Below are 57,045 nucleotides of genomic sequence, written 5' to 3' on the forward strand. Positions count from 1 at the left end.
GTCGATTATATTCGGCACATGCTCCCTTGTCAGCTTAACCCCAGATGCCGTCTTATACAGCAGCATAAGGTCTTTCTCGTTCCATTCCAGCAAAACCTCCGCCGTCAGCTCGCCCTTATGCGCAAATAGACGCAGAAGTATGGCATCAAGCTGCGCACGCAAAGCATTCTTTGCGAGTCCGTACTCCTCTAAAATTAAATCGATCATTTGCTGCTTGTCCATGCGCCACTCCCTCTTCTTAACTAGTATAGCTCAGTCATATAATCCCAATTATACCAAATAGAATAAAGAGATAACTAGCTTTGAGTACGAGACCAGCAGTGAATATTTCCGATGATAGATTGAGAGAAAGAGTCTTTATCGCCTTTTAATCGCAGCGCTGCTTGCTGTTCATGAAGTTCTATTTCAAACAACTGCTCAATGTGATAAACGCCTCGCGGAAGCTTGCTGCCATACACCCCTTTCACGACGGCAGTTGCTGTCTTCGCTGTTATCTCAGCCTCCTTCACGCCTTGCAGCCCAAACTCGGCTACGGCAGCGGCACCTGCTATATTCCCATAGCCAGCAACCTTTATTGCATAACGAGCCGAGCCGTAGCGAAGCTTCCCAAACGACTGAATCACCAGCTGTCTAAATGATTTGGCGGTTAATAAACGATCGAAGCGGCTCCTCTTCAGCAGAGCCATAGAACGGGTAACCATTCGGGAGTCAAAGCATAAACGCGTAGACACAGACGGCACACCGAGCGTGCGCGAGAGCGTCTGCTGGTCAGAGAAGGGAAAGCGGTAAGCAGTCCTTTTTCCTAGACCATCGCCAAAATCCGTTTTCAGACCCTCTGTAAAGCTCTTTATGTTCCTTTTGCGCCCTGCTTCGGTAATCGCATATGAAGCAGCAAGGCTATCAACCGTCCATTCGATTGCCGCTTTGCCGTGCTCATCGCCTAGCCCAAGCATAATCGCAATATCGATTTGATTCACGCCATCCAAGGACTGAAATGCCTTCAGCGCTAGCAGATTCGTAAGTCCTGGCGCAAGCCCCACGCTTAATACCGCTGTTCCGCCAATTCCCTCTGTCCTCTCATTCATCTGCTCCATCGCTTCCAAAAAAACGCCATTCGCCGATACGTCCACATAGTCTGTTCCAGCGAGAAGGCATGCCCTCGCAAACGTGGTATCCGTCTGATCGAGACACATAACGACAAGCTTCACTCGCTCTAGCTGTTTCTCGTCAAGGGGCTCCCCTACCGTTAATCGCAAAGGCTTTATGTTAGAGCGTTTGCCGCTGCAAAATTGCTGCGCACGCTCGAAGCTCCTGCCTGCCGCATATACCTTGCCAGGATAATAAAGGGCTAGTTGCTCGCATATTTGCCCTCCCACGTGGCCGTAGCCACCTACTACAATGATGTCGGTTTTCATAGCTGCAGACTCCTATTCTCAAACAATCTGTTCATCCTCCCAACCATTCGTTAAAATGAAAGAAGAATTATTTTTCATTATAGAGATGAACCCATAAACCGCTATCCCATAAATGTGGGATTTATAATAAGGGAGTCCGCTCATGCTCGAAACAAAGGAAGCCGTCAAGCGGCAATTATTGAAATTAGCTTCTGCTCCACTATCGTTGCAGGTCTATCGCGAATCCGCTATATCCCACTTAAGAGAGGCTGTGCCTTTCGCTGCAGCTTGCTTTACCTCGGTTGATCCAAATACGCTTCTCTCCACGGGAGCGTCTACCGAAGCAGCGGTTGAGGCGATCCACCACCAGCTATTTGAATATGAATATTTGCATAAGGATTTCAACAGCTATGAGCAGCTAGTCCAAGCGATTACGCCTGCTGCCACCTTAAGCGAAGAAACAGGCGGTCAGCTTGAGCGGAGCGGCCGTTACCGCGCAGTATTGCTGCCGGCAGGATTTGGCGATGAGCTGCGAGCTGCTCTGCTCTGCGAGGATGCATGCTGGGGTTTTTTAACGTTATTCCGTAAAGCAGATGAACCTCTTTTTCACATGCAGGAACGAATGTTTATCGCTTCGATTGCGCCGCTGCTCGCTAAATCTTTAAAAAAAATCAGCTTGGCGCTTCCTTTAACGGACGCAAATGGCATGATGGAGGAGCCGGGTATTCTTGTGCTGTCTGGCCAGCTTACGATTATGGCCTCGAACCAAGCAGCACATCATTGGCTATCCGCGTTAAGGAATATGGAACAAGTCGATGACGATATTTTGCCACGGCCGATAAGAGCGGTTTGCTCTAGAGCGCTGGCGCAAGCTGGAACAGGAGCCAGGGCAAAAGAAAAATGGGCGAAGGTATGCATCCGATTGCCAGATGGCCGGTATTTATCCATACGTGCAAGCAAGCTGGAGGATATACTCGGCACGATTCAGTTAGCGGTTGCGCTAGAGGCAGCTAAGCCGTCAGACATCCTCCCGCTTATTGCGGAGGCATATGGGCTGACAGCACGCGAGAAGCAAATACTCGAGCGGATTATTAGAGGGTTTTCGACGAAGGAGCTAGCTCGATCCCTTCATATTTCGGCATATACCGTTCAGGACCATCTTAAGTCGATATTTGCCAAAACAGGCTTTAGCAGCAGACGCGAGCTTATGTGGGAATTGTTCTCCAGACATAGTCTGGGGTGAATGCTTGCCGCGCATGCAAAAAAGAGGCGTGCAATTACGCACAGCCTCTCATCCCTTTTTTCTCGATTATTCCGTTGGGTTGACTGCATTAGGGTCCATATAGAAAACTTCCCAGAGATGCCCGTCAAGGTCCTGAAAGCCCCATTGATACATAAAACCATGGTCAACGGCTTCTTTGGAATGCGCAGCGCCGGCAGCGTGTGCTTTGTTGACTAGCTCAACCACTTGCTCTCTGTTTTCAGCTGATAAGGCTAAAATGACCTCGGATGTTGTTTTTGTATCGGCAATGTCTTTTAAGATGAACGATTTGAAGTAGTCTTCTACCAGCAGCATAGCAAAAATATTGTCTCCGATAACCATACATGTTGCATTCTCGTCTGTAAATTGGGCGTTAAACTCAAATCCTAGCTCCGTAAAAAACTCCACCGATTTATTCAAATCCTTAACCGGTAAATTCACAAAAATATTAGCTGACTTAAAACCCATTACCTCTCACCTCATCGTTAGAATGTCATGCCATTGAACCATTTCGGCTCGTCTTTATAGCTTTATTCTAGCATGTAAATGCTGCAAATATTTCTTCTCGATTGCTATATTTAAGAAAACTTTACGCACGCACAAATAAGCCCCTGCTACAGCCGAATTTCCTCTTATTTTTCAAAAAAAGAAGGCCGGCCGCTTTCATACATCCGCTCCAGCTTGTCAATCTCGGCAGATATCTCGTGAAGCCAGTCCGCATCATTTGTCATGCTAGCCATTAATCCAAGATTGTATTGCTCGGCCAGCCTTTGCGCATATTTGGCATTCAGCTTCAGGCATGCATTCAGTTCTGAGCATTCCTGTTCCGTCAGCTTTCGGCTCTGCTGCAGCAGCCACAGCTCTGCAAGTCGCCAGTGAATATTCATCATAGCGATCATTCCAATCGGTCTATAAGTACAATCCTTTTTATTATCGCCCCATTTATTGGTAATTAATCATGTTTGGGGCAGATTGCCTATCAATGAATGTTTCATCCCTATCAAATTTGTTTTATTACTTATTAATGAATTAGAGAGGGAGTGAGAGCATGACGGACAAGAAGACCTACTACGTATCCATCTCTGGCAAGCGGGTGGAGCCTGAGCCTTCCATCAATGACCAGCTAACGGTAACCGCAACGCAAAAGGAGATCGATGAGCTCCAGCTGCTGCTGGATCAAATTCAGAGGGATGACGAGAAGACACAATTCCGTGCACCCATCCCCTATAAATCCGCCGACCATGACGAGGCGACGGACAAATTCAATGAGGACATCATCAAGGTTTATGACACCGTTTATGCCATAGGCACGAAAGAGACAAGGGATCATATTCGTCAAATGAATATTTTGCCAAAGCTGCAGGACCCGGATTATAACTATCCTGGCTATGAGCGCTGAAGCGTCTTACGGAAAGAGGCTGTTACAGAAGGCGTTATGCCTATTGCGACAGCTTTTTTTGTATTGCGCGATAGGTTGGATAGGGTTGCTTGTGCAGCTGAATGCAAACACAACGCTAAGCCTATTGGTTATTGCTGCCTAATGAAAATAAAGTTTTAGGCTGGTTCAATAAAAGAAACAGCTGCCGAATAAGACGTGAAAAATAAAGTCTTAGACTGCAGCTGCTGTTTCGGCCTGTGATTGAACTAACGTTCTTCGTTAGTTCAACGTTTCTTTGCCCATTCTATAACCGATTGAATGAATGGTGCTTTCAGAAGACACCAATTATAACGGCATGAGCGTATTCCACCTAACTCCGATTAGCGTAGCGACTTGAATGCGGCGCGGAGTTCCGCAGTGAAAAGTTCTGGCTGCTCCCACGCCGCGAAGTGTCCGCCCTTGTCGAGCTTGTTGTAATACATGAGTTTGGGATACGCCCGCTCTGCCCAACTCTTCGGCGCTTGATAGAGCTCGTCAGGAAAGACGCTTACGGCAACCGGAATGGAGACGCCCTTGACGGTGAAAAAGGGGTACTTGTTCTCCCAGTAGAGACGAGCCGAAGAAATCGCCGTGTTAGTCAGCCAGTAGAGCGTGATGTTGTCGAGGACATCGTCTCGCGTAAGGCCTTCGGGGTGTCCGGCAAAGGCCTTCGAGATCAGCTCCAGACTACGCGCGTCATGGTCAATCATAAAGGCTGCCAAACCGACGGGCGAATCCGCCAGTCCGGTCAGCGTCTGCGGGCGCGTCCCCATCAATTGGGCGTAGCCGCTGTGCTTGTAAAAGAAGTCTAGCTGCTTGTACGCGCGCTTTTCGTCATCCGAGAGACCGGAGGGCGGCGGGCTGTCGCACTTGAGCGCCTTATCAATGTAGGCCGGAACCGTGCCAGGCATGTTGGAGTGAATGCCAACCAGCCCCGGAGGCGCCTGTACAGCCATCAAATCCGTGATAAGCGCACCCCAGTCGCCTCCCTGTGCCACATACTTTGTGTATCCAAGGCGCTTCATCAGCTCTGCCCAGGCACGTGCTATATGGTCGGGATCCCAGCCGGTCGTGGTTGGCTTGCCCGAAAATCCGTAGCCAGGCATCGATGGAATCACCAGATCGAAAGCGTCCGATGCCTTCCCGCCATATGCCGTGGGGTTGGTAAGCGGCTCGACAACCTTCAGCAACTCGATGATCGAGCCGGGCCATCCGTGCGTGACGATGAGCGGCATAGCACCTTTATGCTTCGAACGAACGTGAATGAAGTGAATGTCCAGACCATCGATCTCGGTGATGAACTGCGGCAGGGCGTTCATCTTCGTCTCGATCTTGCGCCAGTCGTAATCTGTCGCCCAATAGCGCGCGAGTTCCTGAATCGTCGCGAGCTGCACGCCTTGCGATTGATCCGAGACCGTTTCCTTATCAGGCCATTTTGTCGTGTTTATGCGCCTGCGCAATTCAGTAAGTTCCGCATCCGGAATATTCACATGAAACGGACGAATGGCGTTCTTGTCTGTAGGTAGCTTTTTTATCTCCTTTTGATTTTTGGATTTTTGGGGAGTTTCTTGCGGATTCCCGCCTTTAGCATTGGCATAAGTGCCGCAGACCGTCAATCCTAGGGACAGGACCAAAATCATTGGCAAACGAAACCAGTATCTGCTGCTCATAAGTAGTAACACTCCATTCGGAAAGTTTTTATGGATACCCTTCCATTAGATTCCATCCGGAGTGCGATTCTTATCCATTTTTCGGAGAAAATGCTGAAACACCTAGCAGTCTAAGTTATCTGAGGAAGAAAAAGAGGTGTGCGAACGCTGCTCCGCAGCACGCGGCGGAGAACTCGCTAAACCGCATTCCTGCCGATGCACCGAATGAAAAGTGGCTTACCGATGTAACGGAATTCAAGTACGGTCAAGGAATGCGAGAAGTATTATTTGCACACGTACCATACTTTTGAGGAGCTTAAGAGGGACATCGAGGCCTACATTCACCTTTACAACAACGAACGATTACAAGCAAAACTAAACGGCCTCAGTCCTATGGAATACAGGACCAAGGCCGCCTAATTATTTATTTTTCCAGAAAGCTGACACCCACTTTATTTTACAAGTGTAAGCTGTTCTCCTGGCTGGAGAGCGAAGCCTTCGATTCCTTGCTCCTTCAGCTGTGCGGTGAAGGCTGCAGTATCTTGCACGATGCCTGGGAAAGTGCTGTGATGAACCGGGATCACGTTCTTTGCTTGCAGCCACTTTGCTGCAATCAGAGCATCCTTAGGTCCCATTGTGTAAAAATCCCCGATCGGCAGTACCGCGTAATCAATATCGTGGAGCTCGCCGATCATTTTCATATCTCCGAACAAGGAGGTGTCGCCGGCATGATAAAGCGTAACTCCGTTCCAATCCAAGACAAATCCGCCCGGCATGCCTGCATAGACGATGCTTTGGGAATCGTCCGCTATAATAGAAGAGCTGTGGAATGCGTGAACAAGCTTTGCTCTGGCAAATCCCAAGTCCACAGTTCCTCCGATGTTCATTCCGATCGTTTTCAGGCCCTTCCAAGAGTAATAGGTAGCGAGCTCAAAGGTGGCGATAATGGTCGCATCGTTAGCTCTGGCGATAGCTTCCGCATCAGCGGTGTGATCTGTGTGTCCGTGTGTAAGCAAGATGTATTGAACTTGAATGTCCTCGGCTTTCGCTTTGGCAACGGGATTGCCGCTCAGGAACGGATCGATGATGATCGAGCGCTCTCCATCCGAGATCTCAATGCAAGAGTGTCCGTGAAAAATAAGGTTCATTTTTTCTCCTCCGTATACTTTTTATTATTCGTTTGACGACAATGTGAGTATATTCTTCATTTATTTTTTTGTCAAATTACTGTAATATGATGATAGCAAGTTTTCTGGAAGGGGATCAAAAACCGAATGCTGTCAATCGAGAAGCAGATACTTTTCCTGCTGACAAAAAAGCGTTGCATGCATGCTAAAGAATTAGTACAAATTTATACGAAACGCGGCTATAAGGAGCAGTCGATCAGGAACGTTCTATCACGAATGAAGAAAGAAAAGTATATTCATGCGGAAGAACGTTCCCTGTATTCCATAATGGACAAAGGGGAGCAGTTTGTATCCTTCGTGAACCGGAAACCGCGGCAATACGATGTGGACTGGAACCGTAAATGGTATTTCGTGCACTTCGAGGTACCGGAGCCGGAGAGGCAAAGAAGGGATCAATTCCGTATGCAGCTGCTGCAGCTTGGCTTCGGTCAACTATATAAAGGCGTATATGTCTCTCCTTGGGACTACAGAAAGCAGCTTTTGTCATTGATTCATGCGGCCTCCATGGATGAATACGTCACTATCTCGGAAGCGTCGATTTTGTTTCGGGATATTACCCCCGAGCGGGCAGCCGACATTTGGCCTCTAGCCGACATCCATCGCCTGCACCAGGAGAAGTGGCAATGGTATCAAGACGAATTCGTGCCGGCTTTGAATAAGGAAATCAGGGGTAGGATGGATCCCTTAGAGCTGTTTGTCCTTTATTTGCATGTCGGAGAGGTTATCAGTGAGATTAGCCTTAGGGATCCCATGCTTCCGGTGTCTCTGCTTCCATACGATTGGATGGGTCATCGCGTAATCGCGGAGTTGTATCGTTCGTTTCAGTCGTTCGCCACCCTCATCCCCAGCTCTTCAAACTATTATCAATTTCTCGTGTAAACACGTGAGTATCCGGACAATGCTGCCCGTTATGTGAGCAAAGGCTGTCGTTCATGGCCGGCAGCCTTTCAAGGTAAATATAATAATAACGATTGCTTGGAAAACAAACTCATTTGGATAAGTGGTCTATTCTTTGAGCTTGGTTATTGGCGACCAGATTTGCCAATACTGAAGATACCGGCTGTCTCAAAGGGGAAGTGTGATAATACTTTTTCGAAAATTTGGCATGACGAGTGACCAGAATATGGGCCAAACGGGGTAATTAAGTTTTTGATGACCGTTTGCTTTGAGGGATACAAAACCACCCCCTGAAAGAGAGTGAAACTGGTGATAACACCTGAACCGATAGAGTTGGAATACATAAAAAGACTAAGTGACGAAGAGAATACTCTGATCGAAGCGCTACGGACGATCCATATGCCTCCTGCAGCTGCTTTACTGCTGGTTAGGAACGAGCTGAAAGGACCGTTGGAAAACGGGTCAATGGTAGAGATCCTGGACGTGTTTTTGGCGAGGCATATGTGAAACAAGTGGTGGAATCGATTGCGGATGCGGCAGCAAGAAGGAGACTGCAAAAAAAGAGCCGTAAGGCAAAATAAAAGCACCACTTGGGTGCTTTAAGCTGAGCTGATATTTCGGCACTTGGGAAATGCACTGCAACGTAGAATTCACCCTTAGATCCTTTCATTAGAACCACAGCGCGAGCAGATACGTTCTACCTGAGGCAGCTGCTTCTTTACAGCTTATGCACTTGGGGCTGCAGTAATCAGTTGTGCCCTTATATAGGTATAGAATATCTACAGGACTGTCTTCTCTTTTGTTTAATACAGAAAAAGCTGTCCTTTTTTTCACACCCGCTTTTTATACACCCACATTGCAAAGAAATAGGCTACGAGCAAAATCCCAACGCACCACGCAAGAGCGACCCATATATCATTGCCCACCGGCTGTCCTGACAGTAGCGCACGAATGGCTTCCACTATCGAGGTCATCCGTTTACGGTCGCGGTTCCGCTGTCTTGTTTGAGCAGCGTGGTGAGGATTTTGACAATCGTTGCCTTGCCCGCCCCGTTGGAGCCGAGCAGGGCGAAAATACTGCCCTTTTCCACCTCGAAATCAACGCCCTTTAGGACTTGATGCTGCTCGTAGGACTTTTGCAGTCTAATGATTTGATCGAATTATTTTGCATAACTTCCCCCTCCTTATCGAACAGTAACCTTGGACAAATCGGCACCCATGCCTTTAAGCGCAGCATAGGTCAGCTTATCCATGAATGCGCCGTCAAAGCAAATGGTTTTGATGGAACGGTAATACTTATTGGTCAACGAAAAATACGCCTGAAAAGACACATTCTTGAGTGTAGCGCCCCTAAACGAAACTTCGTTTAATGCCGACTTGTCAAACTTAACGCCGATAAAGGTTTGCCCGTCAAGACGCAGCCCGCTCAGGTCGGAATCTTTGAAGACCACGCCGTCAAAGATACAACCTTCAAAGATTGTTTTTCTAAGGTCGGTCTTGGTTAGCGTGACGTCGGTCAATTTTACGCCTGTGAATTTTGTTCCGTCCATCCCCGTAATGCTGAAGTTGGTGCGTACAAGGATCGATTCATTGAAGCTCGCATCCGAAAGGTCTAGGGCGGATAGGCTACAGTCAGTCAGATTCGCGCCGTCAAAATTGGCTTCACGTACGTCGCTGGCCTTAAACGAACTGCCGGTCAAGTCTGCGCCCGCAAAGTCGGAACCGCGTAACGCGCTCGATGTAAAATTTCCTTTATGCGCAATAACGCCAGCAAAGTCGCTCTTTGGCAGGTTGCTCGCGCTAAAGTTTATCAGCACCTGCCGCTCTAGCGAGCGGGAGAGGTTAGCCACCTCTTGTACCGTTTGCTCAATGTCGCCGATGCTGTCAATGGTCATCTCAAAAGCGGTTTCATCGTCCTTGCCTTCGGCTTTAAGTTCACGGTACCTCTCCTGTAAATCGGTGAGCAGGTCGGCTTTTAATTCGGTGACGCTTTTTACCCCATCGTATGGCGTAAAAACGCCGTTCAAATAGTTCGTCAATTTCTGATTCATCACATCAAATCTCCTTATAATAAGTTTTCTAACACGCGCTTTGAATACTCCCAATTGCTTTTGTTGCGGGCATAAGCATCCTTACCCTTTTCGGTAATCCTAAAATACTTGCGCCGTCCGCCCTGAGATTCATCGCCCCAATACCATTCTATATCACCATCCGTCTCAAGCCGCCGGACGCTGGAGTACATCGTGGCTTCCTTTAATTCATACTCGCCGCCCGAGCGCTCGGCAATCAGCTTGACAATCTCGTACCCGTAGCGGTCAGCTTCGGATAAGAGCCGTAAAATCATCGTATCGGTATGTCCGCGCAGCAGGTCGGATGTAATTTTGTTCTCGCTCATATAATCACCTCCGTATTTGTATAATACGACAAACTACCATGAGTGTCAAGGTAATGGTTTAAGTTAAATACTTTGTTTGAAAAGTAAGTAGAACCCTTTATTTTATTTGATTTTCTTAAGTTTAGGTCTTGATCATTTTCAGTCTAATACTTTATTTTCTTTCAACAATTGCAGCGCCTTTCCTATGTAGTTAGTTAAATTTAGCAGCCTCGCAGCAACACGTGAACAGGAAAAACTCCAGCTAATTTCAAGCTTATTTGCACATCTGACTCCATTAACGGGAAATTATGACTGTAAATTTGCAGTTCGGTGGCTTTCCAGAGATTATTTGTTGAATTAGCATGAGAAATTCCTTCAATATTCTATTTTCACTGATTTCTAATAAACTTAGCGGGAGCTTTTCCTGTTAATTACATTTTAGCCGATCGCTATTATTGAAGAGCATGTCGATGCTGCGACCATATAACTACAACAACCTTTAAGAGAAATGTGTAACCCTACGGCATAAAAAAAACCGCTCGCATGAAGCGACCGGCTCTTACCCAGCGTCTATTCAAATAAGCTAACCGCCTTATCCTTCACTTCCTTGAGCATTTCTTGGCGGGCGGCATCATCGATTTGCGGTACGCTGCCAAAGAAAAGATGACCGACTGGCTCAATGCCGCAAAACTCGTAAATCCCCGTATCCGAAGTGATGGTGAGGCCTTCATACATGCCAGTCTTGCTGTAAATTTCCGCAGGAGTCCCATGCGTGTTAATGATAAGCCCCTTCTTCCCCGCCAGCAGCTTTCGAATATTTCCGTCCTCCCCATACGCATAGGCGAAACCGTATGAGAATACGCGATCGACATAGCCTTTAATTAGAGCGGGCAAGCCCGTCCACCAAATCGGATAGACCATCGTGAATGCATCTGCCCATTTCACATGCTCCTGCTCTGTCTTAATGTCCGATGGCGTATTGCCCTCGCGCAGCGCTTCAAAATCGTCACCCTTAAGCACAGGATCGAATTCCATCGCATACAAGTCTCTGACAACAACCTCGTGGCCTTTCGCCTTCAACGATCCGATAAACGCATCAACAATCGCATTGTTGAAGCTATCCGGATTAGGATGACAATAGACGATTAAGTGCTTCATGAACAAGCTACACCTCCGCAGATATAGTAATCTGCCTTAGTGTGGCCTTATAGGCTCATATTATGTAAGCCCGCCTACAGCAATGCATGCTGAAGGCCAAATAAAAGTGCCTTTCATGCATTTATTTGACCTTCCCAAAATCCTTTATGACGACTTTCGCCGTACACTCAACATCCACGTTTGGATATACTTCCTGCCAATTCAGGCTCTTCCACTCTTCATAGCTTAATGAATTTCTCACATATTTGCCGATCCCAAAACTATCGACGTTATACTTCTGCGTCAGCTTAATGACGGTTTCTGCTTCATGAACGATATACACGGCCATTAACCTCTCAATCTCCTTGCGATCCTTATCTTTGCTAATTTGAAGAATGCCGGAGTATTCCTGGATTGAACCGTTTATGTCCAAGTTGATACGGATTTTAAATGTTTTCTCTTTGCTATGTTTCACGTGTATTTTCCGCTTGCTTATAATGGAGTCGAACAAGAGACGCTCTTTTTTGTTTGCAAATTTTCCGAGATTCATACTGATCTCGCCACTTTTGAAATTTTTACTTAACATCGAGAATATAAGCGACTTTTCGGGGACAACTTTAGCCACGTATCTATCCTCATCGAAAAGAGCAATTCCATCGAAGGAAATATTTTTAACGCCCTCTTTAATAATCGGAGCAACCGGGTCAATACCATCATCGAAGTAGTCCCTAGTAAAATCATATATCGTAACGGTAGGAATATTCATATCTTCCGCTTCCTTATCCAGCATTCTATCAATATATTGACCGGTTCGCGGGTGCTGGGGATAATTTTTTATGAGCAGATTATGCGCACGACCGTTCACCACCACGACCTTTACCGTTTGCGCAATGGCCGGATCTCGATTCAAATTATCGATATGCTCCCAAATCCCGGCTTTAGCCAGCTTCAAGCCAAATAAGGTGTTTCGCAGCTGTCCGCTCGCAATTGAAAGCTCGGTTTGTCCGGCAAAATTAATTTTAGCTTCTTTAATCGTGTGGGCTGTCGTAGATAATGTTTCTCTTAGCATTTTCCCTTCCGGGTCGGCCTTTGGAATATCAATCGTGATGAGAAGATTTTTATCTGATTGCTCCTCTTTATCGGGAAGCAAATCATAGCTTGTGGATTGAACGAATCCTTGCTTCTCCAATATACGCTGATCTCCGCATCCGGTAAGAATAACAAAAGACACCAGCGCAAGTACTGCGAATGGTTTAAGCCTCATTTTGGTCTAGCTCCTTTGTGAATCAGTAGAATGAAGATTAGCAATAGAGGCAAGCCGACCGCAACACCGAGCTCGGCATAGCCCAAATATTGCAGCCATTTCCCGACTTCATTTAACGAATCAGGAATCCATGCTACTAAATATGCTGCAGTGAGAATGATAAAAGCCAATATTTTTTTATTTACTTTCGGAGCCATGCGTGCCAATGTTTCTTGAGCAGACCAAACATACACCACCACTGTAATAATGGTCGTAAATAAGAAAAAGCCAAACAATAAATTTTCGATACGTTCAATAAAGGGCAGCTGAATATACGAAAGGATGTCCAGTAGAGGATAAATCATATTCCGCAGTTGCTCAAAGCTATAAAATCCAAAACAAATCAAGCAAAATATAAGATAGGCAACGGTTGTGATCCCATTTCCAATGTAAACAGCCCTAAAAAATTTCTTTTTATGATCAACGTGCGGAAATAGCAATAAGGAAAGCTCATATCCCAAAAACGCTGTATAAACGATAAACCCGCCTTCTAGGAAATGGGTATCGCCTTTGAATAAATAGGGCGTAAGCCTTGCCAGCTCGAAATCTTTCGTAAAAAAGAACAATAGCAGAAACATCCATATCGTCAACCAAAAAAAACTGGTAGCCGCCTTTGAAATATTGTATATCCCTTTAATAACCAGCAGAAAAGCAAGAATATCCACAAGCAACTTCAAAAACATGGTGTGGGTTGTGTTATAGGACACGATTTGAAAAATATAAACGTAGTTTTTGATGACCAAGCAGCCCGTTATCGCCCATATGCCAATTAGAATCACATATAGAGGATAGAGGATCAACCTCGGAAGCGAGCCTTCTAAAATTTGAAAAATCGACCTGCCTTTCCCGATTTGGTAAACAAGAGAGATGATATAAATATTCAGGTTTACCAATAGGGAGATCCCGATTAATGCCAACCACCCGTTGTAACCGAAATTTTCTGCCAATAAACGAGGGAGACTCATAATGATAACCCCCGTTTGATTCATATAAATTAGTATCGCGATATGAAACGGATAAAGCTTCTCTTCCTTCAATGGTTGCTCCCTGCCTTTATTGCCGCATTTTGTTTTTCACTTTATTTGGTGTTTTCGCTTGGGTTGGCCGCTCTTTAAGCATCCAGAAAGGCGCTCTTATAAACGTATCACGCCAATCTTTTAATACGTTTGGAGCGATAGGCGTTAAATAGGAGCTGCTTAAGCTGGTTAAGCCCGCAAGATGAATGACCATCAAACAAATGCCAAGCATTAAGCCGAAGTTGCCTAAAATGCCGGCTAGCAGGATAAGGCCAAAGCGTGCCAGCCGAATGGACGCGCTCATCATATAGCTCGGTATGACGAATGAAGCGATGGCCGAAGATGCTACCGCAATAATTAAAATATTGCTCGTTAACCCCGCTTGAACAGCGGCTTGTCCGATAACGATACCGCCAACGATACCGATCGTTTGACCGATTTTGGAAGGCAGCCTTGCTCCCGCTTCCCTTAGAAGCTCAATCGTTATTTCTAGAAGCAATGCTTCGTAGATTGGAGGGAAAGGCACCCTGCTCCTGGATTCGGTCAGCGTAAGCAGCAAATCCTCCGGTATCATTTCATAATGGAAAGTCGTCACGGACACATACAATGCTGTAAACGTAATCGTAACAATAAAAGCGGCAAATCTTAACAGCCTTGTTGCCGTTCCAAGCGCCCACCTCTGATAATAATCATCCGGCGAAGAGAAAAATTCGAAGAAGGAAGCAGGCGCCGAAATAACGGATGGGCTCCCATCCACGATCGCAATGATTCTGCCCGCTACGAGCTTAGATACAGCCGAATCCGTTCTCTCCGTCGTCGGAAATTGCGGGAAAATCGAATTCGGATTATCGTCAATATACTGGACGAGCATATTCCCGTCATGGATCGCATCAACTTCGATGAGTTCAACCCGTTTAATAAACTCTTGGACGAATTCCATATTGGCAAGTCCATCGATATAGAGAACATATACAAACGTTTTCGTAACTTCGCCGACTTCGAGACGCACGACTTTAAGGTGTGAACTCTTAACTCGTCTTCTTACTAGAGATAAGTTTTGAGCCGCAGTCTCTACGAAGGAATCATGCGGTCCTGTAATGACGACCTCCGACTCCGATTCTTGAATGGAACGGGATTCAGGCTTGCCAACATCGACAGCATAGCTTTTCCCCTGATGGAAGAGGGCTACCGCTCCGTTTAATACAGCGTTAATCAGTTCGTCTGAAGACGTCATTTCGATAAATTGAGACCGCTCCAGCAGCTGTGAAACTTGTTTTTCATTAGCGTTACCTAATGGGATTAAAATTTCCCGCGAAAAATGCTCGCTTCCCATGAGATGCCCAAAGTACACCATTTGAAGCTGGATATCAGGCATTTCCCGATAAACAATATCGGCACAATCTTTGAACTCATTTAACGTACGTTCAAATGAAGGCACTTCCTTTTGCTGTGACAACTCTTCCTGTTGTTTATTTGTTGTATGGTCTTGGTCCATTCTGTGCCTCACTTTTTCATTGCTGTCGTATTATACAATGTGGTCATATTAGACGGTTTTATACTTCCTCATGAATCATCAGTGGCGGAAAGCCGCTTAAAAACAAACCCTTCCGTTTAGGCAGCCGCACAAGCAAAACCATATTTACCTGCATAGGTATAGACAGGAGCATAGTTCATTCACGCTTGGAGGAATCGTTATGTACTCGTCTTTCCAAACACATAGATTTCAGCCGGATCGCTTTCCTAGAGACAATGAATTGCTGGACGTGAAGCAAGGAGATGTAAATGGCGACGGCATACCTGATCATGTTTATTTAACCGGGCACAAACAAGGCGGGCCGACCGATATTTTCGCTGATCGAATAACGCTAGTCATTCAGGATGGCTATTCCCAGAAGCGAACAATAGTTCCATTGCAGAACAATGCCGGCTACAATGCCGCATTGTTTTTAGGCGATTTTGATCAAAATAAAATACCCGATATTCTCGTAAGCATCGACTCCGGCGGAAGCGGCGGATACGGTACGTTCTACGTGTACTCGTTTGCCCATAACACACTGCGCCTCATATTCGATTCAGAAAGCTATAATCAGGATTACAAGTTCCGTGTCCAATATGAAGACATGTATAAAGTCACTGTATCAAGTCCCCAGTACGATGTACGATTTACGATCGACATAAGCGGCAAAGGCAGCACTTATTTATGTTCCTATTACAATAATGACGGAAAACTAAAGAGGCCGATTCAAGGCGAAGTGCTTGCACTTGCTGCACTTAATCCGATCGTAACAACCGGAAACCGGTCGTCCTTTGATCTGCTCGCTCTTCAGCGCATCATCGGCACGACGAATGCAGATACATTAGGCTATATTGAAAATCTTCTTATATGGGACGGGAGCACATTTATGTCCTCCAGATTGTCCGCAGCCATACTTGGAACCAAATTATAAATAGCCCAATCCCTATCATTCGATCCTGCATAATATGCTTTAGCCTATAACTTAAGGAGTGATATTGCATGGCATTTATGCCCCCTCCGGGTCCCCCCGGATCGTTTGGACCTTTCGGGCCTCAGGGACCACAAGGTGGGCCATTTGGGCCTCTCGGACCTCAAGGACCTCAGGGAGGACCATTTGGACCTTTCGGGCCTCAGGGACCTCAGGGACCGCAAGGACCACAAGGAGGACCGCAAGGGATGATGGGACCAACAGCCCCGCCTCCACAGTTCACGCCGCAGCAGCCATCTGCTTCGCTTTTTGCCGTTGACCCTGGCGCCATTTCCGGCTGCCTATTTCGCAACACATATGTTTGGCTCAATAATGGGCAAAATTTTTGGTTTTTCCCTATCTTTGTCGGACGCAGGTCCGTTGCAGGGTTTCGCTGGTTCGGAAGATCTTGGGGTTACACAGGAATCGATTTGCGGCAAATCAGTACGTTTACCTGCTTCTAAATAGGGGTATATCAAAAAAGGCTTCCCCCTCAATAACTGAGGAGGAAGCCTTCTTCTTTCTTGCTAAGCCGATGCGCCGCGAAGCATGCTCTTCATATAACTGCTGCATGCGACGAGGAAATACAGCGTCTGCATCACAATATAGATTCCGATTACAACAAAGGAGTAGAACCAATTCGACGACTCAAGCATGTTGTCCAGCGCCTTCATGGCGAACAAAGCGTGAGAGATGCCGACAATAACAGGAATAAAGAACACCATGCCTACCTGAGAAACGACGATTTTGCGAATCTCGCCCTTCGTCATGCCGATTCGGGTCAGCGCCTTGAACTGTGCCTGATCCTCCTGCAGCTCCGTGAACAGCTTGAAATAAATCATGCTGCCTGACGCGATGAAGAACAGCAGACTAATGAACATGCCGATAAATAAAGTGAGTGCGACCGTTTCCTGCATTTCCTCATAATTCGAAGCGCGTCTAAAGTCGATATGTCCTTGGAGCTCCTCCGGCACGAGCTTCTTCAACTTCTCCGCTGTTGCGGCGGTGTTCTCCCAATCGCTTAGCTCATATCCGTACATGACATACTGCTTATCCTCTGGAACGCTCGATAACAGCTTCACATACGAGAAATCATCCATTACAAACGTAAAATAATTGCTTTGCAGCCAGTTCATCACCTTAACATCCACTAAGCCGCTAATTTCATATTCCGCTTCTTTGCCGTTGATGCTGCCTTTTACAACTCCGTTACGCTTAACAGCCGAACCGAATGGCTGCGCAAGGGTCAGCTTGCCGTTCTCAGGATGAACGCTTGGTTGGCCTGTCATGGCAGCAAGCTTGTTAAAATCCGTTGCCGAGATGATCAGCGCGTCCGAATCCTTCTGGTTGGGCTCATCATTCTCCCACCCAATTGCGTAGTTGTTCATTAATACGCCAGCTACTTTTGCTTCACGAACGATTTTGAAGCCATCTTCAGCGACGATGCGCTTTAGCTCCTCCGGATCGATCACCTTATGCGTATTTAAACCTACTTCGCTGTATGCAAGCGAGAATGGAGAGTTCTCAAGCATGCCCTGCTTGCCGCCGATTTGCATAATATAAACGGTACCGAGGGCAGTCATAACGACGGCGCTCAAAATCGATACCGTAAACAGGATACGCGCATTGTCTTTGATCTTATAACCAAGCTGGGCGAATACAATCATATTCGTACGCTTGTAATAGATAGAGGACCGTTTTTGAATAAATCGCAGCAGCAATATGCTAAGCTGCGTAAAGAGGAAATACGTCCCGATAATGACAGTAACCAAAATGGGCAATGCCAGCAAAATAAAGGTTCCGCTCGTCATAATCAGCGCCATGCCGTAAGCAGCGCCGAGGCAAACCACCGCAACGGTCACAAGCCAAGGCGAGAAGACGAGCTGTCCCTTTGGCTTCCGGGCCGCCTTGAGCAAATCTATAATTTCCGTACGACCGATCCGAAGCGCCGTCCAAACCGAGATAAGCATGAACAGAACGAAGAAGCCTCCAGCCGTCATAGCTACCGCTTTGATGGGAGCAGCGAACGGAATCGTTTCATTCAGGTTTAATAGCACCGTCAGCGCCATGAAGAACAGCTTGCTGAACAGCATGCCAAGCCCAATGCCGACTGCGATGGCTAGGACAGCGATAGCTGCATTCTCATAAATAACGAGCTTGCGCAGCTGCGCTTTAGTCATCCCAAATAAGGAGAACAATCCAAACTCCTGCTGTCTCGTTTTTAGAAAGGCTGAATTAGAATAAAGCACGAATAGGAACGAGAAAATGACGATGATGTATTCACAGAACACCATGCCGGTCCGAATTTTTGAAGCAGCCATAATCTGGCCGCTAGCCACTTCCGGATGGTACAGAAACGCAGCATAAATATAAAAGATCATTACGGAAAACACGCTGCTCAGAAAAAATGCGCTGTACGACCGCCAGTTGCCCCGAATGTTGCTAAGCGCGAGCGAACGGAACGTCATCGAAATTACCTCCCAGCACGCTGAGAGCGTCTAATATTTGTTGGAAAAAAGCTTGTCGATTCGATCCGCGGCGAATTTCCGAGAAAAACTTGCCGTCCTTGATAAACACGATACGCTGGCAATAGCTAGCTGAGAATGGGTCATGCGTGACCATCAGCACGGTCGCCTTAAACCGCTCGTTCATATCCTTGAGAGAGTCCATGACATCCTTCGCTGATTTCGAATCCAAATTCCCTGTCAGCTCATCTGCCAGCACGAGCGAAGGCTGATGAATAATAGCCCGAGCAATCGCGGCGCGTTGTTTCTGTCCGCCCGATACCTCATAAGTCCGCTTTTCCAAAATCGGCTTAATTTGCAGCAGCTCGGCTAACGGATTTAGCTTCTGCTCAATTTGCTTCGGTGCCATGCCCTCCAATACGAGCGGCAAAATAATATTTTCCTTGATCGACAACGTATCGAGCAGGTTGAAATCCTGAAAGACGAAGCCAAGCTCACGGCGGCGGAATAATGCCAGCTTCTTGTCGGTCAGCTTGCTTGGGTTCACGCCGTTAATTTCAATTTGACCGGAGGTCGGCCGATCAATCGTAGACAATAAATTCAGCAGCGTCGTCTTGCCGCTTCCCGAAGGTCCCATGACGCCTACGAATTCCCCTGCTTCAACCTTCAGTTCAATATCCTCTAGTGCTTTGTATGCCACGTTTCCTTTACTGCTGTATATTTTGCCAAGTCCTTGTGCTCTTAGTACGCTCATTGCTTTATTCCTCCCCGAATCTGTCTGTATTTGCGCTTCATTAGCATTAGTATAGACGAGCGGAAGAGGTCGAACCCATCGATTTCCCTTTCAATTGCATGCACTGAACCTTACAAAGTTGTCACTTAGTGCTCGCTCGCATCACTTTCGCTGCTTAATATATGAATGCCGCGCGGCTGGAAGGCTACTGTCAAGGTTGTACCTTCTCCAAGCACCGAAGCAATGTCCATCGCATGCCCCAGCCGATTGCATACCTGCTTCGCCAAATAAAGCCCCATTCCCGTCGATTCGCCTGCCGTGCGACCGTTCTCTCCTGTGAAGAAGGGCTCGAATACGCGCGGAAGATCATGCGGCGCGATGCCGATTCCTTCATCGGACACCGTTAGCCTGCCGCCTCCGTTGCCATAAGCTTGCAAATGAAAAATAAGCTTCTTCACTCCCGGCTTGCTTTTGCTGTATTTGATCGCGTTGCTCACGAACTGGTTTAATACGAATGTCATCCATTTCTCGTCCGTCTCTACAGTGAGCTCCCCATCTATACGCGGAAATATCGAGTGGCGGATACATAGCTTTTTGTGCGCATTGACAACGGTGCGCACTAGCTCATGCAGCGCCGTTTGCTTTACATGGAGGTCAATCTCAAACTTATCCAGGCGCGCCGTGTAAAGCATCATTTCGAGTCCCCGCGTCATGCGGTCCGTCTCTTCCTGTACGCTTAGCGCAAGCTGCTTATGCTCAGGCTGCAAAGCTTCACTCTGCTGCAGTGCTTCTTGAGCGAGCAGGTCGATAACCGATACAGGCGTCTTCATATGATGCACCCATTGGAGCACAAAATGATTATGCATCTCCTGCTGGCGGCGATATTTGCCCAATTCGTTCATATAAGCGCGGCTCTGCTCCTCCAGCATTTTGGCGACGAGCTTCTGCTCCTTCGTAATGGTAGCTTGCACGATGGTTGTCGCCTGAAGCTCCTCAGACCGTTCAATAGCGTCGATCAGCTGCTTGAAATAGGCACGCTGGCGCAAATAGTCGACCGCAAGCCATACCCCGAGAAAAAATAAAGCGAGAACGACAAAGTAATAAACCGTTCCCAGCTCGATAAGGCCGGGATAACGCTCACGCTCAAGCATCAGCATAGAGATGGACAATGAAATAATTAATAATGCCATAAAAATAAACAGCAGACGGTCACGCAAAAATAACGCCAGTGAGAAGCCTCTCATCGCGGCGTTTCCTCGCTGCCTGCTAACGCCAGCTTATAACCTTGGCCTCGCACCGTCTCGATCGCTTTCGGCAGTCCAAGCTCCTCCAGCTTCTTGCGTAGTCTCGTTACATTAACGGTGAGCGTATTATCATCGACAAATTGCACGTCATCCCACAGCGCCTCCAGCAGTTGCTCGCGCGTGGCGATTTCGCCCGGCTGCTTCATTAAGCATTCCGCAAGCAGCTGTTCATTTTTGGTCAGCTCAATGCGCTGCCCTTTCCATTCAAGCTCATTCCGGTTCAAAAAAAGACGCAGTCCGCTAGCTGCTAGCTCGCCTTGTGCAGCAGCGCCCGCTTCGGCTGCCGCTGTTAGAGCACCCGCATACTCCCCGTATGAGCGTCTCAGCACGCTTTTCACCTTCGCCATCAACAAATCCAAATGAATCGGCTTCGTTATGTAATCATCTCCGCCGTTTTCAATGGCCATGACCTGATCCATTTCACCCGCGCGAGCCGATATGAAAATAATGGGCATGCTTGAGCGGGCGCGAATTTGCCGGCACCAATAATAGCCGTCGAAATACGGCAAATTAATGTCCAGCAGCACTAAATGTGGTTCAAATGCCTCGAGCTCCGGCATGATTTCCCGAAATTGCGTGACGGCTGCCGCTTCAAAGCCGTACTTATCCATATTGTTTTTCAAGATGGAAGCAATTTTGTCGTCATCCTCAACAATAAAAATGCGATACATGAATTTCTCCCTTCACGATTTCGGTTTAATGACGGATCAGCCGCTATTCTGCTCCTTAGGCACGACAAGCCTCACCACCGTTCCGCGTCCTGGCTCCGATATAAGCTCGAATTGCCCGCCGATACTGCGCGCTCTCTCCTCCATGCTAAACAAGCCTACTCCGCGTCCTATTCTGTCCGTGCTGAAGCCTTGGCCGTAATCCGTTACGCGAACCTCGACCTCCTCCGTGCGCTCCTCCAGCACAATCTCTGCCTCCGCGACATCTGCATATTTGGCGATATTCGTCAGCGCCTCTTGAATGACGCGGTATATTGCCGTTTCCTTCATAATGCCCAGCCTGCTCTTCAAATTGTTATCCAGCTTCAGCCGAATGCCAAAATGCTGCGAATAGTTATCTGCATATGTTCTGATCGCGGGCACGACTCCTAGATCATCGAGCACGGATGGCCGCAGCTCCCACGCAAGTCCCCGAATATCCTCCATCATGCCCGATACATCGCCGCGAAGTGCGCTAAGCTCCGAAATATCGTCATGCTCGCCGATCAAGCGATCCAGTCGAATAAGCAGTGAAAACAAGCTTTGGCCGATGCCGTCATGAAGCTCTCTCGAAATGCGTATCCGCTCATCCTCCTGAATTTCGATCACTTTAACCATCATTTCCTTCAGCTTCTGCTCCGCCTGCTTTCTTTGCGTCACTTCACTGCGTATCGCAAGGTACTGATAGGGCTTTCTGTCCTCATCCAAGAAAGGCACGATGGTCGTATTTACCCAGTAAAAGCTGCCGTCCTTCGCACGGTTTTTGATTTCACCCCGCCACACCTCGCCGGCTGAAATCACCTTCCATAGCTCGCGAAAAAATTCGCTGCTATGAAAGCCGGAGTTAATAATCCGATGATCCTTGCCGATCAGCTCGTCCCGCCCATACTTCGATATTTCGCAAAACTTATCGTTTACATATTCAATTTTGCCCTTCCGATCCGTAACCGCAACGATCGAGGATTCATCCAAAGCAAACTTCACGTCGGCTAGCTGCTTGAGCGATTGATTCACCTGAGACAGCATCGATTTATCATCGATCTCTCCCTCAAGAACGGACAGCAGATAATCAACGTCCGAGCCGATAATTTGCCGGTATTTATCGCCGCTATGCTTAATCAAAATGAAGCAGCCCCTTCTTCAGCGCAAACTTAATGAGCTCCGGCCGCGTTCTCAGTCCGAGCTTATCCATCACATGGCTCTTATGCGTTTCTACCGTCTTGACGCTTATGATCAGATTTTCGGCAATTTCCTTATTCGAATAGCCTTTGGCGATCCAGCCTAATATCTCCTTCTCTCGCTCTGACAGCGTATCGTACGGGCCGCTGTCCTCTCCGCCCTGCTTCAGCTTCGCGAGATATTCGCTCATCAGCCGCTTGGTTGCGGTCGGATACAGATATGCATGACCTTGCGCGACCGATTGAATAGCCGATAACAGCTCATCATGGGGCGCGTTTTTCAAAATATAGCCTGAGGCTCCGATATGGATCGCTCGGAACAAATATTCATCATCATCATGCATCGTAAGAATAAGGACAGCCGTATCCGGCAGCAGCTTCTTCAGCTCTGTCGTTGCCGTCATCCCGTCCTTGCCATGCGGCATGCTTAGATCCATTAAGACGACATCCGGCCGAAGCTCCTGCGCGAGCCGGATCGCTTCATCCCCTTCCGAGGCTTCGCCTATGACCTCAATGCCGTGCTTGCCATGCAGCAGCATAGCTAAGCCGGATCTGACCATCGCATGATCATCGCATATCATTAGCTTTATCATTTCCTTCATCCTCCGCTGCTCCATTTGAAACATAGTGCTCCTTTTCCCACTATTATAGCTTATATTTGCGGTTCGAGCAGTAGGCTCGCCAGTTCTTTCGTTAAGACGGACGCCGTCTCAAGCTCATTGGTTTGGTAGCTTTCAGAGGAGCGTCTCCCGATCAGCAGCACGCCAAAAATTCCGCTTTGCTTCATTAATGGCACGCTTGCCGCAATGAGAAGCTGCTCCGCTAGCAGAACCGGCTCCCCCAGCTTGAAACGAATAGTGTCTGTCATCGCTTCCTTCGTGCTCGAAAGCCTTCCGGAGCGAATCGCGCTGCCTGACAAGCCTGCTGCAAGGTTCTGCTCGACAAGCAGCGTTCGCTTGCTTATACTGCCAGCTGCATAGGACCAACGCAGCTTGCGCTTGCTCGAATCGATTAAGCCGAGCGCAGCAAAATCGCTGCCCGTTTCCAATCTTGCTCGCTCGATGCCGGCAGCAATACTCGCTTCGATTGTCTTCATCCGCGTTCCTCCTTGAGAGAATACAAGCAATGCAATCTTTGCATTTATTATAAAGCTATGCTCTTGCTTTGTATGTCAGGGAATTCCCTGAATTACGCTAAGCAAGGCTCGCTCCCCGCAGCATCCCATGGCAAACAAAAAAGAGGAGCCCTTTTACAGGCTCCTCTTCCCGACGGTGTTTGATCGTTCGAGTCTCTTCACATCTAACACTTCACATAATTAAGATAACTTGGGCACCGCTTATTTGCTTTCCGGTTTTAACGGATCGCTTTCAGCGTGTGTGTTCAGAAGTACTCTGCGACACAACCCCTCGCTTTCATAAAAGCTAAGTGATTAAATAAGTTCCTCCTGCAGTCCTAGCACCAAATGGTCCAACGGAACCACACCTCTCTTCACACCGTCAACACTATCTTGCACACAATCAGCCGACCTTATACATCCTTTTTAAAAAAAAGCTGAAACTTCTTTTTTCGTTTCATGGGAAACGCTTTTTTGTTCCGTTTCTTTTTCGTTGATCATATAAATGGTCTCGCCAGCAAATAAAACGATCACCAAGCCAATAACAACCATCATTTTGACCGTTGTCGCTTTATTTTTTTTTATTATTTCATTATTTTCCGTCTTCAGAGTCCGAGTCCACTTGTCCTTGTTAGCGGTGCTTGCCGTTTGGCCGCAAGAGCAGCTTATGGGTGAGTGAAACGCATAGCCCTGCGAGGTAACGCTGTATTTATCGGCTTGCACGGTATGCTTCCTGCCGCATGATGAACAGCCTACCTCGATAAATTGTCTATAATCACGAATAAATGTCATGTGCTGCCTGCCCCCAAAGATGATTGATTAATGGACTTGAAGAGAAAACACAAACAAAAAAAACTTCCGGAATGCATATGTGTTTCATACGCATTTCGGAAGATACCTATACTACACGTTTTAACACTCACCCGCTGCGGCTGGTTTGCCTGCATCGGAAGCGGTGCGGAATGAGGAACCGCAGCCGCAAGTAGCGCTGGCGTTCGGATTTTCGATTGTGAACCCGCCGCCCATCGCAGATTCCTTAAAATCGATAACGAGACCATTCAAATATTTGATGCTGTCCTCATCTACGACGACCTTAAGTCCATCCATATCGAGCGCTTTGTCCCCATCATGCTGCTCATCGTCAAAGCCCATTCCGTAGGAAAAGCCGCTGCATCCGCCTTCCTTCACGCCAATACGCAGGAAAAGCTCTGGTCCGCCTTCTTCAGCGAGCATTTCTTTTATTTTGTCAGATGCCGTGTCACTAATCGTGATCATGCTACATCCCTCCGTTTATCCGAATAATCGATTCGATTGCACTAACTTGCTCACTTACTTATTTGTAGTATACTCCAGTTTGTTCAGTTGCTCAAGAGCAGCCTGCCTACAAGCTCGTTTTCTAATTTTTGGAAGATGGATTACTTTTGTTATTGCCCATGTTACGTATGAGGTTTATAATAGTTACAGCTTCTTTAAACGGAAAAGAAAGTTCTTTTTTTCACAATCTAATAATATCGAGGAGGCTTGACCATGAACGTCGTTATACCGACAGAGGATACACATATGCAGCACATTATTGAGAAGGTGCGTCATGGGGAGCGTTTAACGCTTGAAGATGGTGTTTACTTATATCAATCAGATGATCTTCTAACGATTGGGCAGCTAGCTAATGAAGTCGCTATGCGCAAAAATGGTAAAAAGGTTTATTTTATCGAGAACATGAGTCTCTATTTTACAAACGTATGCGAAGCTCACTGCGCTTTCTGCAATTTCCGTAAGGACGAGGGTGAGGAAGGTTCTTATACGCTAAGCGGTCAGCAAATGATTGAATACGTGGAGCAGCACTTCCACCCTGGCGTACGTGAATTCCATATTGTAGGCGGCCATAATCCGAATGTTCCGTTCCAATATTATGTGGACTCGCTTAAAGCGCTGAAGGATCGGTTTCCAGAGGTTACGCTTAAGGCCTATACAGCTGCGGAAATCGATTTTTTCTCGCGCATTAGCGGCCTGACTTACCGTGAAGTGCTTCAAGAGCTAATGAAGGCAGGCTTGCAGTCGTTGACTGGCGGCGGCGCTGAAATTTTATCCGATCATTACCGCAAAAAAATGCGCGTCGAAAAAGCCGACGTTACCCAATATTTGCAGGTTCACCGCACCGCTCATGAGCTTGGATTACGGACGCACACGACGATGCTATATGGATCGATCGAAACGAAGGAAGACCGGATTCGCCACTTGATGCATATTCGCGAGCTACAGGATGAGACAAATGGCTTTCTCGTATTCATTCCGCTTTCGATGCAGCCGATCAACCCAAGAGCCGGCATACGCCGCCGCAACTCAGCTTTCGAGGATTTAAAGACCATTGCAATCAGCCGTTTGATGCTCGACAACTTCCAGCACATCAAAGCTTACTTTATCAACATCGGCGTCCAACTGACACAGGTTGCCCTTACGATGGGCGCATCGGATGCTCACGGTACGATCGTGAAGGAAAAAATTAGCCATGCTGCGGGAGCTTTGACGCCTGAGGGCATTACTCGCGAGGATTTGATTTGGCTAATTAAAGGCGCGGGCCGCATTCCGGTTGAACGCGATACCTTTTACAATGAAATTAAAGTTTATGAATGAGTAATCGATCGCACGGAAGCACAAAATAGAATCATCATCAAGAGGCGTGGAGTTGGAAATCATATGAGAAAACTTATTATTTTAGGTGGAGGCTATGGCGGTCTTGCCATCGCGAATGAATTGCTCGAGAAACAGCTGCCGATCGATGTCTCCATCGTATTAGTTGACCGGATGCCGTTTCAAGGCTTGAAGACGGAATATTACGCGCTTGCCGCTGGAACGGTTTCGGATCTGGAGCTGCGTGTCAAATTCCCGGTTGATCCAAGAATTTCTATGGCATACGGTGAAGTAACAGATGTGGATATGGCATTGAAGCTTGTCCACATCGAAGGACAGGAATCGATCGAGTATGAGTGGCTAGTTATCGGTCTTGGCTGCACGGATAAATATCATGGGATCGAAGGCGCTGAGCAGTTCTCGACCAGCATCCAAACCTTCTCTGCGGCAAGAAAAACCTACATGCAGCTGAATGACGTCAAGCCTTATGGTCAGGTCTCTATTGTAGGCGGCGGTCTAAGCGGCGTTGAGGTTGCAGCAGAGCTCCGTGAAAGCCGCCCGGACCTTAACATTCGGATTTTGGATCGTGGTCCGAGCGTGCTGTCTGCTTTCCCGAGCAAGCTTCAATCTTTTGTTTCGGAATGGTTCGAGGAGCATCATGTGGAGATGAGAGGTCATGTCGGCTTGCATCGCGTCGAAGGCGGCATTTTGCATGATTGCAATTCCACAGCACCAATCTATACGGATGTAACGGTATGGACGGCAGGCATTCAACCTGTGCCGCTCGTTCAGCGTATGAATTTGCCAAAGGATAATCAAGGAAGACTGGTTATTAATGAGTATCATCAGCTGCCTGACCATACCGATGTGTTTATCGTGGGTGACTGCGCAGCATTGCCGCTTTCGCCAAGCGGTCAAGCTGCTGGCGCCCAAGGCAAGCAAATTGCCGAGGTGCTTCAGGCGATTTGGCATGACAAAACGCCGCGGCTTGGCAAGATCAAGCTGAAAGGCGTGCTCGGCTCGCTTGGCAAGAAGAGCGGCTTCGGTCTCATGGGCGGCACGGCCATTATGGGACGCGTGCCTCGCCTCGTGAAGAGCGGCGTGCTCTGGCGCTCTAAGCGCCACCTTGGTTAGCCATTCACACAAGTCTTACAAATCATCCAGCAGCTTATCAAGCGCTTCTTTATCCGCTTGCTGCTGCTTGATTGCTTTCAAAATGTTTGCATGCAGCTCGTCCACCGATTCGGCAGATACAATCTCGCCATCGACCAAAGCGAATGGATTCAAATAGCATTCGCCGCAATTTCCTAAGCAGCCATATTCGGTTACTTCGAATTCATCATTTTGCTCAAATTCATTCATTATACGGTCAGTGCCATGATGCATGTTGCTGGCACAAAATTCGATCATTGGTTTAAACATTATGCTTCACCTTACTTTACTTAGTTACTATCCATTTTCAATTGCTTCACTTTGTACTATAATAGGGGAGAAAGGAGATGATTGCAATGAGTGAACAAGTACAAGATACGATGTACGATGAAGTTTTGGACGTACTCGATAAGCTTCGTCCGTTTTTGCAGCGCGATGGCGGCGACGTTGAGCTAGTGGACGTTGAGGGCGGCATCATCAAGCTTCGTCTGATGGGCGCATGCGGAAGCTGCCCAAGCTCGACGATCACGCTTAAAGCGGGTATCGAACGTGCACTTCTCGAAGAAGTTGAAGGTGTAGTCGAAGTCGTTCAAGTATTCTAATAGATAAGAACGAAACAAGCACGCCTCAAGTTTGACAAATGATGAAGAGTCTTATCAGCGCTGCGGAGCATGTCTCCCTAGCTTCCTGATAAGACTCTTTTTTTGCGGCGATTTGCATGTGCGCGAACAGCTAGAACATGCCTTTGATATTGGCAACAATCGGATCGAAGCCGCCTGTGACATCGATGACGTTACCGGTTAAGAAATTCGAATTTTTGTCGCATAGGAATAGCACTACTCGAGCGACGTCCTCCCCCGCTCCGGGGCGCCCGATAGGCGACTCGTTGTCGTATTCTTCCTCCACCTCGGCAATGGACCGCTCCTTGTTAACGCCGCGAATATCGCCAGGACCGATTAGATTGACTGTGATGCCATGCGGCGCCTCTTCCACGGCTAACGACTTCGTGAATGATACAAGCCCCGTTTTAGCGGCGGCATATACCGCTCGATGCGGCCATGCTCTCGCCTCACCCGCATGGCCGAAGCCAAAATGGATGACCCGCCCCCATTTTCGCTCGCGCATGCCCGGTAGAAGACGATGGTCAAGCAGCATAACGCCTAACAAATTGCCATGCAGTAACCTGATGATTGTTTCCTCATCGTATTCGCTGAAGAGTCGTCGCTTGCGAACGAAGGGCCCAGCATTATTGACAAGGATGTCAACGCCTCCAGCCCATTGCTCCGCTGCATCAGCAAGCTTCGCGGCGCCTTCAGTCGTTGCAATATCAGCTTGCACGGTAATCGCTTTTACACCAAGCTGCTCAATCTGTGCCTTTACCTGTCTTGCTTCAAGTTCGCTCTCGTAGTAATTAATAACAACATTGCAGCCTTGCTCAGCAAGCTGAAGCGCCGTTCGTTTGCCAAGCCCCTTCGCGCTGCCTGTTACTAACGCGGTTTTGCCCTTAAGTCCCACGAGTGTTCCCCCTTCGGGATTATTGATGCTTGTTTCGCATTAATCCGCATGCATATTGAAACGTCAGCAGCAGCGATTCCATCGCCAAATACAGCCCCTGCGTCAAATCAGCCGATTGCTCAGCTAGGTTTTCGAGTTTGATCTCCTCACCGTACATACGGCTGCTTTGAATCAGATCATCCTGCATTTCCGAGTTCATATAATGAATTTCGGTATTTCTGCGCTTGCGCAGCCTAGTCATCGGTTCCTTGTATTTCTCCTTCACATCGTTCAGCTTCCATGTCAGCTCCGGATGCGCTTTCTTCTCGCGCATATTGCGCAAAACCGTAAAATAGGAGAAATGTGACTTTATCCGCTCCGTTCTCATGTCTAAAAGCTCATTTAGCAATGTGCCAAGCTTGTCGAGCAAAGAAAAGACGCGGATGAAAGCGTTTTTATCGAAGTAGATATATCGATTATAATGGATTCTCTCCTCAGCTGTCATTTGCTTAACCGAGGAGGAGGTAATTTTATGCTGAAAATGAAACGCAACATAGTGGCTTTGTTCAAGCTCATCCAAGGACGAGCGGAGACCTAACGTCCATATTTCGTATTTCCGAAGCTTATGGGTGTCTCCGCCTTCCGCCATTTTTTTGGACAAAGAGGAAACGAACTGATCCATTAAACGGAACGTTTCTGCAAGGGTTCCTTCCGCTTCTCTCAAGGGTTCATCAAACAGGAAACGCAGCATAATCGAACAGTCCTTTCATCACAAAATAACGATTTTTCATTTCGGTAAAATTACAGCTTGTATTCGCTCCACCGTTTATCTACCAGCTTCACGATATCCTCGCGCGGGAACAGCTCATCCGGATAACCCGGCTTCATTCTCGCATCGATTACGACAGGAAGCTTATAGCCAAAGTGGTGGCGGCGAATATCGGAATTCGCATAAATATCATCAGCCGGATTGAACCGCGTGAATACCGTCCACAAAAACGGCGTTTGCGCGGCCGCGATAGCTGCATCATCGGCGAGAATAACGAGCGGCCACTCTGTATCCTTCTCAGACAGACGCTCAAGCAGCCGCTGTGCCAGCTTTGGCTCCTGCTCATAGGATGCTCCGGATACGACTAAGCAGCCCCGACAATAAGGCTGTGCAGCCGTGATCTCATCGATTGCCCCTTCGGTATACGTGCTTGGAAGCTCACGAACCGGCTCGCCAACACCAAGCATAACTCCTTTACTGCCGTGGTTTAGCTTGCCGCCTGTATAATCGAGCGTATCGTGCGATGTATTATCGAATATAAACAAATCGGTTTCCGGGCGGAAGCGCTCAAGAACCGTTTCAAGCAGCACTGGAAAATTTTCAAGCTCGACAGACTGGTTCGTCACGATTAGGAATTTGGTAAGCGTTAGCTGTCCCTCTCCCAGAATGCGGAATGCAGATGTCAGTGCTTCGCGTGAATAGCTTTCCCTAACGACAGCTGCAGCAAGCGCATGGAAGCCCGTCTCTGCGTAAGTCCATAAATCCTTAACGCCAGGCATCGCCATCGGAAATGCCGGCGAGAGAAGCTTTTGCAAAAATTCGCCCATATAATAATCCTCTTGGCGCGGCTTGCCGACTATCGTTGCCGGATAAATAGCATCCTTGCGATGCCACATATGGCTGACATTGAATACTGGGAAATCATGCATTAATGAGTAATAGCCGTAATGATCGCCGAAAGGTCCTTCCGCTCTCTTAATATGCGGCGGCACATGGCCGCTTAGTACAAATTCTGCTTCTGACGGAATGCGATGCGCTCCGTTTGGATCTTTGACGATCGGCAGCTTGCCGCCCATAATGAGCGATGCAAGCAGCAGCTCAGGCAGATGCTCGGGTACAGGAGCTATCGCGGAAGCAATCAGAGCGGGAGGCCCTCCGAGAAAAACGGAAACCGGCAGCGCTTCATTACGCTTCTCTGCTTCATGGTAATGGAAGCCGCCGCCTTTATGTATTTGCCAATGCATCCCTGTTGTAGAGTCATCGAAAATTTGCATTCTGTACATGCCGAGATTATGCTGTTTGCGATGCTCGGGATGCTCCGTATAGACGAGCGGCAGCGTAATAAATGGCCCGCCGTCATCTTGCCAGCTTGTAATCGCAGGCAAACCTGCAAGCGGATTTTCACGTTTGCAGGCCTGTAGAATAGGAGCGCTGCTGGCAGGAACCTCTTTCATTCCCACCTTCAGCATATCCCATATTAAGTTTTTCTCGCCCCAAATCGCCTTTGGCGTCGGCGGCAGAACGCGGTCAACAGCCCCTATTATTTGTTTCATAAGCGCTTCAGGCCTTGGCCCGAAGGCTAGATCAACCCTGCGGCTTGTCCCGAACAAATTCGTCACGATCGGGAAAGGACTCCCTTTGACGTTCGTGAACAATAACGCAGGTCCTCCCGCATCGATTACACGCCGATGAATTTCTGCTACCTCAAGATTGGGATCTACAGGAGCATCTATAATTGCCAAATCATTTTCACGCTTTAGCACGTCCAAAAATTCACGTAAATTTTTAAAGCTCACTAACCTCCACGCCCTTCCCTTAGCCGCCACGAACGAATTAATATATCCATTAAAATGCCAAACAACCCGGTAACAATCAAATTATGCAATAAATTGGTGAACAAAAACCAATTCGAATTCGAAATCGTGTATGTCAGCAGCGCACCGCTGAATATTTGCGTAACAACAAGCCCTAACGTCCATGCAGCCGACTTCGTTAAGCCCGCTCCGCCAACGCTTACTTTGCGAATGTGGACAAATAAGCCAGCCAAGCAGATTGCCAGCGTCATGGCAGCGATCCGGTGTATGAAGACGGCTCCTGTTGCGCCGCTAATCTCCGGAACGACCTCCCCGTTGCATAACGGCCATCCTATGCAGCCTCCGCCTGAATCGGTATGCCGAATGAATGCGCCCAAATAGACGACAATGTAGCAAAAAATAGCTGTAAGCAGCACGCGCGGAAAAATCGAGCTCGGTACTTTGAATTCCACAGGCGGCCCGTTTTTGGCCCTAAACGTCCAGATCACCAGCAGCAATGTCGAGGCGAATGCAATTAACGATATGCCGAAGTGAATCGCCATAATTGGCGGCGATTGCGGCCACATGACCGCTGCCGCACCCATTAAAGCTTGAATAATGGTGAACAGCAATGCGCCTCCCGCATAGAACAATGGCTCGCTGTATCCTTTGCGGTTTTTTCTAAACTTCAAAAACATCGAAAGGCAAGTAGCGAAAACGAGCAAGCCTTCAAAGCCGGTTACAAGCCGATGCGAATATTCAATCATGGATTCAATCGTATAAGCAGGTATAAACTTTCCATGACACAAGGGCCAGTCGTCACCGCAGCCGCGTCCTGATTCAGTATTCGTGACTAATGCCCCGCCGAGCAGTACAAGAAGCATCCCGATGCACGCTGCGATAGCTAACGCGCGAAAACGCCCGGTTACCATAATAAAATCACCTTATTTCGTGTTTTAATAACAGTTCAATTATAGCTATAAAAAAAGGCAAAAGCCATGTTGAAAATGTGACACTTCCGAGTAGAAGCGCGATAAAAAAAAGGAAAGCCCGCGCGAGAGGTAATGCTTCCTCCTCAAGCGCGGACTAGCGATTTACTTATGGGTCAGCGCATCGCTGACTTGTATGGCTCGATCTACAAACTCCTCGATTTCCTCGCGTGACTTGCGCAGCTTGCTTACAAACCGCACCAGCTCCTGACTGTTCCGGAAAGCGATAAAGCTTGGAATGCCTAAAATGTTCAGCTCGGAGCATAGGTCTGGAAGGTCATCGCGGTCAAGCTCTACGAAAGCAACCTTTTCTTCATATTGACGCTCTAGATCCGGCATAAATGGGTCAATAAAGTGACAATCCTTGCACCAAGTCGTTTTGAATACGGCAATCGTGAGTCCTTCGCTGGCAACAGCCTCGCGAAACTGCTCATCCGTCGTTAGCTTTTTCATGTGGCACCCCTGAATTAAACTTATTAAATAGTTTACGTTATTGTTCGCTACAGTCGCTTCTTCTTAGACTTCCCGATCAAGCGCAAATATTCTCATTTCATCGCTAATATCCGTCCAGCCAATCTTTGCTTTCAGCGCATTAGCCAAATTGCGAGCCGGGACATAGGTTACTCCGTCAATTACGGTAACTGGGAATGACCATGTTACGTTCTTGCCATTCACAACTGCGGCATCGCTGCCGTTCTTCAGCAGAATCGTTGTGTTCGTCGCTTCGTCAAATACTTTTAAGCTTTTCGTCTTCGTATCGTAAGTTAGATTGCCTCCAAGCTGTTCAACCGTATCGCGAAGCGGAATGATCGTCACATGGCTGGCTGTCACAATGACCGGATTATAATACTGGTATGAGTCCCAAGTAATGTTTTGTTTATTGATATGAAACTTATTTTTGAGCAGATCATACATGATTGAGTTCTCATTAAACTGCTTGAGCACTTGGTAGCCCTGCATGTCGAATAGTTTTCCAACCGGAACAGCCGTTTCCGATGCGACAGGCGCTTCCGCTTTTACCGTGCCATTCACATTCCAAGACTCGCTCTCGACCTTGATTGTCAAGCCTTTCACCGGAAGTACGCCATATTCCAGGTCCACGCTTGGCACATAAGACAGCTCATAGGCTTGCTTACGGATATCAAGCTTGCTGTCTACGTATACGTCTGCTTTAATCGTCAATTCCTTGCTTAAGATTTCATCAATCATTTCTTGATCCTCTTCTGCAAGCTGGTTCAGCTCGCCCTGCAATTCGGTCAGAAGAAGCGCAATGCCATCGGATGCTTCCTTCAAAGCTTCCGCTGAATCAGGAGCATCAAGCCCGCTGCCCGCTAGAGGATTAATCGTTCCCGCAGCAGCCCATATATCCGGGTTTTTTTCGAGGATTTCGAACACGCCAGCTATCATTTTATCCAAGCCAGCACGGTCAGTCACAAGCGCATCCACATATTTTTTCACCCACGTCCAAATTTCAGGCCCATCCAGATCGATATGTACGTGCATCAAAGAGGTTGGTGTACCATATATCGATTCCGTCACGGGCTTTACTTCGATGCGCTCCGGATTCGGTAAATTATGAATGACGTAAGTGCCGATCGTATCAATCATTTGATGACCAAGCTCCGTAAGAGCAGCTTCATCCAGCTTAGGCGCATCCGTGGCAACAACTTCTTCAGACAAACCTGTCAAATCTGACATGCCCGTCAATCCAAGCAAGCCCTCACTCGTCAGATCAAGCACAAATGGCTGCTTTGCGCCCTCCAGCTCCATAACCGCGAGCTTATCGGACATTTTCAACGAGAATTTAATGGATGCTGCATCCCCAAAAATCAAACTGCCGTCAAAGGATACATGCGAGCTATCCTCCGCTTTTATGTTATCCAGCTGAAGTTTCAAATTGGAAATCAGCTTCATCAAGGCAATCTCCTCTTCGGGTGCGCCCTCGTACGCTGCTTCATCCAGCAGAAGCTTGAGCTCTACCGATTGTTTGCTTTCGCTCGATGTCACCTTGAGAGAATTTTTTAATACCGTATTGAAATCGAGATTAGAAACCGCCTGACAGCCTGCCACAAAAACGAGCGTGAATGCTAATAATAATACGATCAGCTTGCTTGGTTTTGCAAAAAATTTCTTCATTCATACGTCTCCTTTTATAATGCCAAGTATAAGTCCTTTTTTATTTACAAACTCTACTTATTGTACAGGAGACACTATGTATTGTAAATGTATGGAAAGAGCTAGTTTTGTCGAATTTGTAAGGTTTTTTTCGCTAAAAATGGCGAGTGTAGCGTCTTGATATCTACGAGCTCCTGCCGCTCATTCCAAACGACTGTATAATCGAAAAAATGAAAAATGACGCAGCCCGTCAAGCAGGCTGCGTCATCTTCTTGACCTATTTTAAACCGCTTTTTTATAGAACGGTTTTAAAACAAGATTTAACCCCTTACGCAGCGGCCCAGGGAATGAGCGCACATCCTCAGGCGTAATGACCCGAAGCGCTGCCAGCAAGATGACGTACAGTCCGCCAACTACAAGCGATGTCACTGCTCCCGCTGCCAAATATGACAGCTTGTTCGCCCATGACTCCGTCAGCGCCAGCACGCCATACTCTGCTCCCCAACCAGCCAAGGCTGGCACAGCAATTGCTGCCATGTAGGCAAGCCATTTGCTGCCAAGCACGTTCAGCTTAACTTCTTTGTTGATCGCTCGCATGTTAAGCAGAGTAATGACGATAAAGCAAATGGTTGAACCAATTATAAGACCATATACGCCAAGTACTGGCGCAAGCGCAATGCTCGAAACGACCTTCAGCCCCAGTCCGATAAAGGTATTGTTCATAGGCAGCTTGGGCTGATTTAATCCATACAAAATCGAATTGGACGTCATCATCGTAATTTGAAAAATCGCACCCGCCGTAAGCATAGCTACTGTGCCGCTTCCGCCTGGGCTTGTAAACAATAGTCCTGTAACGGAATAAGAAGCTACAGTCAACAGCAAGGCAACCGGTACGCCTGTAAAACAAACGATCCGCATGACTAGCGACGATTGACGCTGCACTTCCTTCATGTTGTTAAGCGAAAATGCCGATGAAATGACTGGAATAATAGACGCGCCAAGCGCAATAGCCAAAATCGGCGGTATGCCGGCAATCCCCATCGCCTTCGTCGTATAATCAGCCAAAACTCTCGTTGCCGAATTTTCATTATAGAAAGACTGCGTCAGCCTCATAAACAGCGTCATATCAAAAAAGTACAAAAATTGCACCGTCATTGCCGTCACAACTGCTGGAATGGAAGTACGGAATATTTCCTTATAAATCGTACGATAAGGCAAGTTGGAGCTTGCACTTGGCAGCTTATCCTGTCCTACAGAGGAGGATTTCGAATGCTCCGCTTGATCCTGTTTCTTCAGCTTGTGCCAAAACCACATCATGACCGAGAAGGCGCCAACACTTCCGAGTACGGAGCCAAAGGCAATTGCCGCAGCTCCATACTTATCGCCCCAGCCCCAGCCGAGTACAATAAGCGCCAGCCCGATTCCGCCGATCAGCCTTAAAATTTGCTCCATAATTTGCGATATGCCGCCAGCGGCCATAATTTGTCTGCCTTGAAAATAACCGCGCATCATCGCGATTATCGGAAACAGCAGCAGCGCTGGAGCGATTGCCTGCAAAGATAAGACGGAATCCGGCACCTTCGAAATTCTTTCATAAGCGGGTGCAAAGACGAACATAGCGGTAGCAAGAAGCAGCCCTGTTACCGTTCCGAACATCAATGCCGCTTTGTAAATACGCTTAGCTTCGTCAGCTCGGCCAAGCGCATAACGCTGCGAAATCATTCTGCTTATGGAGAGTGGAATTCCTCCTGTTGCGATAGTAAGAAGCAATAAATAAATCGTGTTGGCAGAGTTAAAGGCCGCCTGCCCTGCAGGGCCAAGCATATAATCGAGCGGTATCCGTTGGAATAGCCCAAGAAACCGCACGATCAGCGCAGCGGCAGCCAGTATTAGCGTGCCTTTAATTAATGAGTCTTTTTTTAACATAATGGTCTGTCCAAGTCTCCCTATCCTTTATTGCCAATGGGCTCAAGCGGCTGGTGGTTGCCGCGAACAGGCACTGCCGTGTTCGATGGCACTGCCCAGCGTACGGCGTTCTGAATGACCTGCAGCACCTGCGGGTTATAGTATGTTGGGTATGTTTCATGCCCCGGACGGAAATAAAAGATTTTGCCTTGGCCGCGACTAAATGTACAGCCGCTGCGGAATACTTCTCCACCCTCGAACCAGCTTACGAATACAAGCTCGTCTGGCGCAGGGATATCGAAGTGTTCACCATACATCTCCTCATGCTCCAGCGTAATGTATTCCGGCAAGCCAGCCGCAATCGGATGTGCCGGATTAACGACCCAAATCCGCTCCTTCTCGCCCGCTTCACGCCATTTCAAATCACAGCCCGTACCCATCAGCTTTTTGAAAATTTTCGAGAAATGGCCCGAATGCAGAACAATCAAGCCCATGCCCCCAAGCACGCGCTGCTGAACACGCTCTACAATGACATCATCGACCTGGTCATGCCCCATATGTCCCCACCAAATCAGAACATCCGTATTCGCTAGACGCTCCTCTGTAAGTCCGTGTTCAGGCTCCTCCAGCGTCGCTGTCGCAACTTCAATATCACCGCTTGCAATCCCTTTGGCCAAAGCGTGATGAATGCCGTCCGGATAGACGCTCTTAACTGCATCGTGAATTTTCTCATGCAAAAATTCATTCCAAATCGTTACCTTAATCATCGTCTTCCACCTTTTCATTGATTGATCCCTTCTAGAAAACAAGCCACAACACAAACAGCACGATCATAGCCAGCTGCAAAATAAATTTCACAACAACGCTGGTGAATAGGCCAACGACAGATCCGAGACCTACCTTAAGCGAATTTTTAAAGTTGGTTCCAATAATGACTTCTCCTATTACAGCACCAGCGAAAGGACCGATAATAAGACCAAATGCGGGTATGACAAAGGGTCCGAAGATTAGGCCGATCGTACTGCCGATAACCGAGGCTCGTGAGCCTCCAAATCGTTTGACGCCCCAGGCGCTGACGGCATAATCGGCGATAAACAGCACGACAACAATGATCGTCTGAAAACTCCAAAACCAAAAACCAAATTCGCTAAACGTAAAAAACCAACCATATACAAAAAATGCGCCATATATGGCAAGTGCTCCTGGCAGGATCGGATAGATGGCCCCGGCCATCCCCACAACAAACAGCAATATGACTAATGTCCAGCCTAAAATATCCATACGTTCCTCATCCCTTCAAAACGTACCGCTTGATTACCTCTGCTACGCCATGCTCGTTATTCGTAAAGGTAATAAAGTCGGCCGCTTCCTTCACCGCTTCCTGTGCATTGCCCATCGCTACGCCAAGTCCAGCCTCACGGATGGCAGCAATATCATTCAAGCTGTCCCCAACAGCAATAACCTGCGACATTTCGATATGAAGCAGACCGCATAGCTCTTGAAGCGCGCTCGCCTTCGAGATGCCGAGCGGATTAAGCTCCAAATTATGAGGCGAGGAATTCGTAATCTCAAGCGCTCCCCAGCTCTGCACTTCGGCAAGCAGCTTCTCTCTGATGCTGTCATCCTCCGTATAATAGCCGAACTTCAACCAATGATGCGATGCATAATCATCAGCGGGGTTAATCCATTTTTCCTTATTAAAAATATCATCGGCCGTATAAGCCCAAAACCATGGCTCGCCATGCGAAAGCGCAAGCTCATGCAGCCTCTGTACATAGACAGCGCTAAGATGCGTGCGCTTATGCAGCACATGTGGTCGATGCCATATTTCACTGCCGTTTACCGTAATCATTGGCGTCTCCAGCTTTAGCTGCTCCGCATAAGGCAGCGCGCTGCGAAAGCCCCTTCCGGTTGAGAAGCTGACAATAACTCCTGCATCAAGCGCTTTTTGAATCCACTCCGCATTTTCAGCGCTAATTTCACTTTGCTCATTCAGCAGCGTCCCGTCCATGTCGAGCGCAAGCAATTTGTAATCTCCCAATATTGTGCCTCCTCGTAAAAGCCGTATCACTTATTTTACCTAGCTAGTAAATTATTTTAGCACATTTGCGACAGATTCCAAATGAAAGTCGCTCCACAATTTCAAACCACATAAGAACATAACAAAAAGGAGAAAGCCCCGCTTAAACGCGACAGCTTGCTCCCCAGATCCAAATCTCTATAGTTTACTCTACGACGGTTGTGTTCACTTCAGTTGACGGCGCCTCTTCCGGAACGGCCGGATCCTCCTTGAGGAGCATCTCCTGTCCTTTCACCTGCAAAATGCCAAGCGCTTCCTCTACAGTCTGCTTGTCATCCTTCACCTTCTGAAGCTCTTCCTGGGCAGCCATTCTAAACTCTCCCCAGAAGCTTTGCGGCAGCTTTTCAAAATCCCGATAGCTATTGTTATTGCTTGGCTTCAAATTATAAAATGCCGCGAAATTGCGCCCTTCAGGGTCCGTTATATATTTTGTTCGAACGGGCAAGCCGCCATAATTGTTAGACTTCGTTTTTACCCTTGCGTATTCCTCGCTAGTCACATAACGAAGGAACTCCCAAGCCGTTTCCTTGTTCGGGGAATCCGCTTTTATTGCAAACAAATTATTGAAAGACGTCATACTGGATTGATCCGGATTTTGCTGTCCGACCGGAACGGTAACTAAATCCCAGTTTTTAATAACTTTATCTTTAAGCTTTTCATTGCTGCTCGCTTGCTTAATTTGAGTGACATAGTTGCTGTCTCCAATTGCCATTGCCAAGCGGCCGGATACGAAAGGATCCCGTAACAAATAATCCTCATACGATTGCGCCATATTTGACTCTTGATTATTCATGCTCTCAAAAAAGAGCGCCTTCGAATCGAACGCATCAAGTGCAGTCTGGATCGCATGTTTCCAAGAATCTGTATTGATCGTCATTTGCTTTTGCGCCGCATTCACAAAATTAACGCCTTCAGAAGTTGCAAACATGCTTGCTACGTCAAATAGCTCCTCGTTATAACCCATTTTCAAACCATAAATCCGATCCTTTGGTTCTCCATCTGTCGGAAATCGGCGGGCAAGCTGCAAAACAGCATCCCAGCTCATCCGGTCTGTCGGAAGCTCGATTTGGTATTTCTCAAACAAATCCTTGTTATAGAATAAAACCTGGCTATAAAAATTCGGAGAAATAGCGTACAGCTTGCCGCCGCCCTCTTCTCTCAAATAATCAATCATGCCTGGGATGAGTCCTTCCGTGTCATATTTCTCTTTCTCCATCACAGCATCAAGATCATAAAGCTTGTTGTCGAGTGCCATCTTCTTGTACTGATCAGAAGTCAGCATAAGGATATCAGGCTGCTTCTCTTCAATCAGCTTGTCCAGTGCAGCGTCATAGTCCTTCGGATCACCTGTATACATACTTTGGTTAGATATAACCTCAATTTCAACATTTGGGTGCAAGGCCGAGAACACCATGCCGTATTCCTGGAAGAAAGCCCCTTCATCGTAATACATAACTTTCAGCGTTGATGGCTCATTATTATCCGTTCCCTTATTGTCTCCTCCAAAGCTGCAGCCTGATAAAATAATGGCAAGGATTACAAATGGCAAAACAAATTTAGACAATGCTTTCATTTAAATTTCCTCTCTCCTTTTTTATTCACTCCTAATATGTACCAAATATAGTACGAGTGTTACTGGATAAAAGTTGCAAAAATTGATTAATATTAGGAGGTTATTAATAAAAAAGTGGACAAGGCTAAAATCCGCGAAGGCATACTTCCTGATCCAAATCTCAACTTGCTTCCGTACAGCTTAATAGGTTCTCCTACAATGGTTTCAAATTTATTTGCTTCCTTTTTACAATAAAAAAAACATCCGATAATAATCGGATGCTTTCTACCTTTATTCCGCTACTCGATTAAGCCAGTCTTCTCATGCGCAGCTTCTTCATAATCACTCCCTGCGAAGGCGAGAATAGAAAGGCAATAACAAACAGCAGCGCTGCCGCACATACCATGCAGCCTGCAATCGAAGCATCCAGCATGACTGCCGCCCCGTAGCCGATGAATGAGCTTGCGATGCCAACAGTTACGCTTAGCGCGATCATGATACCAAGTCGATCAGTAAGCAGATAAGCTGTGGAGGCTGGTATGATCAGCAGCCCTACGACAAGAATAGCACCTACACTCTCAAAGGAGCTGACCGTTGCCATTGAGACGAGGCCCATCAGCAAATAATGAAATACAGCTACAGGAATGCCGATTGCCGCTGCCAGCGCCGGATCGAATGCACATAGCTTAAATTGCTTGTAAAATAATGCGATTACCGTCACGATGACAAACAGCGTTACTCCGAGCAGCCACACGGCCTTCGGCCCCATATTGACACCGCCGAGCTCCCATATATTCCAGTGCACATAAGCAATTTCGCCGTACAAAATGGCATCCTGGTCCAAATGCACCTGACGTGCATATAAGCTGACGAGAACGACCCCGATCGCAAACAGCGCTGTAAACACAACCCCGATCGAAGCATCCGATTGAATGCCGCTTTGCTGGAACATTTGAATTAGAAAGGTTGTCAGCAGGCCGCATAAGAGTGCTGCGAACATCATAAGCAGCGAATCGCGAGAGCCGCTTAGCAAAAACGCGATTACGATACCCGGCATAACGGAGTGGCTAATGGCATCGCCTATCATCGCCATTTTGCGAAGCACAAGGAATACGCCTAAAACGCCGCAGCAGCTAGCTACGAGTGCGCCTGTAAGCAAAATCCAAAAGTCGCTCATAGGGCAGCCTCCTTTTTCACGCCGCTATCAAGCTGCAGCTCATTGTCCCGCATAAAGCGCTGCTTAACTTTTTGGCGCAGCAGCCGCTTGGCAATTACGCCTCGCTGAGGGCCGAACAGAATCGAAATACAGAAGAGCAGAGTAGCCGCTAGAACCGTTACGGGCCCGGTTGGCAAGTTTGATACAGACGCGCTAATCCATGTGCCTGCTGCGCCGCTGACAGCGCCGAACAAGCCGGACAGCACGACCATAAGCCCTAGTCGATCCGTCCAATACCTCGCCGATACGGCAGGCGTGATAAGCAGCGCCGCCACAAGCACGACCCCTACCGCCTGTATGCCGGCAACGACGGCTACTACGATTAGAAACATAAGCAGCTGCTCGAGAAAAGCTACCGGATAGCCGATGCCTCTAGCAAAGCCCGGATCAAAGGAGATAATTTTGAATTGTTTAAAGAGCAGGGTGCAAATCGTAATGAGCGACACGCAGACAACAGTCATCGTAATAACATCCGAGGCGATCATGGATGCTGCCTGGCCGAACAGAAACTTATCCAAACCTGCCTGATTGCCGTAATTGCCATGCTGAATTAACGTAAGCAGAACAATTCCGAGTCCAAAAAAACCAGATAACACGATGCCCATTGCCGCATCCTGCTTGAGCTTGGAATTCCTCGTTATATAACCGATGCCAAACGTTGCGACAATGCCGGCAATGCCCGCACCGATCAGGAATAGACCAATCGATTTGATGCCCGTAAGCATAAAAGCTATGCATATCCCAGGCAAAGCAGCATGAGCTAACGTATCGCCCATCAAGCTTTGCTTTCTCAAATAAGAGAAACATCCGATAACACCACTGCTTAGCCCTAGCATCGTACAGCCGAGGAAAATCCACTGCATGTTCGGATCCGCTAGCATTGACCATATTTTATCCATAGTCACTCACCCTTTCCGCCATGCGACGGAGGCTGTAGGCTGCGATCAAGAAAGGCGAGTCTCCCGCCATATGTGCGCTGTAATTTTTCTTGTGTAAAGGTTTGCTCTGTCGGGCCAAATGCTTGAAGCTCTACATTAAGCAGCAGAACAGAGTCGAAATAATCCTGCACGGTCGCTAGATCATGATGCACGACTATGACCGTTTTCCCCTGCAGCTTCAGCTCCTGAAGAAGGGTAATAATCGCTTTCTCCGTTGCGGCGTCAACGCCGGCGAAGGGCTCATCCATAAAATACAGCTTCGCATCCTGCGCCAGCGCGCGCGCCAGAAACACGCGCTGCTGCTGTCCGCCTGACAGCTGGCTAATTTGCCGGCCTGCATAATCCGCCATTCCAACCTTGCTTAGGCATTCCATCGCTAATGCCTTATCCTTCGCGCTAGGACGGCGAAACCATCCCAAATGGCCGTAGCGGCCCATAAGCACAACATCAAGCGCATTCGTCGGGAAATCCCAATCAACCGATTCGCGCTGCGGCACATAACCGATTATTTTCCGCTGCTGCTTATAAGGCTTACCATATACAAGCACCTCGCCGCCAATGCTCGGTATAAGACCAAGTGCCGCCTTCATAAGCGTCGATTTCCCGGCTCCATTCGGACCGATTACGCCGACAAGCTCGCCTTCGTTTACTTCAAAGGAAACGTTTCGAAGCACAGGCTTCTTCTGATACGCCACGCTTAATCCCTTTATGGCAAGCGGTGCTATCGCCTTCGTAGCTGGCGTCGGCTTCACTGCTGTATGTGTCTGGCTCATTATCATCACTCGCTTTCCGATTTTTCTGCTTTTCTACTATTTCAAGGCGGCAACGATTGTATCTACGTTGTGCTTCACCATTCCGATATAAGTTCCTTCCTCCGTGCCCGCATCACCCATCGCGTCGGAGTATAGCTCCCCGCCAATTTTCACCTCATGGCCTAATTGACGCGCGCCTTCAATGACGCTTTCAATCGACTTTTTGGGAACGCTGGATTCGATAAAGACGGCCTTAATTTTTTTCTCAACCAGGTAGTCGCGCAGTTTGCTGACATCCTTTGAGCCGTATTCAGACATCGTATTCATACCCTGCAAACCCGTGACAGTTAACCCGTATGCTTCGCCAAAATACCCGAAAGCATCGTGAGCCGTTACCAGTATGCGACTAGTCTCAGGAATTGAGGCAATTTGCTCCTTCGCATAGCTATCCAGCTCTTCGAGCTGTTTGATGTAGGTTGCCGCACGCTCTTTATAGTAGTCGGCGTTAGAGGCATCCTTCTCTGCCAAAGTATCGCGAATGACCTCCGTTGCAGAAATCCAAAGTTTCACATTAAACCAAATATGCGGGTCATGCATGCCTGCTCCCTGACCCGGAGCAGCGTGCAGCTGATCCTCATTCAAATATTTGGATACAGCAACCGTGGGCTTGCGTTTCTCCAGTGATTCGAACATCTCAGCCATTTTACCCTCTAAATGAAGTCCGTTATAAAAGATAATGTCCGCATCGTCCAGCTTCTTCACATCGCCTTGGGACGCTTTATACAAATGGGGATCTATCCCCGCTCCCATCAAACCGCTTACCACGACAAACTCGCCGCCTACCTGCTGTGCCACGTCCGTGATCATTCCCGTAGTCGCAGTAATGCTAAGCTTGCCGCCTCCCTCAGTCGTCGATTGCTGACCGCAGGCTGATGTTACGTTCGCCGTTACCGCCAAAAATATAATGGTCATAATGAATCTGCGAAGCGCTGAATTTGCCTTGTACGTTTTACGCATAAATAAAACCTCCTGCTTCCTTGTCATTTTTTATATGCTCAATAATTTGCCCTTATGAATTTTAGTTTGCCTTATGCCTCTTTGTTTATAATACACAAAAATGTTTCTCTAGTGCAACTTTTATTTTTAAAATACCCGCATTTACAAATAAAAAAAAGCTGGAGCATATGCTCCAGCCTTCTAATAGCGATCATTTACTTATTCATTCGCGCCTGTTCCGGCATTGCCGGCATTCTCTCCGTTTGCGTTTTGGTTTGTTCCAGCTGCTCCATTAGCATTTGCATTGTCATTCGCCTTCTTCTTAGGCACGCCATACAAACCAATTTCCTCGTCATAGGCATCGAATATTTTACGTGCGATAGGCGATGCCCCATACGCGCCGAAGCCTCCGTCTGGTACAACGACTGCCACTGCAAGCTTAGGTTTATCCGCGGGTGCATAGGCGATGAAGACCGCGTTCTCAGCGGTACGTCCCGCAACCGATTGCTCCGAGGTTCCTGTTTTCCGTCTATAGGTATAATCTACGCCCTCAAAACCTTGCGATTTTACTTTCGACATCCCAGTTTCAATTTCTCTCCAGTATTCAAGCGGGAACTGAACCTCATTCAAAATTTCAGGCGTATAACCTTGAATGACATTTCCGTCCGAATCCTTTATTTCATTAACAAATTGCGGCTTCATCCGTTTTCCGTGATTAGCCAGCATCGCTGCATATTGTGTAAGCTGCAAAGTCGTATAGCGTCCTTGCTGACCGAAAGAGGCCTGTATCAGCGCGGACTGCGCACTTCCGCTTTCCGCCTCTTTAAAGTACTCAATGATACCCTTTGTTTCATTAGGCAATCCGCTGCCAGTGAGTACGCCGAGACCAAACTGCTTCATGTAGCTGTCCCAAATCTCAACGCTGCTCTTGCCCTTCTGCGTCCCTCTCATGTAAAGCTTGTTGCCTATCATAGCAGCCATAAATGGGTTTGATGAATGCTCGATCGCTCCTGCTCCGTCAATGCTGCCATAAATATGGCCTTGGGAGTTGCCAATATAGGTCTCGTAGCCTTTTCTGCCGTAGGCGAACCTCCCCGTATCCGTATAACGAGTCGACGTCGTAAACAATTTCTCATTTAATCCGATTAGAACGCTTAACGGCTTCATCGTTGAACCCGGAGGCAGAATGGACGAAGGATGCTCTTTCATCTCTTCTTGAGTATACTTTCCGTAAACCGTACGGATCGTCCCGTTAGACAATATGTTTGAAAAGTTATCGTAATCCGCTTGGCTTATACTTCCGCCTGCCCAGATATTTGGATCGTAATCAGGCATGCTCGCCATTGCCACGACTTTTCCCGTATCGACTTCCATTGCTACTGCGAATCCCGTTTGGGCATACGCTGCACGCTCATATTTGTTCGTAGACTTCGTAATTATTTTCAGCTGATCCATAATGGCAGCTTCTGTCTTTAATTGCACGTTTTTATTAATGGTCAGATAAATGTCGGATCCCTTTTCGGGAGTCGTAATTTGCATAGGACCAATAATACGTTCGGCATTGTTAACCGGGTACGTCTTCAAGCCATTTTTTCCGCGTAGAACGTCCTGGTACATGAACTCGAGACCGTCCATGCCCACATCCTCTTCCTCTAAGTACTGAAGAGTCTCATCCTCTTCCATCGTTTTTTCCTTGTAAAAATCAACCGTTTCTCGAATGCCTTTATATTTCTTCAAATATCCGACGAGCTGCACGGCAATCGTGTCCGTATCATAGTTCCGAACGCTTTCCTCCATGATGTCGATGCCTTTAAAGGCTGTGCGGTTTTCCATGAAATAGGCGATCTCATCATTCGTCAAGCCGGATTTTATGCGCCTTGGCGTTGAAATGTTGTTCCGTCTGAAATCAAGGTCCATTTGACGGATAATATCATCCACGGTCATTGCCTTTGCAGGATCTTTATCTCCGAATTCGGAAAATACCTTTAACAATTTAGCAGCCATTTCCCGCGCATTTTGTTTGGCATCCTCCAGCTTAAGCTCAGGCTGAATGCTAAAATATAACGATTGGGTTGAGGTCGAATAAGCAATTGGATAGCCAGAAGAATCGTAAATATTGCCGCGAATCGGTGGAATCTTATCACTCCGCGTAGCTTTGCGAAGGCCCTCCGCGCTAAGCGTAGGCCCCTCTACGAACTGCAAGATAGCGAGCCGAACAATTAATACGCTGAACAATGCAAATGTAACAAAGAAAAATAAGTTCAATCGAAACGAAAAATGACGCCGATTTATAATCTCCCGCTTTTGCGGATCGTCTTGCACGTTGAATCACCTCATATCCATTAAATAAAATCAACCTTTTGGCCTCGCTATGCATCTCGAATATGAGTATCAGCAAATGACGGCGGATTAAACCAATCTCCTGCGCTAGCCCAGGTGGCATCCAGCGGAATCCAGCCTCCGTCGCCCTCTCCAATACGCACTTCATTCCAAGCATGCGGACCAAAGCCGCCAAGGCCGTCAGCGCCCATACCCGTTACGACTCGCACCTCTAGGCCAGCTGACCTAGCCATTACCGCATACAAACGAGCTATATCTATACATACGCCTTTGCGCGTATCAAATGTCTCGGGCGGAGTTTGTTCCTTCCAAATGCCCTGTTCCTCATAATTTCGGGCTTTGTCATAATCGTACGCAATTCTTGTGCCTAGCCACTCGTAAAGGCTGCGCGCCTTATCTTCCTTCGATTCCGCATCCTTCGTCACATAAAGGGCGGCCTGCTCGATCTCGGCAGGAATGGCATAATCAATAATTTCATATTTTCGTTGTAAAATTTGCTGGAACTGTGCTTCTACCGCTTTGGTAAGCACAGGTCCTTGACCAGCTAGCACCTCGCCCGCAACCGGACTCAGCCATGCGGCGGCTTTATTGTAGATCTGCGATTCGGATATTTTGTCGACATACCAGCCGTTTGGGATAAGAGATACATAGACAAATAACAAAGCAACAAAAATGAATGAACGTCCTGCACCGTGCGCAGCCCCGATTATTGCGCCTGCAGCACGGCTTGCGCTTCTCTTGCCTCGCGAGCTTGCAACCTGCTCTTCCCTGTTGCTGCGAAGTATACTCTCTACGCCGCGTGCAACTAATGGCTCCAGAAATGCCGCCAATGTGCGAAGAAGCAAATACCCGAGCAGAAACAAGACGCCATAGCGCAGAAGTCCAAAATCCCGCAAGCTCGTCAGCAGAGTGAACCACGCTTGCTCCAAGCCGCTAAGCTCATGCTGCGGAACCTTCACGCGTGCAATAAGCCATTTTGCGATGACGGGAGATATCACATTTGTAAGCTGCGCTGCCAGCACCAAACAAGCGACCAAAACAACGCCTTCCCATACAAAAAAGAAAAGGCGCCTCGCTGAACCCGATGCGCCTCTCCTGAGCCCTTGTACAAGAGAGCCAAGCAGCAGCACAAGAACGATAATGGCAATAGGCTCCGGCTCTCTAAATAATTGAACCCAACTGGTCATAAGCGTTACCCGTTCTGCTTCGCTTGGTCAATGAAGGCTTGTATCGCACTGCTCATATCCAGCTTGCCAAGCTCGGTCCCGCGGAATGATACAGAAACCTCTGAAGCGCCAGGCTCCCCGGTAAGCTCTACATTTTTGGTTTTTACCGTAAAGGTACCGTCAGGGTTCGTCACGAAGGTCGCATCCTTTGCCTCGCCTACCATGGCATTAACCGCTTCCTGCTTCATCGTGTCCACCGCAGTTGTGCCAATCGCCTTCAGATCATCCATGCTATAGCCGCTATACACGACAATGCCTAGCACGATTGCCGCAACGATCGCCCATTTCAAAACGGTTTTTACGATTCTGACAATAATGAGCAGTACGATAAGTGCAATGACAAGCACTAGCCAATGTTCTTTGAAAAACGCTGTCCAAGTATCCAAATCATATGTCGAAAAATTCAAAAACTCCAAACCTGATCCCCTCCATTATACCTCGTACAAAATGCCATTACAAAATATTATACCCTACGAAATTTAGGGCGTAAACGCTCGCTGCCTTTTTATCCAGACATATCCTGTCCCAAGTAAACGTACAAGTATATAAGAGTGTATTTGGCAAGGAGGGCAGCCCTGTGAAAACCGCTGTTTGGCTTTATTTATTTCTGTTTGTCGCCTTTTTCGATTTGCATGCGCAATACCCGATTTTAACGCCTTTTGCAATCTCCTTAGGCGCGGCGCCTTCCTTTATCGGACTCATGATGGGCATGTATTCCATTACGCATTTGCCCGGCAATCTTATCGCGGGCTTCGGCGTTGACCGTTATGGCAGCAGGTTTTTTATTGTGTTCAGCCTCATGGCAGCCGGTGTCGTGCTCCTCTTCCAGTCACACGTAACGAATCCTTGGCAATTGCTGCTGCTTCGCTCCATTAGCGGCTTTGTATTAGCGTTTCTGTCGCCAGCATGCCTCTCGCTGCTAGCCAGAATTACGAGCGACCGAACAGAGCAAGGGAAGCTCATGGCAGGCAATGGACTTGTTCATACGCTTGCATCCGTCGTATCGCCTGCGGCAGGTGCTTACCTCGTTGCCAAAATCGGATTTACGACCGCATTTACGATGCTTGGCTGGGTACTGATCGTGACGTCGGTTTGCGCTCTCTTCTTTATAAAAGATATTCGGGCGCAAGTCGATCCAGAGAGTAATGCAGCGAGCCAAGTAAAAAAAGAAAAGCTGCCGCTTGAGAAAGCTACACCAATTCCTTGGCTCGTCTACATGCTTCCGGTTGCTTTGAGCTGCGCGCAAGGCATTCTCTCGTTTGAGCTTCCGCTGCTCGCCAAGTCGCAAGAAGCCATGATGACGACTGGCCTTTTGTTCTCGGTTGTCAGCATCGGGGCACTTGTTACGCTAAGCATGCTGTTTTTAAACCGGGTGTCCGCCTATCAGCGAACTTTATGGGGCTCCCTCATTTTAGCCATCATCTATTTTGGGATCGCCTCTGACACGCCGGCGCCTCTCACAGTGATGCTCCTTTTGGTCGGGATGGCCAAAGGGGTCATTTTACCGGCACTGTCAACACTTCTAATTGAGCTTAGCGGCGGAGCCCGCTACGGGCGTACGTTTTCCGTTTTATCCATCGCTTTTTCCGTTGGCGCATTTATTGGTCCAATGGCTGCGGGACAAGTCCGCGACTATATATCGCCGTACTATATTGCATTTATCGCACTCATGATCGCCGTAACCGTGCTCCCGTTCCATATCTCGCGCTCACTTTCCTCCCGCACCCATTTTTCGTAGGCCTAGGTATATGCACAGGGCTAATCTCTCGTAGGTACATATGATACATTATGGCAGATGACCAGTCGGAAAATGGACATTAGCTGCAAATGGTCATCGACGATTTGACGCAAAGGAAAAGGGGGACTCCATAAATGTCTGGACATGTAAGTTCTGAAAATCGTGGTAATGGAAACCATGGCTTGTCGAATCTTGGCATCATACTCGTATTGTTTATCTTGCTCGTGATCATTGCGTGCACCTGCTTATATTAGCATAGGAGAAAAAGCCGGCCCCCGCGCAGGCTTTTTCTGTTTTGTCATCATGCAATCCACTATCGGTAAAATCTATAATCGGTGGTAAACTAATCGTAAGCAGCAATCTCCCCACCACCATTCACTTACCCGAGGTGACTTCAATGGATATCGCCATAATTGTAGAAGGAAAAAATGATAAAGCTAGGCTGAAGCGAGTTCTCCATCCGGATGTTCCGATCTATTGCACCTTCGGTACGCCAGGCTCTGAACAGCTGGACAAGCTTCGCAAGCAGGTTGGATATGACCAGGCCTATATTTTTACCGACAACGATTCATCCGGCAAGCGGATTCGCTTCCTGCTGCGCGACGTTTTTCCCGATGCCGAGCATATTTACACCCGTAAAGGCTATTCCGGCGTCGAGCATACGCCTGAGGAATATTTAATCGAGCAATTGGAAAAAGCGGGCCTCGATGCGCATATCGTATACCCTGCGCAGAGTCCCGCTTCTATTTGGAGCAAAGATGAGTTTTAAAGAATTTTGTTCAATTCCGCAACGATTTGGTCAGCCGTCAATTCCTCTTTGCTGCCATTGATCCATTTGCGTATTTGTCCGTCTTGATCCACAATCGTAATCGCATTCGTATGCATGAAGGAGCCATCCTCGTTTTTGATTACGCCAATACCGAAGTCTTTTGCGAGCTGCATCGTTTCCGCTTCATCGCCTCGGAGGAACTGCCAGCCGTTAAAATCTGCAAAATGACGCTTCGCAAAGTCACGGATTACTTCAGGCGTATCCCGAAGCGGATCGAAAGTAATCGAAATGAGCTCAGCCTTCGTGCCAAGCTTGCCTTCTGCCTCGAGCTGATCCTGTACTTGCGACAGCAGGAAGGTCGTAGGCGGACATACATCCGGGCAATTGGCAAAATAAAAGTAAACGATGCGCGCCTTGCCGTTCGTCGATGCGAGAGTGACCTCGTTGCCGTCAAGGTCCGATAGCTCGAAAGCCGGCGCAGCCTTCTCGATAGGAAGCGTCTCTTTCTCCGGCATGCCGTACGTTATAAATAAATAAATGCCCATAGCTGCACATAGCGCTATAACAGCTATCTTGAAGCTATGCTTCTTCACAAAATCCACGCTTGTCACTCCTTAAAGCAATGATTATGATCCCGTCGTATTCAGAATCATAGCTAAAAATATAATCATTAAGTAGTTAACCGAAATAAGAAAGTTCGTTTTTGCCCATTTTTCCGTATCTTTGGCGCCTGTTCCGCGCAGCGTATGGACAAGCCATACCACTCCACCCAGAATAGATATAATTAAAAAATAAATGCCTACGTACCCATACACGTAAAACAAAATGCCCGTTGGCAGCAGCAGCAAAATGTAAGGGATCATTTGCAGCTTGGTCCGTTTAATTCCCTTCACAACAGGCAGCAAAGGAAAGCCAGCTGCGCGATACTCCTCTACTCTGCGAATCGCCAGCGACCAGAAATGAGCTGGCTGCCAGAGGAATAGCAAAGCAAACAATATCCAAGCACCCGCATCAACCTCATTCGTTACCGCGCAATATCCAATAACCGGCGGCATAGCCCCTGAGATTCCGCCTACTGATGTGCTCCATGTAGACGTCCGCTTCAGCCACATCGTATAAATGACGATGTAAACGAACCATCCCAGCAGCCCAAGCCAGCCCGATAAAGGGTTAACAAGCGCAAACAAGATGAGCAGTCCTGCGATTCCTAAAATAATGCCGTAAAGCAATACCGTTCCTGGCTGCATGCGACCGGTCGGCAGCGCGCGATCCTTCGTACGCTCCATCTTTAAATCGAGCTCCCGATCCCAATAATTATTAATGACGGTGGCCGACGCTATTGTCAAGGTTGAACCGACTAGCGCCCATATGAGCAATAGGACATCAATATCCCATTTGGAAGCGACCAAGAAACCACCTAGTGCAGCAAACACATTAAGTCGAAGTAGCCGCGGTTTTGTCAATGCAATTAAATCTTTCAGCACGAAGCGAGCCTCCCGAGTTATGCGACAAGACGCTAATAGCGTCTATCATCCATTGATGAATCGTTTTTAATCATACCGAAAAAAGAATGCAATGACAACGTTCGACGGCTTTGTTCATCATTTTGCCACGCAAATTGTGACAAATCATTTAGTAACCATTTTGCAGGGCGCCGAGTACAATGACTATGTAGTTTGATGCCTATGCCGATCCGCGCATCAAACCTTTCTAAAGTATGCGAAGGGAAGTGAACCGTCAAGTCTATGGCAGTCATTAAAACGAACTCCGAGGATACGAAGATGCTCGCCAGGCTCATGCGCGCTGAGGCTGAAGGCGAAGGTGAGCTCGGAATGCTTATGGTTGGCAATGTCGGCGTAAACCGCATACGTGGTAATTGCTTGGACTTTAGAAACATTCGCTCCATACCAGACATGGTATTTCAAAAGCCAGGCGGCTTCGAGGCAACGGTTAAAGGCTACTTTTACCAGAGTGCACGCGATAAGGAGATTCGATTGGCTAAGCGAGTTATCAACGGGGAGCGTCAACACCCGGCTTCCAATGCGCTTTGGTTTTTCCGTCCGTCAGGCAATTGTCCTAATACATGGTACGACCAAGGTAATAGCGGAAGATTTAAGGCGCATTGCTTCTATGTTCCTACGTCAGCAGACTGCCCTACCGTCTATTAAATTCAATTTCTAAAGTGTGAAAGCGAGGAAATTCAACATGTCTAACGGTTATGGCCACAAAAATCAGGTAAGTCCGGCAAATGTAGCACCTATTCATGGGTACGGCTACGGAGGGTATGGCAATTACCCACAAACAATGGGGGGTCAGGCTACGACGCTTCCGGCTACCATGCCGATGCAGATGCCAATGCAACAAATGCCTATGCAGCAAATGCCCATGCAGCAAATGACGATGCAGCAAGTGCCCCCAACTTCCGTCCCTAGCGGCTCTTTTGTTACGCCTTCAGGCGGCAATATCGTTACGCTTCCTGCGGTTGAAGAATCTTATGTTGAGAACATTTTACGCTTAAACCGTGGCAAAATGGCTACCTTCTATATGACATACGAGAACAATCGCGAGTGGAACGCCAAGATTTTCAAAGGAATCATCGAGGCTGCCGGACGCGATCACATCGTCATTAGCGATCCGACAACCGGTATGCGTTACTTACTTTTGACGCTTAATTTGGATTATGTCACCTTTGATGAGCCCATCGCTTACGAATATCCGTTCCAAGGCAGCGTAGTGAGCTCTTCAACTCCGCTCGGCATGGCTACGATTGGCACTGTAAATTCTAGCCGTTAATCCGAAGCTGCCGCGCTGCTGCTTAGATGTGCTGGCTTAAAGGTCCAGATATGCATCTTCGCAGGTCCGCCGACAATCCACTCCGATACTCGGAACCAAGGGGAACGCTCATTGCAGCGTTCTTTTTTGATTTGTTCTGCCAAGTCGGCATTTGCAGCGTTCCATACCTCCACGAATAGGCCGGGCTGATCTGTTCCTTCATATAAATGCACCTCATGGCCTTCTTCAAGCAGCCTGCTCGTATAAACAAGGTACTGCTCCCGCCATTCCTCCGAAATACGGTATTCCGCAAAACAAATATACATTGCCTTCAGTCTCCTTTTGCTTACATTGATAAAGTTCCCCCGCTCCGTCGATACTACACCTAATCATTTGATTTGGGGGGACTCGACATGGATACAGGCACACATCTTGTTATGGGCATCGGTCTCGCCGGACTCGCGGCCATCGATCCTGTAGTTGCAGCAGATCAATCGATTCAAACAGCCGTCCTGCTCGGCACGGTAATCGGTTCGCAAGCGCCGGATTTGGACGGTCTTCTTCGTTTAAAAGGAAATGCCGTATATATTCGCAACCATCGCGGCATTTCACATTCATTGCCCGCAATCGCCATATGGACGATTTTGATCACCGGCATTCTTCAATTGTTTTACCGAGGCAGTCTGCCATGGCTTCATATTGGAGGCTGGGTGCTGCTTGCCGTATGCGTTCATGTATTTACCGATTTGTTCAATACGTATGGCACGCAAGCGATGCGCCCCTTTACGGATAAATGGATCTCATGGAACATTATCCATATTTTTGATCCGATCATATTTACGGTACATGTCATTGCCATTTTACTTTGGGCTGGCGGGTTCGTAAATCCTGCGTTTTTATTTCCGCTTATGTACGTTTTTCTAGCCTTCTATTTTGTATGGCGAACGATCGCAGCCAAAAACACGGTATTGAGAATGAAGGCGCTCGATGCCGAGCATCAGGAAGGAGATGTCTATATCGCGATACCGACCATATCGCTCACGATATGGAACGTCGTCAAGCAAGTGAAAAATGGCAGCTTCGTTATCGGCAATTTGCGAAACGATACCTTGCGGTGGCTGGACCGTGTGCAGTGCTCGGAACATCCAGCAGTCGAAAAATCCAAGAACGATCCAGCTATACGCTCCTTCTTGTATTTCACGAGCTTTGCTTGCGCTGACGTCCGTGAGCATCATTGGGGCTACGAAGTAAGATGGTGCGACGTGCGTTACCGTCATCGCAAGCAATATCCCTTCGTCGGGGTACTTCTAATGAATAAGAGCTATGAAACCATCGGCTCCTATGTTGGCTGGCTAAGCGACGAACGGTTAATGAAACGATTGCGAATGGATACTTATTAACATGATGACGGGAAGCCCTTAGCTGCAAAATCGAGGGCTTTCTTTTTTTGGATACAATATTAAGGCGCCATCTAATTGTCCCTGTGATAAAATAGAGCTTACAATAGCAAAGAAGCCCAAGGCAAGCCCGGGGCTTCAATTCATCATTGTGTATTAGAAACGATTAACGGGAACCGCCAGAAAGCTGTTGCTCAGCAATTTGGACAAGCTTTTTCGTAATGTAACCACCAAGGGAGCCAGCATCACGAGTCGAAACATTACCGTAGTAGCCATCTTGAGGAATTTGCACGCCTAGTTCTTGTGCTGCCTCAAGTTTCATTTGTTGTAGTGCTTGACCTGCTTGCGGAACAACCAATTGACCACTTCTGTTTCCTGCCATAATGTATTTCTCCTTTCGTCCTCTGCACTTTGATGTGTGTTGCAAGCTTGCAAGCTTATTATGTGCACCCTTGGGGAAACTATTCTAAAAATTTTAAAATATATTGATGTTTTGTTAAGGAGAGAAAACACCGTGTCCAAACCGCTTTCCCTGTTCTTTTCCGTGCTTGCCATCGTATTTATGAGCGCAATGGCCGTATCCATTAGCTATAATGGCTGGCTCGTATTATTATTTGGTTTATTGAGTCTCTTTACGATCGGAGCTGGCTTTATCGTGAAGGCTCGCTTGAGAAGAAAAAAACAAGGCTGACGCAGGATCGTCAGCCTTCATTTTTTTTGATTAGCTGCGAGGAGCAAGGAAGCCCATAAGCTCCTTCACTTCAGCAAGCGTGCGATCTGCAACAACAGAAGCCCGCTCTGCGCCCTGCTTTAAGATTTGATGAATCTCGCCTGAGCTCCGAATCTCATTATATCTGGCCTGCAGCGGTTCAATAACGGAAACAACATGCTCTGCAAGCTCTTTTTTGAATGGACCGTAGCCTTGGCCTTCATAACGGGCTTCAATCTCTTCCATCGTCATATTCGCGCAATGGGAATAGATGCCCATCAGATTGCTGATTTCAGGCTTGTTAGCCGGATCATATTTGACTTCTCGACCGGAATCGGTTGTTGCACGGCTTATTTTTTTGCGGATAACATCCGGTGGATCAAGCAAGGCAATGAAGCTGCCAGCATTAGGGTTGCTTTTGCTCATTTTTTTGCTGGCATCGTCAAGCGACATTATTCTGGCGCCTACTTTCGGAATATATGGCTCAGGCAGCGTAAAGTACTTTCCGAATCTTGTATTGAAGCGATGCGCCAAGTCTCGCGTCAGCTCCAAATGCTGCTTCTGGTCGTCGCCCACCGGTACAAGGTCAGCATTGTAAACCAATATATCAGCAGCCATCAACGCCGGATAAACGAACAAGCCTGCGCCAACAGAATCTTTGCCTTCCGATTTATCCTTGAACTGCGTCATTCTCTCCAGCTCGCCCATGTTCGTAAGCGTCGTTAGCAACCATCCAAGCTCCGCATGCGCACGGACATGCGATTGAACGAACACATTCGCTTTGCTCGGATCAATTCCCGCAGCGATAAACAATGCGGCAACCGCCTCTGTTTGTTCCCTAAGCGCAGCGGGATCCTGTGGTACCGAGATGGCATGGAGATCCACCACCATAAAATAACATTCCTCTGTATGCTGAAGCTTAACGAAGTTTTGCATGGCACCGATATAATTTCCAAGTGTAAGCTGACCGCTTGGCTGAATGCCGGAAAGTACCTTTTTCATTCCACGTCTACCCCTTTTCGTCTTGATTTATTATGGATTCAAAGCCTTGAAAAAACGCAAAAAATCCCCCGCCGCAAGGGACGAGGGACCGTGGTGCCACCCTAATTCGCTTATGGTACGCTTTTTTTAAAAATAAGCGCATCTTTAATCCCATAAGCCTTGTTGCTCCATAACGGGGAGCTTCCGTACAAACATCTTCGGCAGCAGCTGCCAGTTTCCGTTCATAGGCTCCGGGGCCCATTCAGCATCGACGATTGCACCGGTTCGCAGCATCCACCGGCTCTCTGCGCGCAAATCATTCGAGCTTACTTATTCCCATCATTGCATTTAAGACGATTATACCTGTGTAAGATTGAATGTCAAGCGCACAAATACACAAATAGTTGTCCTATTGATGGAAGATAGCGCATAAGCTATACTAATCGTAATCTTTACACAAAAGAGAGGATCATTCCCTATGATGAAATTTATTTTTCGCTTTGGCACTCCTCTGCTCGGGATAGGCTGCCTGATCATGCTCGCGCTTATCGTTACGAATCGGGAGCTGCCCTTGCATCTTTTTAATGCGGCCAATCTGCAATCCTTTAAAATTTTATTTATAAGCATTATATTAGAAGCTTTCCCCTTTATTCTGCTGGGCGTACTGTTCTCTGCTCTCCTGCAAGTTTTCGTAACCGATGAGCATATACGAAAATTTACGCCAAAAAACCCGATAGCAGGCGTGCTGTTTGGCGCATTGCTTGGCCTATTGTTCCCGCTTTGCGAATGCGGAATGATTCCGGTTGTGCGCCGTCTCATACGCAAGGGCATGCCCGCCTATATCGGGATCGTGTATCTACTTGCAGGACCAATTGTAAATCCAATTGTATATGCATCGACGTTCACGGCGTTTCGAACAACGCCTGAAATGGCTTATTCTCGTATGGGACTAGCCTTTGCGGTATCGGTTGTCGTTGGCTTACTGCTTTATAAATTTATGAGAAGCAGTCCGCTCAAGCCAGCAAGCACTCCGTTTCAAATGGCGCATCATGGGCATATACACAGCCATAGCCATGATCATGAGCAGAAAGGCAAAGGTTTTCGCGGCAGAGTCGC

The 57,045-nt window shown here is 47.6% G+C and carries 61 protein-coding genes, 2 pseudogenes and 1 other annotated feature (2 of these 64 cut by a window edge); of the genes and pseudogenes, 16 read left to right on the plus strand and 47 right to left on the minus strand.

Going from position 1 to position 57,045, the window contains the following annotated elements; genetic code table 11:
- Positions 1 to 222: the 5' portion of a hypothetical protein gene (locus HI950_RS09990; protein WP_169083774.1), read on the minus strand. It extends 867 nt beyond the left edge of the window; the window shows 222 of its 1,089 coding nt (coding positions 1-222); its start codon is at positions 220 to 222; its stop codon lies off the left edge, out of view.
- Between the two features lie 74 nt (positions 223 to 296).
- On the minus strand, positions 297 to 1,415 hold the full coding sequence (locus HI950_RS09995; RefSeq protein ID WP_169083773.1) for a saccharopine dehydrogenase family protein: 1,119 nt from the start codon (positions 1,413 to 1,415) through the stop codon (positions 297 to 299).
- A 142-nt stretch (positions 1,416 to 1,557) separates the two neighbouring features.
- Between HI950_RS09995 and HI950_RS10000 the strand changes: the two genes are divergently transcribed.
- On the plus strand, positions 1,558 to 2,637 hold the full coding sequence (locus HI950_RS10000; RefSeq protein ID WP_169083772.1) for a helix-turn-helix domain-containing protein: 1,080 nt from the start codon (positions 1,558 to 1,560) through the stop codon (positions 2,635 to 2,637).
- A gap of 66 nt (positions 2,638 to 2,703) precedes the next feature.
- Here HI950_RS10000 and HI950_RS10005 read toward each other — a convergent pair whose 3' ends face one another.
- Together HI950_RS10005 and HI950_RS10010 are read right to left on the minus strand one after the other, a co-directional pair.
- Positions 2,704 to 3,123 (minus strand): VOC family protein, encoded by a 420-nt coding sequence (locus HI950_RS10005; RefSeq protein ID WP_169083771.1) that lies wholly within the window; start codon positions 3,121 to 3,123, stop codon positions 2,704 to 2,706.
- 164 nt (positions 3,124 to 3,287) lie between these two features.
- Positions 3,288 to 3,545: a DUF7667 family protein gene (locus HI950_RS10010; protein WP_169083770.1), complete on the minus strand. Its 258-nt coding sequence runs from the start codon at positions 3,543 to 3,545 to the stop codon at positions 3,288 to 3,290.
- Positions 3,546 to 3,703: 158 nt separating this feature from the next.
- Here HI950_RS10010 and HI950_RS10015 point away from each other — a divergent pair, with 158 nt between their 5' ends.
- Positions 3,704 to 4,054, plus strand: a complete 351-nt coding sequence (locus HI950_RS10015; protein WP_169083769.1) for a hypothetical protein — start codon at positions 3,704 to 3,706, stop codon at positions 4,052 to 4,054.
- A gap of 359 nt (positions 4,055 to 4,413) precedes the next feature.
- On the opposite strand, the gene HI950_RS10020 is transcribed toward HI950_RS10015, so the two are convergent.
- Complete coding sequence (locus HI950_RS10020) at positions 4,414 to 5,742, minus strand: epoxide hydrolase family protein (RefSeq protein WP_223285200.1); 1,329 nt, start codon at positions 5,740 to 5,742, stop codon at positions 4,414 to 4,416.
- Positions 5,743 to 6,009: 267 nt separating this feature from the next.
- Here HI950_RS10020 and HI950_RS10025 point away from each other — a divergent pair, with 267 nt between their 5' ends.
- Entirely contained in the window at positions 6,010 to 6,141 is a 132-nt protein-coding gene (locus HI950_RS10025; RefSeq protein ID WP_169083768.1) for an IS3 family transposase, read from the plus strand.
- 32 nt (positions 6,142 to 6,173) lie between these two features.
- Here the strand turns inward: HI950_RS10025 and HI950_RS10030 are convergent, their stop codons facing one another.
- Complete coding sequence (locus tag HI950_RS10030) at positions 6,174 to 6,869, minus strand: metal-dependent hydrolase (RefSeq protein ID WP_169083767.1); 696 nt, start codon at positions 6,867 to 6,869, stop codon at positions 6,174 to 6,176.
- Positions 6,870 to 6,995: 126 nt separating this feature from the next.
- Here HI950_RS10030 and HI950_RS10035 point away from each other — a divergent pair, with 126 nt between their 5' ends.
- The gene (locus tag HI950_RS10035) at positions 6,996 to 7,787 is read left to right on the plus strand and encodes a PaaX family transcriptional regulator C-terminal domain-containing protein (protein WP_169083766.1); all 792 of its coding nucleotides are present in this window, start codon (positions 6,996 to 6,998) and stop codon (positions 7,785 to 7,787) included.
- A gap of 848 nt (positions 7,788 to 8,635) precedes the next feature.
- On the opposite strand, the pseudogene HI950_RS36965 reads toward HI950_RS10035, so the two are convergent.
- The 8 genes and pseudogenes from HI950_RS36965 to HI950_RS10070 form a co-directional block, all read right to left on the minus strand.
- Positions 8,636 to 8,779: pseudogene (locus HI950_RS36965) on the minus strand (ABC transporter permease); the annotation flags it as partial.
- Positions 8,779 to 8,955, minus strand: a pseudogene (locus tag HI950_RS10040) (ATP-binding cassette domain-containing protein); the annotation flags it as partial. The pseudogenes HI950_RS36965 and HI950_RS10040, both read right to left, overlap by 1 nt.
- Before the next feature lie 33 nt (positions 8,956 to 8,988).
- Positions 8,989 to 9,855, minus strand: a complete 867-nt coding sequence (locus HI950_RS10045; RefSeq protein WP_169083765.1) for a pentapeptide repeat-containing protein — start codon at positions 9,853 to 9,855, stop codon at positions 8,989 to 8,991.
- 14 nt (positions 9,856 to 9,869) lie between these two features.
- Positions 9,870 to 10,199, minus strand: a complete 330-nt coding sequence (locus tag HI950_RS10050) for a PadR family transcriptional regulator (protein ID WP_169083764.1) — start codon at positions 10,197 to 10,199, stop codon at positions 9,870 to 9,872.
- Between the two features lie 549 nt (positions 10,200 to 10,748).
- Complete coding sequence (locus HI950_RS10055) at positions 10,749 to 11,336, minus strand: NAD(P)H-dependent oxidoreductase (protein WP_169083763.1); 588 nt, start codon at positions 11,334 to 11,336, stop codon at positions 10,749 to 10,751.
- A 121-nt stretch (positions 11,337 to 11,457) separates the two neighbouring features.
- Entirely contained in the window at positions 11,458 to 12,579 is a 1,122-nt protein-coding gene (locus tag HI950_RS10060; protein WP_169083762.1) for a Ger(x)C family spore germination protein, read from the minus strand.
- On the minus strand, positions 12,576 to 13,655 hold the full coding sequence (locus HI950_RS10065) for a GerAB/ArcD/ProY family transporter (protein WP_169083761.1): 1,080 nt from the start codon (positions 13,653 to 13,655) through the stop codon (positions 12,576 to 12,578). Before HI950_RS10065 ends, HI950_RS10060 begins: the two co-directional genes overlap by 4 nt.
- A 16-nt stretch (positions 13,656 to 13,671) precedes the next feature.
- The gene (locus HI950_RS10070; protein WP_169083760.1) at positions 13,672 to 15,129 is read right to left on the minus strand and encodes a spore germination protein; all 1,458 of its coding nucleotides are present in this window, start codon (positions 15,127 to 15,129) and stop codon (positions 13,672 to 13,674) included.
- Positions 15,130 to 15,328: 199 nt separating this feature from the next.
- On the opposite strand from HI950_RS10070, the gene HI950_RS10075 reads away from it, so the two are divergent.
- On the plus strand, positions 15,329 to 16,081 hold the full coding sequence (locus HI950_RS10075; protein ID WP_169083759.1) for a VCBS repeat-containing protein: 753 nt from the start codon (positions 15,329 to 15,331) through the stop codon (positions 16,079 to 16,081).
- 245 nt (positions 16,082 to 16,326) lie between these two features.
- Entirely contained in the window at positions 16,327 to 16,581 is a 255-nt protein-coding gene (locus tag HI950_RS36650) for a transporter (RefSeq protein ID WP_317618326.1), read from the plus strand.
- 63 nt (positions 16,582 to 16,644) lie between these two features.
- Here HI950_RS36650 and HI950_RS10085 read toward each other — a convergent pair whose 3' ends face one another.
- From HI950_RS10085 to erpA, 9 genes are all read right to left on the minus strand, one after another.
- A complete protein-coding gene (locus HI950_RS10085) occupies positions 16,645 to 18,585 on the minus strand; it encodes an ABC transporter permease (RefSeq protein WP_169083758.1) in 1,941 nt (646 codons plus the stop codon).
- Complete coding sequence (locus HI950_RS10090) at positions 18,560 to 19,336, minus strand: ABC transporter ATP-binding protein (protein WP_169083757.1); 777 nt, start codon at positions 19,334 to 19,336, stop codon at positions 18,560 to 18,562. The genes HI950_RS10085 and HI950_RS10090 overlap by 26 nt, the downstream gene beginning before the upstream one ends.
- A 125-nt stretch (positions 19,337 to 19,461) precedes the next feature.
- The gene (locus HI950_RS10095; protein ID WP_169083756.1) at positions 19,462 to 20,559 is read right to left on the minus strand and encodes a sensor histidine kinase; all 1,098 of its coding nucleotides are present in this window, start codon (positions 20,557 to 20,559) and stop codon (positions 19,462 to 19,464) included.
- Positions 20,556 to 21,290, minus strand: coding sequence for a response regulator transcription factor (locus HI950_RS10100; protein WP_169083755.1), 735 nt, complete (start codon positions 21,288 to 21,290; stop codon positions 20,556 to 20,558). The genes HI950_RS10095 and HI950_RS10100 overlap by 4 nt, the downstream gene beginning before the upstream one ends.
- A gap of 36 nt (positions 21,291 to 21,326) precedes the next feature.
- A complete protein-coding gene (locus HI950_RS10105; protein WP_169084016.1) occupies positions 21,327 to 22,352 on the minus strand; it encodes a PAS domain-containing sensor histidine kinase in 1,026 nt (341 codons plus the stop codon).
- Between the two features lie 88 nt (positions 22,353 to 22,440).
- On the minus strand, positions 22,441 to 23,097 hold the full coding sequence (locus tag HI950_RS10110; RefSeq protein WP_169083754.1) for a response regulator transcription factor: 657 nt from the start codon (positions 23,095 to 23,097) through the stop codon (positions 22,441 to 22,443).
- Between the two features lie 59 nt (positions 23,098 to 23,156).
- Positions 23,157 to 23,600: a GAF domain-containing protein gene (locus HI950_RS10115; protein WP_169083753.1), complete on the minus strand. Its 444-nt coding sequence runs from the start codon at positions 23,598 to 23,600 to the stop codon at positions 23,157 to 23,159.
- Positions 23,601 to 24,044: 444 nt separating this feature from the next.
- Entirely contained in the window at positions 24,045 to 24,410 is a 366-nt protein-coding gene (locus HI950_RS10120) for a hypothetical protein (protein WP_169083752.1), read from the minus strand.
- A 120-nt stretch (positions 24,411 to 24,530) separates the two neighbouring features.
- Positions 24,531 to 24,893, minus strand: coding sequence for an iron-sulfur cluster insertion protein ErpA (gene erpA, locus HI950_RS10125; protein WP_169083751.1), 363 nt, complete (start codon positions 24,891 to 24,893; stop codon positions 24,531 to 24,533).
- 252 nt (positions 24,894 to 25,145) lie between these two features.
- On the opposite strand from erpA, the gene mqnE reads away from it, so the two are divergent.
- Together mqnE and HI950_RS10135 are read left to right on the plus strand one after the other, a co-directional pair.
- Entirely contained in the window at positions 25,146 to 26,249 is a 1,104-nt protein-coding gene (gene mqnE / locus HI950_RS10130) for an aminofutalosine synthase MqnE (protein ID WP_169083750.1), read from the plus strand.
- A gap of 63 nt (positions 26,250 to 26,312) precedes the next feature.
- Positions 26,313 to 27,380: an NAD(P)/FAD-dependent oxidoreductase gene (locus HI950_RS10135; protein WP_169083749.1), complete on the plus strand. Its 1,068-nt coding sequence runs from the start codon at positions 26,313 to 26,315 to the stop codon at positions 27,378 to 27,380.
- Between the two features lie 15 nt (positions 27,381 to 27,395).
- Here HI950_RS10135 and HI950_RS10140 read toward each other — a convergent pair whose 3' ends face one another.
- Positions 27,396 to 27,668, minus strand: coding sequence for a YuzB family protein (locus HI950_RS10140; RefSeq protein WP_169083748.1), 273 nt, complete (start codon positions 27,666 to 27,668; stop codon positions 27,396 to 27,398).
- Positions 27,669 to 27,754: 86 nt separating this feature from the next.
- Between HI950_RS10140 and HI950_RS10145 the strand changes: the two genes are divergently transcribed.
- The gene (locus HI950_RS10145) at positions 27,755 to 28,000 is read left to right on the plus strand and encodes a NifU family protein (RefSeq protein ID WP_053372062.1); all 246 of its coding nucleotides are present in this window, start codon (positions 27,755 to 27,757) and stop codon (positions 27,998 to 28,000) included.
- A 130-nt stretch (positions 28,001 to 28,130) separates the two neighbouring features.
- Here HI950_RS10145 and HI950_RS10150 read toward each other — a convergent pair whose 3' ends face one another.
- The 18 genes from HI950_RS10150 to HI950_RS10235 all read right to left on the minus strand — a co-directional run bounded on the left by HI950_RS10150 (position 28,131) and on the right by HI950_RS10235 (position 47,979).
- Positions 28,131 to 28,913, minus strand: coding sequence for an SDR family oxidoreductase (locus HI950_RS10150; RefSeq protein WP_169083747.1), 783 nt, complete (start codon positions 28,911 to 28,913; stop codon positions 28,131 to 28,133).
- Positions 28,914 to 28,932: 19 nt separating this feature from the next.
- Positions 28,933 to 29,643 carry a Cthe_2314 family HEPN domain-containing protein gene (locus tag HI950_RS10155; RefSeq protein ID WP_169083746.1) on the minus strand — a complete coding sequence of 237 codons (711 nt, stop codon included), beginning with the start codon at positions 29,641 to 29,643 and terminating at the stop codon, positions 28,933 to 28,935.
- Between the two features lie 50 nt (positions 29,644 to 29,693).
- On the minus strand, positions 29,694 to 31,457 hold the full coding sequence (locus tag HI950_RS10160; RefSeq protein ID WP_169083745.1) for a UbiD family decarboxylase: 1,764 nt from the start codon (positions 31,455 to 31,457) through the stop codon (positions 29,694 to 29,696).
- Positions 31,457 to 32,386: a COX15/CtaA family protein gene (locus HI950_RS10165; protein ID WP_169083744.1), complete on the minus strand. Its 930-nt coding sequence runs from the start codon at positions 32,384 to 32,386 to the stop codon at positions 31,457 to 31,459. Before HI950_RS10165 ends, HI950_RS10160 begins: the two co-directional genes overlap by 1 nt.
- A gap of 162 nt (positions 32,387 to 32,548) precedes the next feature.
- On the minus strand, positions 32,549 to 32,896 hold the full coding sequence (locus HI950_RS10170) for a thioredoxin family protein (protein WP_169083743.1): 348 nt from the start codon (positions 32,894 to 32,896) through the stop codon (positions 32,549 to 32,551).
- Positions 32,897 to 32,959: 63 nt separating this feature from the next.
- On the minus strand, positions 32,960 to 34,579 hold the full coding sequence (locus HI950_RS10175) for a copper amine oxidase N-terminal domain-containing protein (protein WP_169083742.1): 1,620 nt from the start codon (positions 34,577 to 34,579) through the stop codon (positions 32,960 to 32,962).
- Between the two features lie 261 nt (positions 34,580 to 34,840).
- Positions 34,841 to 36,484, minus strand: a complete 1,644-nt coding sequence (locus tag HI950_RS10180) for a putative polysaccharide biosynthesis protein (protein ID WP_169083741.1) — start codon at positions 36,482 to 36,484, stop codon at positions 34,841 to 34,843.
- Between the two features lie 20 nt (positions 36,485 to 36,504).
- Positions 36,505 to 37,230: a ThuA domain-containing protein gene (locus HI950_RS10185; RefSeq protein WP_169084015.1), complete on the minus strand. Its 726-nt coding sequence runs from the start codon at positions 37,228 to 37,230 to the stop codon at positions 36,505 to 36,507.
- A 31-nt stretch (positions 37,231 to 37,261) separates the two neighbouring features.
- Entirely contained in the window at positions 37,262 to 37,744 is a 483-nt protein-coding gene (locus HI950_RS10190; RefSeq protein WP_169083740.1) for a DUF456 domain-containing protein, read from the minus strand.
- A gap of 7 nt (positions 37,745 to 37,751) precedes the next feature.
- Entirely contained in the window at positions 37,752 to 38,504 is a 753-nt protein-coding gene (locus HI950_RS10195; RefSeq protein WP_169083739.1) for a Cof-type HAD-IIB family hydrolase, read from the minus strand.
- 184 nt (positions 38,505 to 38,688) lie between these two features.
- Positions 38,689 to 40,116: an ABC transporter substrate-binding protein gene (locus tag HI950_RS10200; RefSeq protein ID WP_169083738.1), complete on the minus strand. Its 1,428-nt coding sequence runs from the start codon at positions 40,114 to 40,116 to the stop codon at positions 38,689 to 38,691.
- A gap of 286 nt (positions 40,117 to 40,402) precedes the next feature.
- Entirely contained in the window at positions 40,403 to 41,272 is an 870-nt protein-coding gene (locus HI950_RS10205; RefSeq protein ID WP_169083737.1) for a metal ABC transporter permease, read from the minus strand.
- Positions 41,269 to 42,210, minus strand: coding sequence for a metal ABC transporter permease (locus HI950_RS10210; RefSeq protein WP_169083736.1), 942 nt, complete (start codon positions 42,208 to 42,210; stop codon positions 41,269 to 41,271). The genes HI950_RS10205 and HI950_RS10210 overlap by 4 nt, the downstream gene beginning before the upstream one ends.
- A 2-nt stretch (positions 42,211 to 42,212) precedes the next feature.
- Complete coding sequence (locus HI950_RS10215) at positions 42,213 to 43,022, minus strand: metal ABC transporter ATP-binding protein (RefSeq protein ID WP_169083735.1); 810 nt, start codon at positions 43,020 to 43,022, stop codon at positions 42,213 to 42,215.
- Positions 43,023 to 43,058: 36 nt separating this feature from the next.
- On the minus strand, positions 43,059 to 44,018 hold the full coding sequence (locus HI950_RS10220; RefSeq protein ID WP_169083734.1) for a metal ABC transporter solute-binding protein, Zn/Mn family: 960 nt from the start codon (positions 44,016 to 44,018) through the stop codon (positions 43,059 to 43,061).
- Positions 44,019 to 44,216: 198 nt separating this feature from the next.
- Positions 44,217 to 46,319: a peptidoglycan D,D-transpeptidase FtsI family protein gene (locus HI950_RS10225; RefSeq protein WP_169083733.1), complete on the minus strand. Its 2,103-nt coding sequence runs from the start codon at positions 46,317 to 46,319 to the stop codon at positions 44,217 to 44,219.
- A gap of 47 nt (positions 46,320 to 46,366) precedes the next feature.
- On the minus strand, positions 46,367 to 47,524 hold the full coding sequence (locus tag HI950_RS10230; RefSeq protein WP_169083732.1) for a transglutaminase domain-containing protein: 1,158 nt from the start codon (positions 47,522 to 47,524) through the stop codon (positions 46,367 to 46,369).
- Positions 47,525 to 47,529: 5 nt separating this feature from the next.
- Positions 47,530 to 47,979: a hypothetical protein gene (locus HI950_RS10235; protein WP_169083731.1), complete on the minus strand. Its 450-nt coding sequence runs from the start codon at positions 47,977 to 47,979 to the stop codon at positions 47,530 to 47,532.
- Positions 47,980 to 48,140: 161 nt separating this feature from the next.
- On the opposite strand from HI950_RS10235, the gene HI950_RS10240 reads away from it, so the two are divergent.
- The gene (locus HI950_RS10240) at positions 48,141 to 49,301 is read left to right on the plus strand and encodes an MFS transporter (protein WP_169083730.1); all 1,161 of its coding nucleotides are present in this window, start codon (positions 48,141 to 48,143) and stop codon (positions 49,299 to 49,301) included.
- A 397-nt stretch (positions 49,302 to 49,698) separates the two neighbouring features.
- Complete coding sequence (locus HI950_RS10245; RefSeq protein ID WP_169083729.1) at positions 49,699 to 50,070, plus strand: ribonuclease M5; 372 nt, start codon at positions 49,699 to 49,701, stop codon at positions 50,068 to 50,070.
- On the opposite strand, the gene HI950_RS10250 is transcribed toward HI950_RS10245, so the two are convergent.
- Together HI950_RS10250 and cyoE are read right to left on the minus strand one after the other, a co-directional pair.
- Complete coding sequence (locus HI950_RS10250) at positions 50,067 to 50,672, minus strand: SCO family protein (RefSeq protein WP_317618327.1); 606 nt, start codon at positions 50,670 to 50,672, stop codon at positions 50,067 to 50,069. The two genes, HI950_RS10245 and HI950_RS10250, sit on opposite strands and share 4 nt — an antisense overlap.
- A 24-nt stretch (positions 50,673 to 50,696) precedes the next feature.
- A complete protein-coding gene (gene cyoE / locus HI950_RS10255) occupies positions 50,697 to 51,575 on the minus strand; it encodes a heme o synthase (RefSeq protein ID WP_169084013.1) in 879 nt (292 codons plus the stop codon).
- Between the two features lie 240 nt (positions 51,576 to 51,815).
- Between cyoE and HI950_RS10260 the strand changes: the two genes are divergently transcribed.
- Positions 51,816 to 52,238: a cell wall hydrolase gene (locus HI950_RS10260; RefSeq protein ID WP_169083728.1), complete on the plus strand. Its 423-nt coding sequence runs from the start codon at positions 51,816 to 51,818 to the stop codon at positions 52,236 to 52,238.
- A gap of 37 nt (positions 52,239 to 52,275) precedes the next feature.
- The gene (gene gerQ / locus HI950_RS10265; protein WP_169083727.1) at positions 52,276 to 52,863 is read left to right on the plus strand and encodes a spore coat protein GerQ; all 588 of its coding nucleotides are present in this window, start codon (positions 52,276 to 52,278) and stop codon (positions 52,861 to 52,863) included.
- Here gerQ and HI950_RS10270 read toward each other — a convergent pair.
- Positions 52,860 to 53,168 (minus strand): hypothetical protein, encoded by a 309-nt coding sequence (locus HI950_RS10270; RefSeq protein WP_169083726.1) that lies wholly within the window; start codon positions 53,166 to 53,168, stop codon positions 52,860 to 52,862. The two genes, gerQ and HI950_RS10270, sit on opposite strands and share 4 nt — an antisense overlap.
- An 87-nt stretch (positions 53,169 to 53,255) precedes the next feature.
- Here HI950_RS10270 and HI950_RS10275 point away from each other — a divergent pair, with 87 nt between their 5' ends.
- The gene (locus HI950_RS10275) at positions 53,256 to 54,242 is read left to right on the plus strand and encodes a metal-dependent hydrolase (protein ID WP_169083725.1); all 987 of its coding nucleotides are present in this window, start codon (positions 53,256 to 53,258) and stop codon (positions 54,240 to 54,242) included.
- A 163-nt stretch (positions 54,243 to 54,405) separates the two neighbouring features.
- Here HI950_RS10275 and HI950_RS10280 read toward each other — a convergent pair whose 3' ends face one another.
- On the minus strand, positions 54,406 to 54,621 hold the full coding sequence (locus HI950_RS10280; protein WP_169083724.1) for an alpha/beta-type small acid-soluble spore protein: 216 nt from the start codon (positions 54,619 to 54,621) through the stop codon (positions 54,406 to 54,408).
- A gap of 132 nt (positions 54,622 to 54,753) precedes the next feature.
- Between HI950_RS10280 and HI950_RS35720 the strand changes: the two genes are divergently transcribed.
- Complete coding sequence (locus tag HI950_RS35720; RefSeq protein ID WP_169083723.1) at positions 54,754 to 54,930, plus strand: DUF5325 family protein; 177 nt, start codon at positions 54,754 to 54,756, stop codon at positions 54,928 to 54,930.
- Positions 54,931 to 54,960: 30 nt separating this feature from the next.
- Here HI950_RS35720 and trpS read toward each other — a convergent pair whose 3' ends face one another.
- Positions 54,961 to 55,950 carry a tryptophan--tRNA ligase gene (gene trpS, locus HI950_RS10290; RefSeq protein ID WP_169083722.1) on the minus strand — a complete coding sequence of 330 codons (990 nt, stop codon included), beginning with the start codon at positions 55,948 to 55,950 and terminating at the stop codon, positions 54,961 to 54,963.
- 73 nt (positions 55,951 to 56,023) lie between these two features.
- Positions 56,024 to 56,281: a binding site (T-box leader), on the minus strand.
- Positions 56,282 to 56,407: 126 nt separating this feature from the next.
- On the opposite strand from trpS, the gene HI950_RS10295 reads away from it, so the two are divergent.
- Positions 56,408 to 57,045, plus strand: partial view of a permease gene (locus HI950_RS10295; protein ID WP_169083721.1) — the 5' portion only. 394 nt of this gene lie beyond the right edge of the window; only the first 638 of its 1,032 coding nucleotides appear in the window; it begins with the start codon at positions 56,408 to 56,410; the stop codon falls past the right edge of the window.

It is taken from the genome of Paenibacillus sp. PL91 (genome assembly GCF_012935325.2).
Lineage (GTDB): Bacteria > Bacillota > Bacilli > Paenibacillales > Paenibacillaceae > Pristimantibacillus.

Bases quoted from the DNA above. Each gene is read 5' to 3' on its own strand.
- HI950_RS09995 (WP_169083773.1), bottom strand. From the start codon at position 1,415: ATGAAAACCGACATCATTGTAGTAGGTGGCTACGGCCACGTGGGAGGG.
- HI950_RS10000 (WP_169083772.1), top strand. From the start codon at position 1,558: ATGCTCGAAACAAAGGAAGCCGTCAAGCGGCAATTATTGAAATTAGCT.
- HI950_RS10005 (WP_169083771.1), bottom strand. From the start codon at position 3,123: ATGGGTTTTAAGTCAGCTAATATTTTTGTGAATTTACCGGTTAAGGAT.
- HI950_RS10010 (WP_169083770.1), bottom strand. From the start codon at position 3,545: ATGATGAATATTCACTGGCGACTTGCAGAGCTGTGGCTGCTGCAGCAG.
- HI950_RS10015 (WP_169083769.1), top strand. From the start codon at position 3,704: ATGACGGACAAGAAGACCTACTACGTATCCATCTCTGGCAAGCGGGTG.
- HI950_RS10020 (WP_223285200.1), bottom strand. From the start codon at position 5,742: ATGAGCAGCAGATACTGGTTTCGTTTGCCAATGATTTTGGTCCTGTCC.
- HI950_RS10030 (WP_169083767.1), bottom strand. From the start codon at position 6,869: ATGAACCTTATTTTTCACGGACACTCTTGCATTGAGATCTCGGATGGA.
- HI950_RS10035 (WP_169083766.1), top strand. From the start codon at position 6,996: ATGCTGTCAATCGAGAAGCAGATACTTTTCCTGCTGACAAAAAAGCGT.
- HI950_RS10045 (WP_169083765.1), bottom strand. From the start codon at position 9,855: ATGAATCAGAAATTGACGAACTATTTGAACGGCGTTTTTACGCCATAC.
- HI950_RS10050 (WP_169083764.1), bottom strand. From the start codon at position 10,199: ATGAGCGAGAACAAAATTACATCCGACCTGCTGCGCGGACATACCGAT.
- HI950_RS10055 (WP_169083763.1), bottom strand. From the start codon at position 11,336: ATGAAGCACTTAATCGTCTATTGTCATCCTAATCCGGATAGCTTCAAC.
- HI950_RS10060 (WP_169083762.1), bottom strand. From the start codon at position 12,579: ATGAGGCTTAAACCATTCGCAGTACTTGCGCTGGTGTCTTTTGTTATT.
- HI950_RS10070 (WP_169083760.1), bottom strand. From the start codon at position 15,129: ATGGACCAAGACCATACAACAAATAAACAACAGGAAGAGTTGTCACAG.
- HI950_RS10075 (WP_169083759.1), top strand. From the start codon at position 15,329: ATGTACTCGTCTTTCCAAACACATAGATTTCAGCCGGATCGCTTTCCT.
- HI950_RS36650 (WP_317618326.1), top strand. From the start codon at position 16,327: ATGATGGGACCAACAGCCCCGCCTCCACAGTTCACGCCGCAGCAGCCA.
- HI950_RS10085 (WP_169083758.1), bottom strand. From the start codon at position 18,585: ATGACGTTCCGTTCGCTCGCGCTTAGCAACATTCGGGGCAACTGGCGG.
- HI950_RS10090 (WP_169083757.1), bottom strand. From the start codon at position 19,336: ATGAGCGTACTAAGAGCACAAGGACTTGGCAAAATATACAGCAGTAAA.
- HI950_RS10095 (WP_169083756.1), bottom strand. From the start codon at position 20,559: ATGAGAGGCTTCTCACTGGCGTTATTTTTGCGTGACCGTCTGCTGTTT.
- HI950_RS10100 (WP_169083755.1), bottom strand. From the start codon at position 21,290: ATGTATCGCATTTTTATTGTTGAGGATGACGACAAAATTGCTTCCATC.
- HI950_RS10105 (WP_169084016.1), bottom strand. From the start codon at position 22,352: ATGCTGTCTCAGGTGAATCAATCGCTCAAGCAGCTAGCCGACGTGAAG.
- HI950_RS10110 (WP_169083754.1), bottom strand. From the start codon at position 23,097: ATGATAAAGCTAATGATATGCGATGATCATGCGATGGTCAGATCCGGC.
- HI950_RS10115 (WP_169083753.1), bottom strand. From the start codon at position 23,600: ATGAAGACAATCGAAGCGAGTATTGCTGCCGGCATCGAGCGAGCAAGA.
- HI950_RS10120 (WP_169083752.1), bottom strand. From the start codon at position 24,410: ATGACATTTATTCGTGATTATAGACAATTTATCGAGGTAGGCTGTTCA.
- erpA (WP_169083751.1), bottom strand. From the start codon at position 24,893: ATGATCACGATTAGTGACACGGCATCTGACAAAATAAAAGAAATGCTC.
- mqnE (WP_169083750.1), top strand. From the start codon at position 25,146: ATGAACGTCGTTATACCGACAGAGGATACACATATGCAGCACATTATT.
- HI950_RS10135 (WP_169083749.1), top strand. From the start codon at position 26,313: ATGAGAAAACTTATTATTTTAGGTGGAGGCTATGGCGGTCTTGCCATC.
- HI950_RS10140 (WP_169083748.1), bottom strand. From the start codon at position 27,668: ATGTTTAAACCAATGATCGAATTTTGTGCCAGCAACATGCATCATGGC.
- HI950_RS10145 (WP_053372062.1), top strand. From the start codon at position 27,755: ATGAGTGAACAAGTACAAGATACGATGTACGATGAAGTTTTGGACGTA.
- HI950_RS10155 (WP_169083746.1), bottom strand. From the start codon at position 29,643: ATGCTGCGTTTCCTGTTTGATGAACCCTTGAGAGAAGCGGAAGGAACC.
- HI950_RS10165 (WP_169083744.1), bottom strand. From the start codon at position 32,386: ATGGTAACCGGGCGTTTTCGCGCGTTAGCTATCGCAGCGTGCATCGGG.
- HI950_RS10170 (WP_169083743.1), bottom strand. From the start codon at position 32,896: ATGAAAAAGCTAACGACGGATGAGCAGTTTCGCGAGGCTGTTGCCAGC.
- HI950_RS10175 (WP_169083742.1), bottom strand. From the start codon at position 34,579: ATGAAGAAATTTTTTGCAAAACCAAGCAAGCTGATCGTATTATTATTA.
- HI950_RS10180 (WP_169083741.1), bottom strand. From the start codon at position 36,484: ATGTTAAAAAAAGACTCATTAATTAAAGGCACGCTAATACTGGCTGCC.
- HI950_RS10185 (WP_169084015.1), bottom strand. From the start codon at position 37,230: ATGATTAAGGTAACGATTTGGAATGAATTTTTGCATGAGAAAATTCAC.
- HI950_RS10190 (WP_169083740.1), bottom strand. From the start codon at position 37,744: ATGGATATTTTAGGCTGGACATTAGTCATATTGCTGTTTGTTGTGGGG.
- HI950_RS10200 (WP_169083738.1), bottom strand. From the start codon at position 40,116: ATGAAAGCATTGTCTAAATTTGTTTTGCCATTTGTAATCCTTGCCATT.
- HI950_RS10205 (WP_169083737.1), bottom strand. From the start codon at position 41,272: ATGAGCGACTTTTGGATTTTGCTTACAGGCGCACTCGTAGCTAGCTGC.
- HI950_RS10210 (WP_169083736.1), bottom strand. From the start codon at position 42,210: ATGGATAAAATATGGTCAATGCTAGCGGATCCGAACATGCAGTGGATT.
- HI950_RS10215 (WP_169083735.1), bottom strand. From the start codon at position 43,022: ATGAGCCAGACACATACAGCAGTGAAGCCGACGCCAGCTACGAAGGCG.
- HI950_RS10220 (WP_169083734.1), bottom strand. From the start codon at position 44,018: ATGCGTAAAACGTACAAGGCAAATTCAGCGCTTCGCAGATTCATTATG.
- HI950_RS10230 (WP_169083732.1), bottom strand. From the start codon at position 47,524: ATGACCAGTTGGGTTCAATTATTTAGAGAGCCGGAGCCTATTGCCATT.
- HI950_RS10245 (WP_169083729.1), top strand. From the start codon at position 49,699: ATGGATATCGCCATAATTGTAGAAGGAAAAAATGATAAAGCTAGGCTG.
- HI950_RS10260 (WP_169083728.1), top strand. From the start codon at position 51,816: ATGGCAGTCATTAAAACGAACTCCGAGGATACGAAGATGCTCGCCAGG.
- gerQ (WP_169083727.1), top strand. From the start codon at position 52,276: ATGTCTAACGGTTATGGCCACAAAAATCAGGTAAGTCCGGCAAATGTA.
- HI950_RS10270 (WP_169083726.1), bottom strand. From the start codon at position 53,168: ATGTATATTTGTTTTGCGGAATACCGTATTTCGGAGGAATGGCGGGAG.
- HI950_RS10275 (WP_169083725.1), top strand. From the start codon at position 53,256: ATGGATACAGGCACACATCTTGTTATGGGCATCGGTCTCGCCGGACTC.
- HI950_RS10280 (WP_169083724.1), bottom strand. From the start codon at position 54,621: ATGGCAGGAAACAGAAGTGGTCAATTGGTTGTTCCGCAAGCAGGTCAA.
- trpS (WP_169083722.1), bottom strand. From the start codon at position 55,950: ATGAAAAAGGTACTTTCCGGCATTCAGCCAAGCGGTCAGCTTACACTT.